This is a genomic window from Sphingopyxis microcysteis (assembly GCF_012274265.1).
Lineage (GTDB): Bacteria > Pseudomonadota > Alphaproteobacteria > Sphingomonadales > Sphingomonadaceae > Sphingopyxis > Sphingopyxis microcysteis.
Genome location: NZ_JAANYY010000002.1, coordinates 454,502 through 509,760, shown reverse-complemented (window position 1 = coordinate 509,760; position 55,259 = coordinate 454,502). Strand labels below are relative to the sequence as shown.

General features: G+C 66.0%; 57 protein-coding genes and 2 tRNA genes (2 of these 59 running past the window's edge). 33 read left to right on the top strand and 26 right to left on the bottom strand.

Annotation, left to right across the window (positions count from 1 at the left end; genetic code table 11):
* The 3 genes from G9408_RS02385 to G9408_RS02375 form a co-directional block, all read left to right on the top strand.
* Positions 1-138, top strand: the 3' portion of a protein-coding gene (locus G9408_RS02385; protein WP_168452533.1) for an ABC transporter substrate-binding protein. It extends 1,368 nt beyond the left edge of the window; 138 of the gene's 1,506 nt are visible here — the last part of the coding sequence; its start codon lies beyond the left edge, outside the window; the stop codon is at positions 136-138.
* 40 nt (positions 139-178) lie between these two features.
* Positions 179-601 carry a DUF4112 domain-containing protein gene (locus tag G9408_RS02380; protein ID WP_120218116.1) on the top strand — a complete coding sequence of 141 codons (423 nt, stop codon included), beginning with the start codon at positions 179-181 and terminating at the stop codon, positions 599-601.
* 169 nt (positions 602-770) lie between these two features.
* Positions 771-2,876, top strand: coding sequence for a prolyl oligopeptidase family serine peptidase (locus G9408_RS02375; protein ID WP_168452532.1), 2,106 nt, complete (start codon positions 771-773; stop codon positions 2,874-2,876).
* A gap of 58 nt (positions 2,877-2,934) precedes the next feature.
* On the opposite strand, the gene G9408_RS02370 is transcribed toward G9408_RS02375, so the two are convergent.
* Positions 2,935-3,020 (bottom strand) — tRNA-Tyr (locus G9408_RS02370).
* 80 nt (positions 3,021-3,100) lie between these two features.
* Here G9408_RS02370 and rlmB point away from each other — a divergent pair.
* The gene (gene rlmB / locus G9408_RS02365; RefSeq protein WP_168452531.1) at positions 3,101-3,868 is read left to right on the top strand and encodes a 23S rRNA (guanosine(2251)-2'-O)-methyltransferase RlmB; all 768 of its coding nucleotides are present in this window, start codon (positions 3,101-3,103) and stop codon (positions 3,866-3,868) included.
* Positions 3,869-3,963: 95 nt separating this feature from the next.
* Here rlmB and G9408_RS02360 read toward each other — a convergent pair whose 3' ends face one another.
* A complete protein-coding gene (locus G9408_RS02360; RefSeq protein ID WP_168452530.1) occupies positions 3,964-4,281 on the bottom strand; it encodes a 2Fe-2S iron-sulfur cluster-binding protein in 318 nt (105 codons plus the stop codon).
* A 100-nt stretch (positions 4,282-4,381) separates the two neighbouring features.
* Between G9408_RS02360 and G9408_RS02355 the strand changes: the two genes are divergently transcribed.
* Positions 4,382-4,999: a DNA-3-methyladenine glycosylase family protein gene (locus G9408_RS02355; protein WP_168452529.1), complete on the top strand. Its 618-nt coding sequence runs from the start codon at positions 4,382-4,384 to the stop codon at positions 4,997-4,999.
* Positions 5,000-5,151: 152 nt separating this feature from the next.
* Here G9408_RS02355 and tig read toward each other — a convergent pair whose 3' ends face one another.
* Complete coding sequence (gene tig, locus G9408_RS02350; RefSeq protein WP_168452528.1) at positions 5,152-6,759, bottom strand: trigger factor; 1,608 nt, start codon at positions 6,757-6,759, stop codon at positions 5,152-5,154.
* A gap of 100 nt (positions 6,760-6,859) precedes the next feature.
* A tRNA-Leu gene (locus G9408_RS02345) sits at positions 6,860-6,944 on the bottom strand.
* A 169-nt stretch (positions 6,945-7,113) separates the two neighbouring features.
* On the opposite strand from G9408_RS02345, the gene G9408_RS02340 reads away from it, so the two are divergent.
* The gene (locus G9408_RS02340; RefSeq protein WP_168452527.1) at positions 7,114-7,332 is read left to right on the top strand and encodes a hypothetical protein; all 219 of its coding nucleotides are present in this window, start codon (positions 7,114-7,116) and stop codon (positions 7,330-7,332) included.
* A gap of 95 nt (positions 7,333-7,427) precedes the next feature.
* The gene (locus G9408_RS02335) at positions 7,428-9,119 is read left to right on the top strand and encodes an amidohydrolase (RefSeq protein WP_168452526.1); all 1,692 of its coding nucleotides are present in this window, start codon (positions 7,428-7,430) and stop codon (positions 9,117-9,119) included.
* 7 nt (positions 9,120-9,126) lie between these two features.
* Here G9408_RS02335 and G9408_RS02330 read toward each other — a convergent pair whose 3' ends face one another.
* The 5 genes from G9408_RS02330 to G9408_RS02310 form a co-directional block, all read right to left on the bottom strand.
* Positions 9,127-9,600 carry a hypothetical protein gene (locus G9408_RS02330; RefSeq protein WP_168452525.1) on the bottom strand — a complete coding sequence of 158 codons (474 nt, stop codon included), beginning with the start codon at positions 9,598-9,600 and terminating at the stop codon, positions 9,127-9,129.
* Between the two features lie 92 nt (positions 9,601-9,692).
* Positions 9,693-11,159 (bottom strand): Asp-tRNA(Asn)/Glu-tRNA(Gln) amidotransferase subunit GatB, encoded by a 1,467-nt coding sequence (gene gatB, locus G9408_RS02325; protein WP_168452524.1) that lies wholly within the window; start codon positions 11,157-11,159, stop codon positions 9,693-9,695.
* A 108-nt stretch (positions 11,160-11,267) separates the two neighbouring features.
* Positions 11,268-12,749 (bottom strand): Asp-tRNA(Asn)/Glu-tRNA(Gln) amidotransferase subunit GatA, encoded by a 1,482-nt coding sequence (gatA, locus tag G9408_RS02320; RefSeq protein WP_168452523.1) that lies wholly within the window; start codon positions 12,747-12,749, stop codon positions 11,268-11,270.
* Entirely contained in the window at positions 12,749-13,051 is a 303-nt protein-coding gene (gene gatC / locus G9408_RS02315) for an Asp-tRNA(Asn)/Glu-tRNA(Gln) amidotransferase subunit GatC (protein WP_168452522.1), read from the bottom strand. The genes gatA and gatC overlap by 1 nt, the downstream gene beginning before the upstream one ends.
* A gap of 97 nt (positions 13,052-13,148) precedes the next feature.
* On the bottom strand, positions 13,149-14,912 hold the full coding sequence (locus G9408_RS02310) for a DUF4153 domain-containing protein (RefSeq protein ID WP_235957439.1): 1,764 nt from the start codon (positions 14,910-14,912) through the stop codon (positions 13,149-13,151).
* An 86-nt stretch (positions 14,913-14,998) separates the two neighbouring features.
* Here G9408_RS02310 and G9408_RS02305 point away from each other — a divergent pair, with 86 nt between their 5' ends.
* The 4 genes from G9408_RS02305 to G9408_RS02290 all read left to right on the top strand — a co-directional run bounded on the left by G9408_RS02305 (position 14,999) and on the right by G9408_RS02290 (position 19,224).
* Positions 14,999-16,279: a DUF3089 domain-containing protein gene (locus G9408_RS02305; RefSeq protein WP_168452521.1), complete on the top strand. Its 1,281-nt coding sequence runs from the start codon at positions 14,999-15,001 to the stop codon at positions 16,277-16,279.
* A gap of 96 nt (positions 16,280-16,375) precedes the next feature.
* Positions 16,376-16,834, top strand: coding sequence for a Holliday junction resolvase RuvX (gene ruvX / locus G9408_RS02300; protein ID WP_120215868.1), 459 nt, complete (start codon positions 16,376-16,378; stop codon positions 16,832-16,834).
* Between the two features lie 180 nt (positions 16,835-17,014).
* Positions 17,015-18,010: an aspartate carbamoyltransferase catalytic subunit gene (locus G9408_RS02295; protein ID WP_168452520.1), complete on the top strand. Its 996-nt coding sequence runs from the start codon at positions 17,015-17,017 to the stop codon at positions 18,008-18,010.
* Complete coding sequence (locus tag G9408_RS02290; RefSeq protein WP_168452519.1) at positions 18,001-19,224, top strand: dihydroorotase; 1,224 nt, start codon at positions 18,001-18,003, stop codon at positions 19,222-19,224. Before G9408_RS02295 ends, G9408_RS02290 begins: the two co-directional genes overlap by 10 nt.
* A gap of 58 nt (positions 19,225-19,282) precedes the next feature.
* Here G9408_RS02290 and G9408_RS02285 read toward each other — a convergent pair whose 3' ends face one another.
* From G9408_RS02285 to G9408_RS02260, 6 genes are all read right to left on the bottom strand, one after another.
* On the bottom strand, positions 19,283-19,972 hold the full coding sequence (locus G9408_RS02285; protein WP_168452518.1) for an N-acetylmuramoyl-L-alanine amidase: 690 nt from the start codon (positions 19,970-19,972) through the stop codon (positions 19,283-19,285).
* A gap of 66 nt (positions 19,973-20,038) precedes the next feature.
* Positions 20,039-20,896, bottom strand: a complete 858-nt coding sequence (locus G9408_RS02280) for a CheR family methyltransferase (RefSeq protein ID WP_168452517.1) — start codon at positions 20,894-20,896, stop codon at positions 20,039-20,041.
* Complete coding sequence (gene cheB / locus G9408_RS02275; RefSeq protein WP_235957438.1) at positions 20,893-21,993, bottom strand: chemotaxis-specific protein-glutamate methyltransferase CheB; 1,101 nt, start codon at positions 21,991-21,993, stop codon at positions 20,893-20,895. The genes G9408_RS02280 and cheB overlap by 4 nt, the downstream gene beginning before the upstream one ends.
* A 10-nt stretch (positions 21,994-22,003) precedes the next feature.
* Positions 22,004-22,378, bottom strand: coding sequence for a response regulator (locus G9408_RS02270; RefSeq protein WP_120215862.1), 375 nt, complete (start codon positions 22,376-22,378; stop codon positions 22,004-22,006).
* Between the two features lie 64 nt (positions 22,379-22,442).
* Positions 22,443-22,880 (bottom strand): chemotaxis protein CheW, encoded by a 438-nt coding sequence (locus G9408_RS02265; protein WP_120215861.1) that lies wholly within the window; start codon positions 22,878-22,880, stop codon positions 22,443-22,445.
* Positions 22,877-25,309 (bottom strand): chemotaxis protein CheA, encoded by a 2,433-nt coding sequence (locus G9408_RS02260; protein WP_210423164.1) that lies wholly within the window; start codon positions 25,307-25,309, stop codon positions 22,877-22,879. Before G9408_RS02260 ends, G9408_RS02265 begins: the two co-directional genes overlap by 4 nt.
* A 147-nt stretch (positions 25,310-25,456) precedes the next feature.
* On the opposite strand from G9408_RS02260, the gene G9408_RS02255 reads away from it, so the two are divergent.
* Positions 25,457-25,744, top strand: a complete 288-nt coding sequence (locus G9408_RS02255; RefSeq protein WP_168452515.1) for a type II toxin-antitoxin system RelE/ParE family toxin — start codon at positions 25,457-25,459, stop codon at positions 25,742-25,744.
* A complete protein-coding gene (locus G9408_RS02250; RefSeq protein WP_168452514.1) occupies positions 25,744-26,043 on the top strand; it encodes a HigA family addiction module antitoxin in 300 nt (99 codons plus the stop codon). Before G9408_RS02255 ends, G9408_RS02250 begins: the two co-directional genes overlap by 1 nt.
* A 38-nt stretch (positions 26,044-26,081) precedes the next feature.
* On the opposite strand, the gene G9408_RS02245 is transcribed toward G9408_RS02250, so the two are convergent.
* A complete protein-coding gene (locus tag G9408_RS02245; protein ID WP_120215857.1) occupies positions 26,082-26,726 on the bottom strand; it encodes a histidine phosphotransferase family protein in 645 nt (214 codons plus the stop codon).
* A gap of 244 nt (positions 26,727-26,970) precedes the next feature.
* Here G9408_RS02245 and G9408_RS02240 point away from each other — a divergent pair, with 244 nt between their 5' ends.
* From G9408_RS02240 to mtgA, 5 genes are all read left to right on the top strand, one after another.
* Positions 26,971-27,927, top strand: coding sequence for an RluA family pseudouridine synthase (locus G9408_RS02240; RefSeq protein WP_168452513.1), 957 nt, complete (start codon positions 26,971-26,973; stop codon positions 27,925-27,927).
* An 83-nt stretch (positions 27,928-28,010) separates the two neighbouring features.
* Positions 28,011-28,910 (top strand): RNA polymerase sigma factor RpoH, encoded by a 900-nt coding sequence (gene rpoH, locus G9408_RS02235; protein ID WP_120215855.1) that lies wholly within the window; start codon positions 28,011-28,013, stop codon positions 28,908-28,910.
* Positions 28,885-29,766 (top strand): LytR/AlgR family response regulator transcription factor, encoded by an 882-nt coding sequence (locus G9408_RS16685; protein ID WP_168452512.1) that lies wholly within the window; start codon positions 28,885-28,887, stop codon positions 29,764-29,766. The genes rpoH and G9408_RS16685 overlap by 26 nt, the downstream gene beginning before the upstream one ends.
* An 81-nt stretch (positions 29,767-29,847) precedes the next feature.
* Positions 29,848-30,981 carry a M23 family metallopeptidase gene (locus G9408_RS02225; protein ID WP_168452511.1) on the top strand — a complete coding sequence of 378 codons (1,134 nt, stop codon included), beginning with the start codon at positions 29,848-29,850 and terminating at the stop codon, positions 30,979-30,981.
* A gap of 58 nt (positions 30,982-31,039) precedes the next feature.
* Positions 31,040-31,753: a monofunctional biosynthetic peptidoglycan transglycosylase gene (mtgA, locus tag G9408_RS02220; protein ID WP_168452510.1), complete on the top strand. Its 714-nt coding sequence runs from the start codon at positions 31,040-31,042 to the stop codon at positions 31,751-31,753.
* Between the two features lie 409 nt (positions 31,754-32,162).
* Here mtgA and G9408_RS02215 read toward each other — a convergent pair whose 3' ends face one another.
* From G9408_RS02215 to G9408_RS02205, 3 genes are read right to left on the bottom strand one after another with little or no spacing between them, the layout of a single operon-like run.
* Entirely contained in the window at positions 32,163-33,554 is a 1,392-nt protein-coding gene (locus G9408_RS02215) for an SPOR domain-containing protein (protein ID WP_168452509.1), read from the bottom strand.
* A 23-nt stretch (positions 33,555-33,577) separates the two neighbouring features.
* Positions 33,578-34,258 (bottom strand): hypothetical protein, encoded by a 681-nt coding sequence (locus G9408_RS02210; protein WP_120215850.1) that lies wholly within the window; start codon positions 34,256-34,258, stop codon positions 33,578-33,580.
* Positions 34,259-34,275: 17 nt separating this feature from the next.
* Positions 34,276-34,998 (bottom strand): AAA family ATPase, encoded by a 723-nt coding sequence (locus tag G9408_RS02205; RefSeq protein WP_168452508.1) that lies wholly within the window; start codon positions 34,996-34,998, stop codon positions 34,276-34,278.
* Between the two features lie 243 nt (positions 34,999-35,241).
* Between G9408_RS02205 and G9408_RS02200 the strand changes: the two genes are divergently transcribed.
* Positions 35,242-36,411 (top strand): SPOR domain-containing protein, encoded by a 1,170-nt coding sequence (locus G9408_RS02200; protein WP_235957437.1) that lies wholly within the window; start codon positions 35,242-35,244, stop codon positions 36,409-36,411.
* 155 nt (positions 36,412-36,566) lie between these two features.
* Here G9408_RS02200 and bla read toward each other — a convergent pair whose 3' ends face one another.
* The gene (gene bla / locus G9408_RS02195; RefSeq protein ID WP_168453415.1) at positions 36,567-37,442 is read right to left on the bottom strand and encodes a subclass B3 metallo-beta-lactamase; all 876 of its coding nucleotides are present in this window, start codon (positions 37,440-37,442) and stop codon (positions 36,567-36,569) included.
* A gap of 94 nt (positions 37,443-37,536) precedes the next feature.
* On the opposite strand from bla, the gene G9408_RS02190 reads away from it, so the two are divergent.
* Positions 37,537-38,442, top strand: coding sequence for a LysR family transcriptional regulator (locus G9408_RS02190; protein ID WP_168452507.1), 906 nt, complete (start codon positions 37,537-37,539; stop codon positions 38,440-38,442).
* On the opposite strand, the gene G9408_RS02185 is transcribed toward G9408_RS02190, so the two are convergent.
* Both G9408_RS02185 and G9408_RS02180 read right to left on the bottom strand, forming a co-directional pair.
* Entirely contained in the window at positions 38,414-38,821 is a 408-nt protein-coding gene (locus G9408_RS02185; RefSeq protein ID WP_210423162.1) for a hypothetical protein, read from the bottom strand. The two genes, G9408_RS02190 and G9408_RS02185, sit on opposite strands and share 29 nt — an antisense overlap.
* Positions 38,822-38,952: 131 nt before the next feature.
* Complete coding sequence (locus tag G9408_RS02180) at positions 38,953-39,303, bottom strand: DUF2200 domain-containing protein (protein WP_168452505.1); 351 nt, start codon at positions 39,301-39,303, stop codon at positions 38,953-38,955.
* A 109-nt stretch (positions 39,304-39,412) separates the two neighbouring features.
* Here G9408_RS02180 and G9408_RS02175 point away from each other — a divergent pair, with 109 nt between their 5' ends.
* Positions 39,413-39,946 carry a hypothetical protein gene (locus tag G9408_RS02175; protein ID WP_168452504.1) on the top strand — a complete coding sequence of 178 codons (534 nt, stop codon included), beginning with the start codon at positions 39,413-39,415 and terminating at the stop codon, positions 39,944-39,946.
* Between the two features lie 31 nt (positions 39,947-39,977).
* Here the strand turns inward: G9408_RS02175 and serB are convergent, their stop codons facing one another.
* Entirely contained in the window at positions 39,978-40,862 is an 885-nt protein-coding gene (gene serB, locus G9408_RS02170; protein WP_168452503.1) for a phosphoserine phosphatase SerB, read from the bottom strand.
* Here serB and miaA point away from each other — a divergent pair.
* The 8 genes from miaA (at position 40,861) to G9408_RS02130 (ending at position 49,530) form a co-directional block, all read left to right on the top strand.
* On the top strand, positions 40,861-41,820 hold the full coding sequence (gene miaA / locus G9408_RS02165; RefSeq protein ID WP_168452502.1) for a tRNA (adenosine(37)-N6)-dimethylallyltransferase MiaA: 960 nt from the start codon (positions 40,861-40,863) through the stop codon (positions 41,818-41,820). The two genes, serB and miaA, sit on opposite strands and share 2 nt — an antisense overlap.
* A gap of 75 nt (positions 41,821-41,895) precedes the next feature.
* Positions 41,896-43,650 carry an acetolactate synthase 3 large subunit gene (locus tag G9408_RS02160; protein WP_168452501.1) on the top strand — a complete coding sequence of 585 codons (1,755 nt, stop codon included), beginning with the start codon at positions 41,896-41,898 and terminating at the stop codon, positions 43,648-43,650.
* A gap of 163 nt (positions 43,651-43,813) precedes the next feature.
* Entirely contained in the window at positions 43,814-44,329 is a 516-nt protein-coding gene (ilvN, locus tag G9408_RS02155; RefSeq protein ID WP_168452500.1) for an acetolactate synthase small subunit, read from the top strand.
* A 125-nt stretch (positions 44,330-44,454) separates the two neighbouring features.
* Complete coding sequence (ilvC, locus tag G9408_RS02150) at positions 44,455-45,489, top strand: ketol-acid reductoisomerase (RefSeq protein ID WP_168452499.1); 1,035 nt, start codon at positions 44,455-44,457, stop codon at positions 45,487-45,489.
* 137 nt (positions 45,490-45,626) lie between these two features.
* Positions 45,627-46,241 carry a DUF6151 family protein gene (locus G9408_RS02145; RefSeq protein WP_168452498.1) on the top strand — a complete coding sequence of 205 codons (615 nt, stop codon included), beginning with the start codon at positions 45,627-45,629 and terminating at the stop codon, positions 46,239-46,241.
* Between the two features lie 66 nt (positions 46,242-46,307).
* Complete coding sequence (locus G9408_RS02140) at positions 46,308-47,444, top strand: 8-amino-7-oxononanoate synthase (protein WP_168452497.1); 1,137 nt, start codon at positions 46,308-46,310, stop codon at positions 47,442-47,444.
* Complete coding sequence (bioD, locus tag G9408_RS02135; protein ID WP_210423161.1) at positions 47,441-48,169, top strand: ATP-dependent dethiobiotin synthetase BioD; 729 nt, start codon at positions 47,441-47,443, stop codon at positions 48,167-48,169. Before G9408_RS02140 ends, bioD begins: the two co-directional genes overlap by 4 nt.
* Before the next feature lie 104 nt (positions 48,170-48,273).
* Positions 48,274-49,530 carry an adenosylmethionine--8-amino-7-oxononanoate transaminase gene (locus G9408_RS02130; RefSeq protein ID WP_168452496.1) on the top strand — a complete coding sequence of 419 codons (1,257 nt, stop codon included), beginning with the start codon at positions 48,274-48,276 and terminating at the stop codon, positions 49,528-49,530.
* A 398-nt stretch (positions 49,531-49,928) separates the two neighbouring features.
* Here the strand turns inward: G9408_RS02130 and G9408_RS02125 are convergent, their stop codons facing one another.
* Both G9408_RS02125 and G9408_RS02120 read right to left on the bottom strand, forming a co-directional pair.
* Positions 49,929-50,105, bottom strand: coding sequence for a hypothetical protein (locus G9408_RS02125; RefSeq protein ID WP_210423160.1), 177 nt, complete (start codon positions 50,103-50,105; stop codon positions 49,929-49,931).
* A 151-nt stretch (positions 50,106-50,256) separates the two neighbouring features.
* Complete coding sequence (locus G9408_RS02120) at positions 50,257-50,742, bottom strand: YHS domain-containing (seleno)protein (protein WP_168452494.1); 486 nt, start codon at positions 50,740-50,742, stop codon at positions 50,257-50,259.
* Positions 50,743-50,915: 173 nt separating this feature from the next.
* On the opposite strand from G9408_RS02120, the gene G9408_RS02115 reads away from it, so the two are divergent.
* From G9408_RS02115 to leuA, 4 genes are all read left to right on the top strand, one after another.
* A complete protein-coding gene (locus tag G9408_RS02115) occupies positions 50,916-51,320 on the top strand; it encodes a hypothetical protein (protein ID WP_168452493.1) in 405 nt (134 codons plus the stop codon).
* Positions 51,321-51,421: 101 nt separating this feature from the next.
* Positions 51,422-52,063 (top strand): YceI family protein, encoded by a 642-nt coding sequence (locus G9408_RS02110; RefSeq protein WP_168452492.1) that lies wholly within the window; start codon positions 51,422-51,424, stop codon positions 52,061-52,063.
* Between the two features lie 210 nt (positions 52,064-52,273).
* Positions 52,274-52,759, top strand: coding sequence for a rhodanese-like domain-containing protein (locus G9408_RS02105; protein ID WP_168452491.1), 486 nt, complete (start codon positions 52,274-52,276; stop codon positions 52,757-52,759).
* Positions 52,760-53,060: 301 nt separating this feature from the next.
* A complete protein-coding gene (leuA, locus tag G9408_RS02100) occupies positions 53,061-54,725 on the top strand; it encodes a 2-isopropylmalate synthase (RefSeq protein WP_168452490.1) in 1,665 nt (554 codons plus the stop codon).
* A 40-nt stretch (positions 54,726-54,765) separates the two neighbouring features.
* On the opposite strand, the gene G9408_RS02095 is transcribed toward leuA, so the two are convergent.
* A protein-coding gene (locus G9408_RS02095; protein WP_168452489.1) for an AAA family ATPase crosses the window boundary here: on the bottom strand, positions 54,766-55,259 show its end. Its footprint extends 1,231 nt past the window's final position; 494 of the gene's 1,725 nt are visible here — the last part of the coding sequence; its start codon lies beyond the right edge, outside the window — the gene reads right to left on this strand; its stop codon occupies positions 54,766-54,768.

Below are 55,259 nucleotides of genomic sequence, written 5' to 3'. Positions count from 1 at the left end.
GTGCTGGCGCGCTATACCCCCTTCATCCCCCTCGCCACCCCGCTCCGCTGGTCGGTCGCCGCGCAGCGTCTGACCGGCTTGCGCCCGAACCCGCGTGCGCAGCACCCATTGAATCATGTGATCGCCGCTCCCAACTAAAATGACGGCGCCAATCGTGGCGCTTTATGAAAGCACGCCCATGGCCCCTTCGCCGCCCAATCCCGACGCCATTTTCGACGCGCTAATCCCGAACCGCACCGACCCTGCCGCGCTGCGCAAGCGCGTCGAGACGCTGGAAGTCCTGCTCGAACGCAGCTTCGTCATTCCCGGCATCAATCGCCAGGTCGGCCTCGACGCCGTCGTCGGCCTAGTACCGGTGGTCGGCGACGTCATCGCCGGACTGATGGGCGCCTATCTGATCTGGGAAGCGCGCAATCTGGGCATGCCGAAATGGAAGCTGTGGCGCATGGCGGGGAACGTCGGCGTCGATACGGCGCTAGGCGCAATCCCGCTGGTGGGCGACGCGTTCGACCTGTTCTTTCGTTCGAACAGCCGCAATCTCAAGATCATCAAGCGCCACCTCGACAAACATCACCCCGGGACGATGATCATCGACCAGTAATTTTATCGTCATTGCGAGGAGCCGAAGGCGACGCGGCAATCCAAAGGGTGCGTAAACCGCCCTGGATTGCGTCGCTTCGCTCGCAATGACGAAGCGCAGTGTAGAGCCTTCCCCTTGGGTGTCTGATGATGCTAGCACAGCGTCACCATACCCCAGGGGAGATATATTGATGATCCGCGCCAGCCTTGCCGCGCTTGCCCTCAGCTGTTCGTTCGGGGCGGTCGCCGCCGCGCAGGAATCCGATCCCTATCTGTGGCTGGAAGACATCGAAGGCGAAAAGGCGCTCGGCTGGGTCAAACAGGAAAATGCCGCCACCGACGCGCTGGTCGTCAATCGCCCGGGTTTCGAAGCCGATCGCAAGCGCGCCCGCGACATTCTGGACGATGATCGCCAGATCGCGATGCCCGGCGGCGTGATGGGCGACATGATCGTCAATTTCTGGCGCGACGCCGCCAACCCGCGCGGGCTGTGGCGGCAAAGCCCGCTCGATGCCTGGCTGGCTGGCAAGCCCGAGTGGACGACGCTGATCGACGTCGACGCACTGGGCAAAGCCGAAAAGCAAAGCTGGGTGTGGCACGGCGCCGAGTGCCTGGCGCCCACCTATACCCGCTGCCTCGTTTCGCTGAGCCCCGGCGGCACCGACGCCGACGTCGTGCGCGAATGGGACCGGACGACCAAAAGCTTTGTCGAGGGCGGCTTCACCGTGCCGCAAGCGAAAAGCAGCGTGACGTGGGAGGATGCCGACACGCTGCTGGTGGCGACCGATTATGGCGCGGGCAGCATGACCGCGTCGGGCTATCCCCGCATCGTCAAGCGCTGGAAACGCGGGACACCGCTGGCCGCCGCCGAAACGGTGGCAGAGGGTGAAACCGAAGACGTCGGGATGAACGTCTTTGCGCTGACCGATGGCGACAAGCGCTGGCCGATGATCAGCCGCGGCAAGACATTCTACACCGCCGACATCAAGCTGCGCAGCGGCGACGCGTCGCGCTACATCTCCACCATCGTCCCCGACACCGCGAGCATCCGCGACGTGATTGGCGGACAGCTCATCATCTTCCTCAACCAGCCATGGTCGGGCATCCCCGCGGGATCGCTCGTCTCGCTGTCGCTCGCCGACATGGCCGCCGACCGGCAGGTGCCGATCGTCACGGCGATGACGCCGACCAGCGCGCAGGCAATCGAGGAGGTGTCGGCGACCGACAATATCCTGTGGGTCAAGGCGCTCGACGACGTCGAAGGCAAATTGTTCGCGCTGCGCCGCAACCCCGCAACCGGCCAATGGAGCCAGAAGGAGGTGCCGCTGGCCGCCAACGCCACCGTCGGGATCGCCGGGACGGTCGGCAAACGCGACCTTGTGCTCGCTACCGCCGAAACGATGCTGACCCCGCCAACCCTCTACGCAGTGGCCGAAGACAAGGCGCCGCAAGCGGTACAGAGCCTGCCCGCGACCTTCGACGCCGCGGACATGACCGTCGAGAAACGCTTTGCGACGTCGAAAGACGGCACGAAAATCCCCTATTTCCTCGCCCGCAAAAAGGGCGCGACCGGTCCCGTCCCGGCGCTGGTCCATGCCTATGGCGGTTTCCGCGCCGCGCAAACGCCGGGCTATTTGACCGGCCAGCCCTATCGCGCCGGTCCGCTCGGCCTGTACTGGGTCGAGGGCGGCAATGCCTATGTCCTCGCCAACATCCGCGGCGGGGGCGAATATGGTCCGGCCTGGCATCAGTCGGCGCTGCGCGAAAAGCGCCAGAACAGCTTCGACGACCTGCACGCCGTGGCCGAGGATCTGGTCGCCGCCGGGATCAGCGCGAAAGGCAAGATCGCGATTTCGGGTCGCTCGAACGGCGGCGTCCTGGTCGGCGCCGCGATGACGCAGCGCCCCGACCTCTATGGCGCGGTCATCTCCGGATCGCCGATCAAGGATATGTGGCGCTATGACAAGATGCTCGCGGGCGCATCATGGGTCGCCGAATATGGCGATCCCGACGTTCCCGAAGATTGGGCCTTCCTGTCGAAATATTCGCCCTATCAGGCGCTGCGCAAGGGCGTGAAATATCCGCCGATCTTCCTCTACCTGTCGACCAAGGACGACCGCGTTCATCCGGGCCACGCCCGTAAATATGCGGCGCGACTGAAGGAACTCGGCAACAGCGTCTATTACCACGAATATATCGAGGGCGGCCACTCGGTCGGCGCCGACCACGCCGAAGACGCAGTCCGCGCCGCGATGCTCCACGCCTTTCTGCTGCGCGAGCTGGCGGAGAAGAAATAGCGCGATCACCCCGGAGCCTCTCGGGCTCCGGGCCATTTCTGGCATCGATCGAAGAGGGTGGTGGACAGGGCTGGATTCGAACCAGCGTACGGAAACCCGGGCAGATTTACAGTCTGCTGCCTTTAACCACTCGGCCACCTGTCCATGGGGTCCGCTTTGGGAAGCGGTCCAATGGCGAAACGATGCTTGCCTGTCAATGGCAGTCGTGGGAAAGGCGCCCCATCATGCGTCAATTTTCTCGCCATCGCCGTCCCGCAGGGCAAAGCCAGCGCGGACAGGCTATTCGCTTCTGGGGTCGCCACGCCGTATTGGCGGCGCTCGCCAACCCCGAGCGCACCGTCAAGCGCATCTGGGGCACCCGCGACGCGCTGGGCCAGCTCGATCTGCCGCCGGTGGTGCCGATCTCCTATGCCGACGTCACCGACCTCGCGCGACTCGTTGCGCGCGACGCCCCGCATCAGGGACTCGTGATCGAGGTCGATCCGCTGGAGGGCATCTACCTTGGCGACCTGTTGCAGGAAGAGGTGGATGCCGAAAGCAAACGTCCGCTCGTCATCCTCGACCAGGTCACCGACCCGCATAATATCGGCGCGGTGCTGCGGTCAGCGGCGGCGTTCGACGCGGCGGCGATTATCACGCAGGATCGGCACAGCCCGCCCGAAAGCGGCGTGATCGCGCGATCGGCGTCGGGCGCGCTCGAAACGGTGCCATGGGTACGCGTCGTCAACCTGTCGCGCGCGCTGGAGGAAATCGCCGAGGCGCAATATTGGCGCATCGGGTTGATGGGCGACACCGAAACGACGTTGGGGTCGACGCTCGACGGCAGCAAGGTCGCGCTGGTGCTGGGGTCCGAGGGCGACGGCATGCGCCACAATGTCATGGAACATTGCGACGTGCTGGCCAAACTGCCGATCTCGCCGCGCATGGAAAGCCTGAACATCTCGAACGCCGCGGCGATCGCGCTCTACGCGGTCGCGACGGCGAGTAAATAACCGTCGCCCCCGCGCAGGCGGGGCCGTTGTCGGCCTTGTCCTTCGCCGCGGCATAAACCTCTAGCCGCGGCCCCCGCCTTCGCGGGGGCGAGGTTTTAGTCCTCCGCCGCGATCCGCACCTTCAACCCGTCGAGCGCCTCGCTAAACGGCAGCTGGCACGACAGGCGCGAGCCCGCATCGCGGTCGGTGGTCGAATCGAGCAGGTCGTTCTCGTCCTCGCTCATCGCGGGCAGCTGATCGGCGGCGCCCGCCTCGACATGGACATGGCAGGTCGCGCACGAACAGCACCCGCCGCACAGCGCCAGCAGTTCGTCAAACCCGGCGTCGCGGATATTTTCCATCACCGTCAGGCTGGTGTCGCCCTCGATCTCATGTTCGGTTCCGTCACGCGTCACGACAATCAGCTTGGCCATGCTAGTCCCCATATCTTCGAAGTTGCTGGCGCTATGTCGCGCGTTGCGCGCCAAATCAAGCGCTGCTAGTGACGACATGCGGAACAAAAAGGGAATATATATGGGTCTGTCGCAAGAACAGCTGAACGCCGGAATCGACGCACTGGCGGCGCGCGACGCCAATTTTGCCCGCGCGCTCGGCAATGCGGGCTACCCCGAACCGCGCATCCGCGCGCCGGGCTATACCACCCTTCTCCGCACGATCGTCGGCCAGCAGGTCAGCGTTGCCGCCGCGACCTCGATCTGGAACAAGCTGGAGGCACAATTTGGCGCAGGCTGTCCTGCCGAGGTGGTGGCCGCCGCCGATTTCGATACGCTGCGCGCCTGCGGCCTGTCGGGGCAAAAACAGGGCTATGCCAAAAGCCTCGCGCAACTGATCCTCGATGGCGAACTCAAATTCGACGCCCTTCCCGCCGACGACGAGGAAGCGATCGCACTGCTCACCAAGGTCAAGGGCATCGGCCGCTGGTCAGCGGAGATCTACCTGCTCTTCGCCGAAGGACGCCCGGACATCTGGCCCGCGGGCGACCTTGCGGTACAGGAAGCGGTGGGCCGCATCCTCCAGCTCGGCGCGCGCCCGAGCGAGAAGCAGGCACGCGACCTCGCCGAACCCTGGCGCCCGCACCGCGGTGCCGCCGCGATCTTCAGCTGGCATTGCTATAATATGGCGGTGATTTGAAGGCATACCGTCGCCCCCGCGAAGGCGGGGGCCGTTGGCACTCTTGCGCTAGGCCTCCTGCGGCCCCCGCCTTCGCGGGGGCGACGGTTCAACAAAAAAGGCCGGGTGGAGCACTCTCCATCCGGCCTTTTCGGTGATCCGTCAGCCGAAGCTTATTTCTTCGCCGCGGCCTTTTTCGCCGGAGCCTTGGCGGCGGGCTTTTCTGCTGCGGCCTTCGCCGGAGCAGCCTTTTTCGCCGCAGCGGGCTTCTCTTCGGTTTCAGCCTTGGCGGCGGCCTTCTTCGCCGGAGCCTTCTTGGCGGGAGCTTCCTCGGCCTTGGCTTCTTCCTTCACCTCGGCCTTCTTGGCCGCGGGCTTTTTCGCTGCCGCCTTCTTGGCCGGCTTGTGGTCGTGGTCGTGGCCGCAACCCGGGCCGTGGACATGGCCGCTGTCGTCGTCGGCTTCGATCGCTGCTTCCAGCTCTTCGCGCGTCACTTCGCGGTCGCTGATCTCGGCCTTTTCGAACAGGAAGTCGACGACCTTGTCCTCATAGAGCGGGGCGCGGAGCTGGGCCGCGGCGAGCGCGTCCTGCTGGACATATTCCATGAAGCGGCCGCGATCTTCGGGGCGATACTGCTGCGCCGCCTGCATGATCAGTCGCTGCATTTCTTGGCTGCTGACCTGCACGCCATGCGCCTGGCCGATTTCCGACAGGAGCAGGCCCAGGCGCACGCGGCGGACCGCGATCGCGTGATAATCGTCGCGGTCGGCTTCGAGCTCGGCCTTTGCCGCAGCGGGATCGTCCTCGCGCTCGACTTCCTGTTCCAGCTGCTGCCAGATCTGACCGAATTCGGCTTCGACCATCGTCGGCGGCACGTCGAAATCGTGGCTCGCCGCCAGCTGGTCGAGCAGCTTGCGCTTCATATAGGTGCGCGTCAGGCCGTTCAGTTCCTGCTCGACCTGATCCTTCATCAGCTCTTTCAGCTTGTCGAGGCTTTCGAGGCCGAGCGATTTCGCAAACTCGTCGTCGATCTTCGACGCCGCCGGAACCTTCACTTCCTTCACCGTCACGGCGAATTCGGCCTTGGCGCCTTTCAGATTCTCGACCGGATATTCGTCGGGGAAGGTCACCTTGACGGTCTTTTCGTCACCGACCTTGGCGCCGACCAGCTGGTCTTCGAAGCCCGGGATCAGCTGGCCCGAACCGATCTCGACTGCCATATCTTCGCCGGTGCCGCCGTCGAAGGCGACGCCGTCGACGCTGCCGGCGAAGTCGATGATGACCTGATCGCCGGTGGCGGCCTTCTTGGTCTTGGGCGCTTCTTCAAAGCGCTTCATCTGCGCCGCGAATTCTTCGATCTTGGCCATCACCGCCTTGTCGTCGGCGGGGACCGTCAGCCGCTCGAGCTTCAGGCCGTCGATCGACGGGGTTTCGATGTCGGGAAGCACTTCCAGCGCCACGGTCAGTTCGGCGTCCTTGCCGGTTTCATAACCGTCTGCCAGCGTCACAGCCGGCTGCAGCGCCGGGCGCAGCTTTTCCTTGGTCATCAGGTCGCGGACGCTCTGATCGATCGCCTTGTTCAGCGCGTCGGCCGACAACGCGGCGCCGTGCATCTTGCGGATCAGGTTCGGCGGAACCTTGCCGGGACGGAAACCGGGCATGCGGACGGTCGGGGCGATGCTCTTCACCTCGTCGTCGACGCGCGCGTCGATATCCTTGGCGGTGATGGTCACGCGATATTCGCGCTTCAGGCCTTCGTTCAGCGTTTCGACGGTCTTCATTGCCTTGGTCTTATCCTTGCTCAAAATCTCGTATCGATGAACCCCGGCCACATGGCGGGGTTCCCCTATCCCGGCTGCATCCCCGTCAGATCGTCGGAACTGGTGCGGGCGAAGGGACTCGAACCCCCACATCTTGCGATACTGGTACCTAAAACCAGCGCGTCTACCAATTCCGCCACGCCCGCAGAGGCTGTCGGCCGGGTGCACAAAGCCGCGCGCTGTGCCGCGCACGCCCGTGCGGGCCGCGCGGGGCTATAGCAGACGCGGCGCCGAGGGCAAGCGCCGAAAGCCCGACAATTCGGCGGCGGGAACGTGCGTCACGCCCGTTCGTTGTTGGGGACAAGGAGAGCCCCAATGACCTTTGCATCCAGCCTGCACGTCCGCGCCACCGACCCCTTCCCCAAACCCAAGCCCGACACCATCGAGCCGATGGCGCCGCCCGAGCATCCGGTGCAACCGACCCCGCAGGAAGACCCGGCGGGTCAGCCGCAGGAAATCCCCGGCGGGCCGGGCGGCGGCGACATCGACGAACCGGGCCGCGGCCCCGACGAAGTCCCGCCGCAGCAGGCCTGACCATCGGCATGCGGCGCTGGCCTGCCACATAACTTGCATAGAGAGACTTGACCTCTTCCCGCCCGCTCCGCACGGTGCGCGGCGGGGAGAGTTGTATGAAAGCGATTATTGCCGCCATCGCCGCATCGTTGTTGGTGATAACCGCGCCAGCCAGCGCGCAGGATAGTGCGACGCTCTACCACGGCGGGCCGATCATCACGATGGACGGCGACACGCCGCAAACGGTCGAGGCCGTTGTGGCACGCGATGGCCGCATCGTCTTTGCCGGTCCGGAAAAAGCGGCGCGCGAGGCCGCTGGCGATGATGCCGCCATTCGCAACCTGAACGGCGCAACCCTGCTCCCCGGTTTTATCGACGCGCATTCGCACTTCACCGTCGCGACGATGAGCGCGGGCGGTTTTGACCTCCGCACGGGCGCCCGCCAGCCGGTCTCCGACATCGGGGGCGTCCAGCGCGAGATCCGCGATTATATGCAGCGCCGTGGGCCGACGGCTGGCGGTTGGACGACGGTCTGGCAATTCGATCAGGAAAATCTCGCCGAAAAGCGCTACATCACACGCGCCGAACTCGACGCAATCGCCCCCGACCATCCGGTCGTCGTGCTCCATGTTTCGCTTCACGGCGCGGTCGCGAACAGCGTCGCGCTGAAGGCTGCCGGGATCGATGAGGCGACCCCGGTGCCGCCGGGCGGCATGATGCTGCGCGACGAGGCGGGCAAGCTCAACGGCGTGCTGCTCGAAAAGGCGATGTTCCTGCTGCTCGCCAAAATGCCACAGCCGACGCCCGAACAAAAGCTCGCCGCGCTCGACGCCGCGCAGAATGCCTATTTCGCCGAAGGCTATACCCACGCGCAGGACGGCGCGACGCAGCCGCCCGACATTGCCTTCCTGACCAGCGCGGCGGCGCGCCAGCGGCTCAGGATCGACCTCGCGCTGCTCCCCTTCTCGACCGGCCTCGACGGCCTGCTCGCCAATCCCGATCTCAAATTCGGCATCTATCAGGACCATGTGAAGCTGCAGGGGATCAAGTTCGTCCTCGACGGATCGGTGCAAGCGCGCACCGGCTATTTCACCCGCGATTACCGGCGCGGCAGCCCCGAGGGGCATCACCCCTGGCACGGCGAACCGATCCTGTCCGAAGTCGACTTCATCGCGCAGGCCAAAAAGGTGCATGACCGCGGCTGGCAGCTGTTCGTCCATGCGAACGGCGACGCCGCGATCGACATGGCGGTCCGCGGCTTCGACGCGCTCGGCATCAAGGCGGCGGACAATCGCCGCCCGGTCGTCATCCACTCGCAGTTCCAGCGCCGCGACCAGCTCGCCGAGTATAAACGCATCGGCGTCGGCCCCGCCTATTTCTCGAACCATGCCTGGTATTGGGGCGACGTCCACCGCACCAATTTTCCGGCCGAAGTCGTCGACTTCATCAGCCCGCTCCGCTCGGCACGCGCCGCGGGCCTCACCCCGTCGAACCACAGCGACTATAGCGTCACCCCGCTCGATACGCGCTTCATGCTGTGGACGTCGATGGCACGCGTTTCGCCTACGGGCATCGTCAGCGGCGCTGACGAGCGCGTCGATGCCTATGCGGCGCTTCAGGCGCTCACCACCGGTCCCGCATGGCAAATTTTCGAGGAAGATCGCAAGGGCCGGATCAAGCCCGGCCTGCTCGCCGATTTCGTCATCCTCGACAACAACCCGCTGACGACGCCGGTGGGCGCCATCAAGGCCATCAAGGTTGTCGAAACGATCAAGGAGGGCCGCAGCGTCTGGCGCGCTGCCGACTAACCCCGCTTCACCCGGTACAAAAGGCCACGAAGCGCGCGATCGCCTGTTTGCCGGTCGCGGTCGCCGCCATGTCGATCGCGCGGCCTTTGGCGGTCATTCGCAGCCAGCCATTGGTGGCAAAGGCGCGGATCAGCGGCGACCCGCCGGCAATTTCCTGCGACCGAAAGAAGGGCATTTCGTCGATTTCGGTGGTGCCGGTGACGCGCAGTTTGGCGCTGCCCGACACCAGCTCGATCGCGGTCAGATCGGGCGATCCGCCCGAAATCCCGGCAAAGATACGATTGCCGCCCTGCTCGCAGGTGAAATTCAGCGGCTGGTCGTCGGTGCCATCGACTTCATAGGCGAGGATCGCATCGGAAACCCGGTCCTCGTTGACCCGCATCGTCCAGTCATAGCCGTCGTTCACTGCGGGCGCCGCGCTTGCGGTGCCGCCGAGCACCAGCATCATGGCGCCGCCCACCGTAATCATCGTTCGCCTCATCGTCGCTCCTTCATTCGCATATCCGCGTCGCAGTTGCGCCTATATGCGGCAGAAGTCGTTGAATCTGCTGTGAACTCGATCACAAGGACGGATCAGCCGAGCGCCTTTTTGAGCAGCTCGTTGACCACCTGCGGGTTTGCCTTGCCCTGCATCGCCTTCATCGTCTGGCCGACGAAGAAACCGAACAAGGCTTCCTTGCCGCCCTTATATTGCTCGACCTTGTCGGCGTTCGCGGCGAGCACCTTGGCGATCTCGGCCTCGATCGCACCGGTGTCGCTGGTCTGCTTCAGCCCCTCGCGATCGACGATCGCCGCGGCGCCGTCGCCGGTTTCGAGCATCTTTTCGAACACCTGCTTGGCGATCGTCCCCGAAATCGTGCCGTCGGCGACCAGGCCGAGAAGCTCGGCGGCCTGCGCCGGGCTGACTGGCGAATCCGAAATGTCGCGGCCCATGCGGTTGAGCGCGCCGAACAGCTCGCTCGTCACCCAGTTCGCTGCCGCGACCGGCTTCGCGCCCGCTTCGAGCAGCGCGTCGAACCAGCGCGCCGCCTCGACCTCGGCGGTCAGCACATCGGCGTTATAAGCCGAAATCCCCTCGCTCAGGTAGCGCGCGCGCTTGGCGTCGGGCAGTTCGGGCAGGCTCGCGCGGCACTCGTCGAGAAACGCATCGTCGAGTTCGAGCGGCAGCAGGTCGGGATCGGGGAAGTAGCGGTAATCATGCGCATCTTCCTTCGATCGCATCGAGCGCGTCTCGTTGCGGTCGGGATCGTAGAGCCGCGTTTCCTGCACCACCGTGCCGCCGCTTTCGATCAGCCCAACCTGGCGCTTCGCCTCGCCTTCGATCACCGCCATTACGAAGCGCACCGAATTGACGTTCTTCGTCTCGGTGCGCGTCCCGAATTCGTCGCCGGGCTTGCGAACCGACACGTTGACGTCGGCGCGCATCGAGCCCTCTTCCATATTGCCGTCGCACGACCCGACATAGCGCAGGATCGAACGCAGTTTGCGGACATAGGCGCCGGCTTCGGCGGGCGAGCGCATGTCGGGACGCGACACGATCTCCATCAGCGCGACACCGCTGCGGTTGAGGTCGACATAGGACATCGTCGGATGCTGGTCGTGCATCAACTTGCCGGCGTCCTGTTCGACATGGATACGCTCGATCCCGATCACCTTGTCGGTCGGAATCCCCGCCTTCTCATCGGCGGCGATCGTCAACGAACCTTCGCCGACAAGCGGATGATAAAGCTGCGAAATCTGGTAGCCCTGTGGCAGATCGGCATAGAAATAATTCTTGCGGTCGAAGCGCGACCATTTGTTGATCTCGGCCTCGATCGCCATCCCCGTACGCACCGCCTGGCGGATGCACTCGCGGTTCGGCACCGGCAGCATCCCCGGCATGGCGGCGTCGACCAGCGACACCTGCGTGTTCGGCTCGGCTCCGAATGCCGTCGCAGCGCCCGAGAACAGCTTGGCGTTGGAGGTGACCTGCGCATGGACCTCGAGGCCGATCACGACCTCCCACTCGCCAGTTTCGCCCTTGATCGTGTAATTGCTCATTACCCTAAATTCCGTTCGTCCTGAGCTTGTCGAAGGACCGTCCTTCTTCAAGCGTCGGATAGAAAGTACGGCCCTTCGACAAGCTCAGGGCAAACGGGGAAGGAATACCTACCACCACTTCTCCGCGCGCGCCGTGAACCCCGCCCGCTCTTCAATCGCCAGCCCGGCGTTGAGCACGCCCTGCTCGTCGAACGCCTTGCCGATGATCTGCAAGCCCAGCGGCAGCCCTTCGCGGTTCAGCGCCGCGGGGACCGACATCGCGGGCAGCCCCGCTAGGCTCGCGGGGACCGCGAACACGTCGTTCAAATACATCGCCAGCGGATCGGCCATCTTCTCGCCGAGCCCGAACGCCGCCGACGGCGCGGTCGGCGCGAGGATCACGTCGCAGCTGGCAAAGGCCGCCTCGAAATCGCGCGCGATCAGCGTCCGCACCTTCTGCGCCTGTGTGTAATAGGCGTCATAGAAGCCCGCCGACAGCACGTAGGTGCCGATCATGATGCGGCGCTTGACCTCGGGTCCGAAACCGTCGGCGCGCGTCGCGGCATACATGTCCTGCAAGCCAGCGCCCTGCGGCAGATCGCGCAGGCCGTAGCGCACGCCATCGTAGCGCGCGAGGTTCGACGACGCTTCCGCCGGCGCGATGATATAATAGGTCGGCAGCGCATATTTGGTGTGCGGCAGGCTGATCTCGACGACCGCCGCCCCCGCATCCTTCAGCATCGCGATACCGGCGTCCCACATCGCGTCGATTTCGGGATCGATTCCTTCCAATCGATATTCCTTGGGAATACCGACCGTCTTGCCCTTCAAATCACTCGACAAAGCCGCTTCCCAATTGGGCACCGGCATGTCGAGGCTCGTCGCATCCTTCGGATCGAAGCCCGCCATATTTTCGAGCATGATCGCGCAGTCGCGCACGTCGCGCGCCATCGGCCCCGCCTGATCGAGCGAGCTCGCGAACGCCACGATGCCCCAGCGCGAGCAGCGGCCATAGGTCGGCTTGATCCCCGAAATGCCGGTGAAGGCCGCGGGCTGGCGGATCGAGCCGCCGGTGTCGGTCCCCGTCGCCGCGGGGCACAGCCGCGCCGCGATCGCCGACGACGACCCGCCCGACGAGCCGCCCGGCGCGAGCGCGGCATTGCTACCGTCGTTGCGCTTCCACGGGCTGATGACATTGCCGAAATGGCTCGTCTCGTTCGACGACCCCATCGCGAACTGGTCGAGGTTGAGCTTGCCGAGCATCCCGCAACCCGCATCCCACAATTTCTGCGAGACGGTCGATTCATAGCGCGGCACGAAACCTTCGAGCATATGGCTCGCGGCGGTCGTCTGCACCCCGTTGGTCGCGAACAGATCCTTCATCCCGATCGGTACGCCCGACAGCGGCTTCAGCGTCCCCGCCGCGCGGTCGGCGTCGGCCTGCTTCGCCGCCGCAATCGCATGCTCGGGCGTCTCGACGATGAACGCATTCAATGCCTTCGCGCCCGCGACATTGGCGTTGAACGCCTCGGCGACCTCGACGGCGCTGAAATCGCCCGCGCGGTGCCCGTCGCGGATCTCGGCGACGGTCAGGTTCGTAAGTTCGGTCATTATTCGATTACCTTGGGAACGCCGAAAAAGCCGTGCTGCGGCGCGGGCGCATTGGCGAGAATATCGTCGCGGCGGTTGCCGCCGGTCATCGGGTCGGCGTCGATCACATCGTCGCGCAGCCGCAATTTGTTCGGGATCACGGCGGTCATCGGTTCGACCCCGGTCACATCGACCTCGCCGAGTTGCTCGACCCAGCCCAAAATGCCGTTCAATTCACCTTCCATCGCGGCGGCTTCGGCATCGCTGATCGCGATGCGCGCCAGCGACGCTATTTTCCTGACCGTTGCCTGATCGATTGCCATGTATTTCGCCTTATCGGGAGAAGCAGCGCCGCTAGCATTCTCGCCCGATCGCTTCAACTATGATCCTCCCGATGGCTTCTTCGCCGCGAGGATCCGGTCAGTCAAAGGTCGCCGTCTGCGGCACGCCGTCGATCTGGATCCGGCGCTGCGGAACCGTTTCGACCGTGATCGTCGCCTTCGACAGATCGTCGATCATCTGCGGCTGCGGCGTATTGCGGCGCAGATCGCCCTGCACCCAGCGGCCTTCGGCATTACGCGACACGAAATCGAACTGCGTCGCCTCGCCCGGTTCATTCTGCCCCAGCACCCCGATCCGGTCATCGGCCAGCCACAGCGCGACGCATGCCCTTGCCCGGCTGCACATATAGGTTGCCGCGATGCGCTCGATCGCTTCGGCAGGCAGGGCGCGGTCGGCGGGGATGATGCGCAGGCGCTCGGCAATCGGCTTGAGCAACACCGGCCCCTTGGGTCCGGTCAAATCCCAGCGATTCGCCGCCGCCAGCGCCGCCTTGGCTGCATCGGCGCGGTCCTTGTACGGCGATCGGGCCAGATCATTCAGCGCCGCGCGCCCGCGTGGACCAAAGTCAAAGGCAAGCGCGGCCCAATCGAATTTTTCGATCTTCACCGCCCCCGAATTCAACCGCGCCATCTGATCGCGCGTCGAAATCGCGCCGAAATCCAGGATCGGCAGCGCCAGGAACAGCGCCAGCAGCGCCACCCCGATCGCCAGCTTTTGCTGCAACGGGCGCAGCACATCGTCGAAATCGCGCCGCCCCTTCACGACCGCCCACAGGCCGATGATGCCATAAGCCAGTGCGATCAGCGTCGCGATCAGCCCCCAAATGCGCTCGGGCGTCCAGCCATATTGCCCGATCCTGAGCTGCATCGAAAAATAGGCGATCCCCGCCAGCGGCAGCACCGCCACCGCCAGCACCGGCGCCGCCCAGCGCAACAGCGGATTGGTCGCGCGGTCGTCGGTCCCGTTGCCGATCACGGCATTGGCGAGCAGCACCGCGAACGCCGCCGCCGCGAGCATCAGCGCGGCGGTTGAAAAGCCCGACGCCCACAGCTTCGCGAGCCCCGTCCCCGCCAGCGACAGCAGGAAGATGAGCAGCGCTGCGGCCAGTACCGGCGCCAGCACCGCCAGCACGATCATCACCAGCCGTTGCAGCGTCGCGACCAGCTTGTCGCGTTCGCGCAGCAGCCCGACGGCGCCGCCAAACGCCGCACCGGCGAGCATCCAGCCGAACCATTCGTCGTTGAGCAGGTCGCGGATCAGGTCGATCCCGATCAGGTGGAACATCTCGGAAATCAGGAAGGTCAGCAGGAACGCGATGCCGACGAACGCCAGGCTCGCCGCGCCGATGACCGCGTCGGTCCACGCATGGCTGTGCAGCCGTTCGTAGGGCATTTGCCATAGTTTCCAGAACCGCCAGTCGGGTGCGACATCGCGCCGTGTCTGGAACAACGGCGTCGCGACCAACACCGCGAGCATGCCCGACCAGAACGGCCATTCGATCGGACTGCCCTGCAGATTATACGCCGCCGTCTGCCACGCGATCAGCCCGAGCACGACGCCCCACAGCAACGCAAACCCCAGCGCCCAGCTCCAGCGGCGCAGCTCGACCCCCAGCACGAACACCACCGCCGCCACCGCGACCGCCGTCGCCAGCGCGCTGCGCCATTGCGCCAGTCCGTCCTCATAATTGTGATCAACCAGCGCGTGGAAGGCGAGCCCCGCCGCCGCGCAGATCGCGGCCATGATCCACGGGCGCAGCGGCCAGGGCGGGTCATTGTCGTCCAACCGGGCGGAGACTCGGGTCGAATCGGCGAGAGCCGTGGTTGCGGGCGCGTCGGTCATTCCCCACATCTGGGCTTGTTTCGTTGCCAAGCGCAAGCCAAACAGCGCACCAGTCCTCCCCCACTCTCTCCCCCATGGAGCCCGCATTGGCCCGCAAGTTTCTTTATTTCATCGCTGCGATCATCCTGCTGATCCTCGCCGCCGGCATCGTGTACCAGCTGTTTCCGGGCTGGGTCGCGCGGACCGCCTTCGTGCCGAGCGCCGAATTTCAGCAACAGGCGGCGGTCGAACCCAACGCCTATGACGATGCCAAAATGTGGTTTGCGCGTCCCGGCATGGCGAACGACCCGTCGGCATGGCGCCCCGCCGCCGCAGGAGCGGGCGCCGCGTCGCCCGACAGCGCCGGCGCACAGTCGCGCGACCAGCTGATCCCCTCCGCAGGCGCTGCCGAACCCGCCGCGCCGCCGATCGAAAAGGGCAATGCCGCAGTCTTTTTCGTCCACCCGACCAGCTATTACAGCCGCTCCAGCTGGAACGCCCCGCTCGAGGATCGCGATTCGGACCACCGCGCCAACCTTTTCGTCCAGGGCATGGCGAGCGCCTTTGCCGATGCGGGCGAAATCTGGGCGCCCCGGTACCGCCAGGCGACGCTCGGCGCATTCCTCGCCGAAGATCGCGTCACCGCGGGCAAGGCGATCGATGCCGCCTACCGCGACGTCGAAAAGGCCTTTGACGCCTTCATCGCCGCGCAGCCCGCGGACAAGCCGATCATCCTCGCGGGTCACAGCCAGGGCGCGCTCCACCTCACCACCCTGCTCAAGAACAAGGTCGCGGGGACACCCCTCGCGAAACGCATCGTTGCCGCTCATGTCGTCGGCTGGCCGATCAGCCTCGACACCGACATGGCCGCGCTCGGCCTGCCCGCGTGCCAGACCCCCGAAGAAAAGGGCTGCATCCTCAGCTGGGCGACCTTTGCCGACCCCGCCGACCCCGAAATGGTGACCAGCGCCTATGACGGCACGATCGGCTTCGACGGCCGCCCGCGCGCGGGGACGCGGATGCTGTGCACCAATCCGCTGACCGGCACCCCCGATGTAGCGGCGGCACCCGATGCCAATCTCGGCACCCTCAAACCCACCGAAGGGTTCAAGAGCGGCGCGCTGATCGCCGGGAAGATCGGCGCGACATGCGACGACACGCGCGGTCTGCTGATGATCGGCGATGCCGAAATCGCTAAAAACTACGTCGTCGCGGGCTATGTCCTGCCGGGCAACAACTATCACGTCTATGACATCACCCTGTTCTGGGCGAATGTCCGCGCCGATGCGCTGCGGCGGCTGGCGGTGTATGAAGGCAAGCCGTCGCCGGTGCCGCCCGCGGCGGCGCCAATCGCAACACCGCCCGCAGCCGCAACGCCGAAAACCTAAATCCGTTCGTGTCGAGCGAAGTCGAGACACGTTTGGCACGCACAACCCTTCGACGTGTCTCGACTTCGCTCGACACGAACGGGTAGAGGGGAAGCGATGATCACCACCGCCGCCGCCGACTTCGCCGCCAACTTCCCCAGCGGCGGCCGCCTCGCGGGCCTCGACGTCGGCACCAAGACGATCGGCGTCGCGACCTGCGATGTGAACTGGAGCTTCGCGACCCCCGACAAGACGATCATCCGCAAGAAATTCTCCGCCGATCTCGAAACGCTGAAAGCGGTCCTCGCGCAGCACCATATCGTTGGCCTTGTCGTCGGCCTGCCGCTCAACATGGACGGCAGCGACAGCCCGCGCACCCAAAGTACCCGCGCCTTCGCCCGCAACCTTTTGCCCCTCGGCCTGCCCATCCTCCTCTGGGACGAACGCTGGTCGACCGCCGCGGTCGAGCGCGCGATGATCGCCGCCGACGTCAGCCGCGCCAAACGTGCCGAACGCGTCGACAGCGCGGCAGCGGCTTTCATTTTGCAAGGCGCGATCGACGCGATGACCAGATAATCCTCCCTGTGGCGAAGCCATGGGGAGGGGGACCGTTCGCGAAGCGAATGGTGGAGGGGCGGCGACGGTAGTGCCAAAGCCCCTCCGTCAGCGCTTCGCGCTGCCACCTCCCCGTGGCTTCGCCACGGGGAGGATCATAGCTTGCCAGACCCGCCCTCGCCTCCTAAACGCTCCCCTTTAATGACAAGCGCCACCACCCGACCCGCCAGCGACTATCCGCCCGGCGGCGATGCCTTTCGCCATCGCCACCTGATCGGCATCGCCCAGCTGACTCCGTGGGAGATCAGCTACGTCCTCGACGCCGCCGAACAATGGGTCGAACTCAACCGCAGCGGCGCCGCGAAGCACGATGACCGGCTCGCGGGCCTCACCATCATCAACGCCTTTTTCGAGAACTCCACGCGCACGCTTCTCTCCTTCGAAATCGCGGGCAAGCGCCTCGGCGCCGACGTCGTCAACATGCACGCGGCCCAGTCGAGCGTGAAGAAAGGCGAGACGCTGATCGACACCGCGATGACGCTGAACGCGATGCGCGCCGACGCGATGGTGATCCGCCATGCGTCGTCGGGCGCGGTGCAGCTCATCGCCGACAAGGTCGACTGCCCGGTCCTCAACGCCGGCGACGGCCGCCACGAGCATCCGACGCAGGCGCTGCTCGATGCGCTTACTATCCGCCGCCGCCTGGGCCGGGTCGAAGGCCTCACCATCGCGATCTGCGGCGACGTCCTCCACAGCCGCGTCGCGCGCTCGAACATTCTCGCGCTCACCTTGCTCGGCAACGAAGTGCGGATCGTCGCGCCGCCGACGCTGACCCCGCCCGCGGTCGACCGGATGCACGTCACCACCTTCACCGACATGGACGAGGGATTGAAGGACGCCGACGTCGTGATGATGCTCCGCCTCCAGAACGAGCGCATGGACGGCGCCTACCTGCCGTCAGCGCGCGAATATCACGCGCTCTATGGCTTGACGCCGAAGCGGCTCGAAAAGGCCAAACCCGACGCGATCGTCATGCACCCCGGCCCGATGAACCGCGGGGTCGAGATCGACAGCAATGTCGCCGACCACCCCACCCGCTCGACGATCACCGAACAGGTCGAAATGGGGGTCGCCGTGCGCATGGCCTGCCTCGACATCCTGACGCGCCGCAAGCGGGGAGTGCCGGGATGGAACTGAAACCGCTCCACATCGTCAACGCGCAGCTGGTCGACGCCGAAACGCCGCGTGCGGGCAGCCTGCTCGTCATCGACGGACGGATCGCCGCGCTCGACCCGACGGAAACGCCCGAGGGCACCCAAATTGTCGATGCCAAAGGCCAGTGGCTTGCCCCCGGGATCATCGACCTCGGCGTCTTTGCGACCGACAAGCCCGCGTTTCACTTCGGCGGCATCACCCGCGCCGCGCTGATGCCCGACGCCGGGCCGCTCGACGACCCCGGCCTCGTCGAGCGCGCTGCCAAGGGCGGCAAGCCCGACCTGTGGGTTCACCCGCTCGCCGCCGCCACCAAAGGCCTCGCAGGCCGCGAGCTCGCCGAAATCGGCCTGATGAAAAGCGCCGGCGCCCGCGCCATCGCCACGGGTCGCACCCGCATTGCCGACAGCGGGGTGATGCGCCGCGTCCTCGCCTATGCCGCCGCGCTCGGCCTCGTCACGATGATCCATGCCGAGGATGAAGGGCTGACCGCGGGCGCGGTCGCCACCGACGGCGAAATGGCGACGCGGCTCGGCCTCGCCTCTGCGCCCGCGATCGCCGAGGCGATGGCGATCGCCCGCGACCTCGCGCTCGTCGAGGAAACCGGCGCCCCCGTCCATTTCCGCCAGGTCACGACGGCGCGCGGGCTCGACCTGATCCGCGCCGCCAAGGCCAAGGGACTGCCCGTCCTCTGCGGCATCACCCCCGCGCATCTGTTCCTGTCGGACACCGCGATCGGCGATTTCCGCACCTTTGCCCGTCTGTCGCCGCCGCTGCGCAGCGAGGACGACCGTCAGGCGTGCCTCGCCGCGGTCGCCGACGGCACCATCGACGTCCTGTCGTCGGGCCACGACCCGCGCGGCCCCGAGGACAAGCGCCTGCCCTTTGCCGAGGCGCTCCCCGGCATGGCGGGCGCCGAAACCTTGCTCGCGCTGGGCCTGAACCTCGTGCGCGACGGCCATGTGTCGCCGGGCCGCCTGTTCGACATGCTCGCCGCGACCCCCGCCTGCCTGCTCGGCCTCGACGCCGGGCGCCTTGCGGTGGGCAAGGACGCCGACCTCATCCTGATCGACGACGGCACCCCGTGGCAGGTCGATGCCAAGAAAATGGCGGCCTATGCAGGCAACACCCCGTTCGACGGCATGCCCGTCCAGGGCCGCGCGACCGCGATGTGGAAGGGCGGCATGCGGGTGCGCTAGGGCGGTATCCGATCCGCATTGAATGGCCGGCGCGGCAATGCGCCGCGCGCTCCGAAGATCAATTGCCCTCGGGCTGCGGCAGCAGCAGCGCGAGCACGATCGCGCGGCATTCGCCGTCGATCGTGCCGTCGATCAGTTCGGGGCGGAAGCGCCGCTGGAACGCCACCGTTGCGGCAAAGCCGTCGGTCACGTCATAGCCGAAGCGTTCGAGCGCGAGCAGGAACCCGGCATCGGTCCACAGCGGATCGGTCAGCTTCTTGCGCGGGCGCGGCAGCGCCAGGCGGCGGCGGGCGAGTTCTTCCCATGGAAACAGCTCGCCCGGATCCTGTTTGCGCGTCGGCGCGATGTCCGAATGGCCGACGACATTGCCGCGGGTGATCGCGTAGCGATCCTTGATCAGGTGCACGAGGCGGACGACCGACGCGACCTGCGGGTCGGGGAACGGGACATAGCCCCATTCATGCCCCGGATTGACGATCTCGATCCCGACGCTGGCCGAATTAATGTCGCTGATCCCGCGCCAGTGCGACTTTCCGGCGTGCCAGGCGCGCTTTTCCTCGGGCACCATATGGGTGATCTGGCCGTCCTCGCTGACGACATAGTGCGCCGACACTTTCGATTCAGGATTGGCAAGCCAATCAATCGCTTCGGGGCCGCTCTTCATGCCGGTATAATGCAGCACGACCATCGAGATGGGCAGCGCACGCTCGTCGAAATTGGGAGACCAGCGTTCGATAAAATCGCTCATGCGGTTCGCGGCCCGTCCTGTGCTTGCCAGTGTGTCGATTGCGCCACTAGCGCACAAAATGCAAGGTCAGGCGGCCGCCGCGCGCCGCACATGCTGGTCGGCGGGTTCGTAGAGTCCGCGCAGCCGCGGGCTCGCGACGAATTGGTCTGTCTGCCCCAGCACCGTTTCGCCCGCTCCGAGGACGAGGAAGCTTTGCGGCGCCGCCATCGCGCGCAGTTTCGCAAATGCCTTTTGCCGCATCGGCGCCGAAAAATAGAGCAACAGATTGCGGCAGAATATCAGGTCGGCGGGGCTGGCGAGCGGTGGCCGGTCGGTCAGCATATTCTGCACCGAAAAATCGATCCGGCGGCGCAAATCGGCCTTGGCGAGCCAGCCGCCTTCGGTCTGGTCGAACCAGCGCACCATGCGCTGGATCGGCAGGCCGCGCTGGATCTCGAACTGGCTGTACAACCCAACGCGGGCGCGACTGATCGCATGATAGCTGACGTCGGTGCCGACGATATCGACCTGCCAGCCCGCCCATTTTTCGCCCTGTTCGGCGATCAGCATCGCCAGCGAATAGGCTTCCTGCCCGGTCGACACGCCGCAATGCCAGATCGTCAGCCGCCGCTTCAGCTTGTTGATCTCGCGCAGCTGCTCGAGAACTTTCACAGCAATGTCGTCGAATACGCTGTATTCGCGGTAGAAATAGGTTTCATTGTTCAGCATCGCATCGACCGTGTCGTCGAGCAGCTGACGGCTGCTGGAGGTCACCAGCGCCGCGACCAGCGCGTCCAGGTCGGCGATGCCATGGCGCTGCATCACCGGTTTCAGCGACATTTCGATGCGCCAGATGCGGCTGGGCGACAGCGTCTGTCCGGTCCGCGATTCCAGCACCCCCATCAGCACCCGATAGGCTGACTCGCTGGCGCTGGCCCCCATCATGGCTTGTGCGGCCCCGGCCTGAAGCTCCGCAGCATCAGCGCGATCGCGTCGGGGTTGAGCGTCGCCGCGGCAAGCCCCGCCTTGGCCACCGCGCCGGGCATACCCCAGATCACGCAGCTTTCGGGCGCCTGGGCAAAAATCGTTCCCCCCGCCGCTTTCAGGCGCGCCGCCCCGATCGCACCGTCGCGACCCATGCCGCTCAGGATGATCGCGACCCCGCCCTTGCCATATACGTCGGCCACCGAATCGAGCATCGGGTCGGCCGAGGGGCAGCAGCCGTTGTCGACGACGCGATGGTCGAGCGCGATTTCGCGGCGGCGGCCATTGGCAACGACGAGCAGATGGGCATCGCCCGGCGCCAGATAGATATTGTTGCGCTCGACGACCATCCCGGCCTGCGCCACGCACACCTGGCGCGTCGTCATCAGCGCGATCTGTTTGGCGTAAAATTCCATGAAGGCATCGGGCAGATGCTGCGTCAGCAGGATCGGCGCAGTGATCCGCGGGTCGAGGTTGGCGAGGAAGTTGGTGAAGGCGGGGATGCCGCCCGTCGATGCCGCGATCGCGATACAGTCGATTGCCTGGTCGCTGTCTATCGCCAGCGCCACAGGCGCAGGCGCGCGGCGTTCGGCGACCGGGACCGGTGCCGGGAAATCCTGCTGGTTCCCCAGCGACATGATGCGATCGGTGAGCACTTCGGCGAAGCGCCCCGAAAAACTGCCGCGACCGGGTTTCGCCAGCGTGTCGCTGGCGCCGAGCGCCAACGCCTCGATCGCCGCCGGACCGCCTTCGACGCAGTTGGACGAGAGGATGAGCACGCGCGCCTTCGCGGCGCGGGTCAGGATATGCGGCAGCGCGTCGATCCCGCTCATCCCCGGCATTTCGATGTCGAGCACGACGACATCGACGGGCTCGCGCGCCAGATAGGCCAGTGCGTCGTGCGCCGAGGCAACCGACGCGCAAATTTCCAGCCCGGGATGATGATCGACGATGCGTTCGAGGATGCTGCGGACGACCAGGCTGTCATCGACCAGCATGACCCGGACCGTGCGCGTCGACGGTTCCGGGTCGGAAATCAGGGGGACCGGACGCGGCATCGACATCGGCTTACGCGACGCCGACGAGCTGCAATTTTCCTTCCAGCGTTTCGCGATCGAACGGCTTCATCACATATTCGTCGGCACCTGCTTCGATCGCGGCGCGGATATGGTCGATGCTGTTTTCGGTGGTGCAGAACACGACGCGGGGGCGTTCCTCATGGCCATAATCCAGATCGTTGAACGCGCCCAGAAACTCCATCCCGCTCATCACCGGCATGTTCCAGTCGAGCAGGATCACATCGGGACGGTTGGCGCGGCAAAAGGTCAACGCCTCCTGCCCGTCGGCGGCTTCTTCCACGGCAAAGGCCATGCTTTCAAGAATATGGCGCGCGACCTTGCGAATGACTTTACTGTCATCGACAACCAGGCAAGATTTAGACATTCATTCCTCCGCAACACCCATATTTCACGTCATGCTAGTGTGAATGCGTATCCAGCCCGTTAACTCACGCGGCTTTCATCACCGGCAGGGTGATGAAATGCGACGGATCGACGACCAGCAGCGAAGCGCCTTCATGTTCGATCATCGCGTCGGCCACGCGCGCCCAACCCGGCAGCAGCTTGCCCGCGACCCGCGTTTCGGGCGCGTCGATGAAGCAGACATCCTCGATCTCGTCGGCGAGCAAGGCGTAGCCATGATCGGCGACATCGACGACGATCACCCGCTGGCCGGGTGCGACGGGGACCGGCGGCAGGCCGATCACCACATGCGGATCGATCAGCGTAAAGACGCGGCTGCGCAGCGCGAACAGCCCCGCGACATGCGGCGGCGCGCCCGGCACCTCGACCGGCGTCCCGACGGTGACCACCGAATTGATGGCGCGGCTGCGCAGCGCGACGCGCGTGTCGGCGATGCGCGCGATCAGATACAGCTTTTCCATCATGCCCGGCCTCCCCCGACGCGACGCGCCAGGGCGTCGAGCAACGCCTGCCGGTCGTAGCGATAGACGGTTTCATCATCGGGTCCGGTCGCGGCAATCGCGCTGCGCAGGCGGATCACCGGAATTTCCTCGCCGCTATGCGTACAGGACGCGCCATCCTCGGTCAGGCACAGCAGCACATCGGGCGCCTCGTCGACATCTTCGCTGCCCGACAGCACGCGATACCCGGCGCTCCGCAGGATCGGCGCGAGGAAATTGTCACCCCACCCGTCATGGTCGTCGGCAAGGCGGCAAAGCGGTTGGTGCGGCACCGGCGCGGCGGCGCCCGCCGCATATTGCGCCATCAGCCAGAACGGATCGATCAGCTCGACCGGATCGCCCCCGACGAGCACGACGCCCGCGATCAGCCCCGGCGCCGCCGACGGCTGAACCGCATCGGGCAGGCGCACAATGTCGATGACTTCGGCGATCGGATAACAAAGTACCGAATGACCGTCGTAGAGGCGGAGCAGCTTGAGCGAGCCCTCGGTCTCGGGGAGTTTTGCGGCATGAACCGCGAAAATATCGTCGCCGATCTGGGCCTGAACCCGTCCCGCACTTTCGAACAGCGCCGATGCGGGCACGTCCTCGACCCGCTCGATCACCGACAAGCGGACGCCGCGGACCCGGCCATTGGTGTCGCGGAACAGCAGCAGCTGCGCCGCGTTGCGCGCCGCATTGGCCTGCGCTTCGGCGGCAACGATCTGATCATGATTGCGGCCGGCTTCGGTCGCATCGATCGCTGCGGCCGCCACCAGCCCCTGCACGTCGAGCAGCAACACGGGGCGGCCGTTGTCGGGCAACGTCGTCCCGGCATAAAGCCCGGTCGCCATGATCATCGGCGCGGCGGGCTTGATCACCAGTTCCTCATGATCGTGGATCGCCGCGACGCTCAGCGCATAGCTTTGCCCCTGTCCCGGCCGCACAATCACCAGCGCCCGGTCGTCGATGTCATCATCGTCGCTCGCCGCGCGTCCCAGCACCGTTTCCAGCCGCAACAGCGGATATTGTTCGCCGCGCACCATCGCCAGTTCGCCGCCCCCGACGCGGTCGATCCGCACCGTGTCGCCATTTTCGAGCAGGATTTCGCGGACCGCGCCGCGCGGGATGGCGAAATATTGGCCCGCCGCGCGCACCATCAGCCCCGAAATGATGGTCAGCGTCATCGGCACGCGGAGCAGGATCGAAAGGCCGCGCCCTTCGTCGTTGCGCAGCTCGACGACGCCGCCGATCTTTTCGACATTCGCCTTGACGATGTCCATGCCGACGCCGCGCCCCGAAACTTCGGTAATCTTCGCCGCAGTCGAAAAGCCGGGGCGAAAGACCAGCTCCAGCTTGTCCTTGGGCGACAGCGCGCGCGCCTCGGCGGCGGTGATCGCGCGCGACGCGATCGCCTTGGCGACCAGCGCGTCGGGCGACATGCCGCGGCCGTCGTCGCGGATTTCGATTTCGATCTGATTGCCCGACTGACGCGCCGACACCGATATGGTCGCGGTGATGTCCTTGCCCGCCGCGACGCGGTCCTCCAGCGCTTCGATGCCATGGTCGATCGCGTTGCGGACGATGTGGATCAGCGGGTCGCGGATATTTTCCATCATCTCGCGGTCGAGCTCGACTTCGCCGCCGCTGGTCTGGAACGCGATCTTCTTGCCCATATCCTGCGCCAGGTCGCGCACGATCCGCGGCAGCGGCGCAAACAGCTTGTCGATGCGCTGCATCCGCATCTGGCTGACCGACTGGCGCATCCCGGCGATCGAATCCGACAGCCGGTCGAACGACGCGATCACCGTCGCGCTGGCACCCGATTCACGCAGCATCCGGGCAAATTCGTTGCGCGCGAGGACGATGTCGGTGACCCCCGTCATCACGCTGTCGAGCAGCGGCAGCGGCACCCGGATCGATCGCCAGCTTTGCAGTTCGGCCTGAAAATCATCGTCGCGGCGCAGCGGCACGCCGGCAACCTCGTACCGCGTCTCGGTCGGCGCCGCCTGCTCGCCGAGCGCCGCAATCACATCGCTATCATCGCCGGTCGGTTCGACGCCATCCTTGCCCAGGGCGGCGCACAGGATGTTCAGCCGGTCGATGATGCCAAGGACCCCGGTGACCAGCGCCGAATTGGCCTCGCGCTTGCCGCGCCGCACCTGATCGAGCGCATCTTCGGCGGCGTGCGACAGTGCGGTGACGCGCGGCAACGACAGAAAGCCCGAGCTGCCCTTGATCGTGTGGACGAGCCGGAAAATGGCGTCGAGTTGCGCCCGGTCGGCCGGATCGGCTTCCCACGCCACCAGTGCCCCGCCCGCTTCGGACAGGATTTCCGCCGTTTCGGCCAAAAAGTCGTTCAGCAGATCGTCTATCACGGTACCGGTGCGCCCCAGAAACTGAAGCAGCACCATGGCCGATAATGGTTAATGTAGGGTTTGCATATTCTCCCGCCTTTCGGCGATGACCGGTCGAATCTCGGCGACAGGCGCCGCCATACGTAAAGCGACGCATTACATTATCGCTTGACGAATGACGAAATGTAAGGCATTGCTTTACGCATGGAGATTGGGAGCATCCGGCACAAGGCGCTCCGTCGGTTTGTCGAAACCGGAAAGCCGAAGGGCTTGCCGGGTGATTTGACCGACCGGTTGTTCAAGATGCTGAACTTCCTCATCGCCGCGGACTCGCTGGACGAACTTGCGACCCCGCCCAACTACGGCTTTCATCCCCTGACCGGGGACCGCGCCGGGACCTGGGCGATGACCGTGACGCGCAACTGGCGCATGACATTCGCGATCGATGATCAGGATGCGATCATCGATCTGGATTTAGAGGATTATCACTGATGGCTATCAAGGTTCACCCGTCGTTTGCGATCCACGCCGGGGCATGGCTGAAGACGGAAATCGTTGAGGCGCACGGCGTCAAGATCAACGATCTGGCCGAGGCGTTTGGGGTCAGCCGCCAAGCGATCAGCGGCTTGCTCAACGGTCGCTATGCGCTGACCGCCGAGATGGCGATCCGGTTCGAAAACGCCTTCGGTGTGAAGGCCGAAACGCTGATGCGGATGCAGGCCCGCTACGAACTGGCAAAGGCTCGCGAGCACGGCACCGAACTGGCCGTTCGCAGCCTGATCGCGGCATAGTTTTTCGGGCAGGCAAATACCCGTCTTGCAGAGAGCCGTTACCCGCGCCCGCGCAGCACCGCGCCGACCAGCAGCGACGTCGGCGTTTCGCGGGCGAGCATGACGGTACCGCCGCTCTGGCGCGCGACCGCTTGCACCAGCACCGCGGGCGCGGTGCGCGAGGTCATCGGGCTTGCGCCCTCGCCTTCGGCCAGGATGCGTTCGACGTCGGCGTCGAGGAAGATGCGCTCGGCCTCGACATGCAGGGCAATTTCGATGCCCTCCCCCTGCTTTTCGCAGCCGACGTCGAGTCGGCCGCCGCGCACCAGCGCGTCGACGAGGAGCAGCGACAGGTTGAGGATGATCTTCACCGCCGGTTTGGGCAGCGGCTCGGTCCCGATCATCCAGTTGAGGTCGATCGCGCGGTCGCCGATGATCCCCTGAATCGCCGATTTGGCCTCGTCGGCGGGGACGAGTTCGCCAAAGCCGCCGGCCGAGCCAAAGGCGAGACGAAAGAATTTCAGCTTGTTCGCCGACGTCCGCGCGCTCTGTTCGAGCAGTTCGAAACAGCGTTCGCGCATCGCCGGATCTTTTTCGTCGGCGAGCAGTTCGAGCCCGTTGGCGAACGCACCGACCGGGCTCAAAAGGTCGTGGCACAGGCGCGAGGCCAGCATGGAGGCAAAATCGACGCGGTCGTCGGACATGAATTGGTTAACTCCCCGCAAGCCAGACATCAGCGGCGCGCGCATGCTCCCTAGGACACCGAGCCGGTTCAGAGCAAGAACGATCCCTATAGTTTGTCATCCCGGCGAAGGCCGGGATCTCGCCGGTGCGTCATTCCGCCAGGGTGAGATCCCGGCCTGCGCCGGGATGACGTTATGGTGCGTTGACGTGGCAGCGAAGCCCCCTCCCCTTGAAATTGCGCCGCCAGTTTCCACATCCTGACCAATGCAGGGGGATGATGATATTTTGACCGTGGCGCTGGCGGACAGTGCGGCAGGACTGCGCCTCGACCGCGCGCTCGCCGAAGCGCTGCCCAGCCTGTCGCGCGAGCGGGTCAAGAGCCTGATCAAGGGCGGTCGCGTCTCCAACAACAGCGGCACGATCCTGTGGGATCCCGCAGCAAAGGCCGCGGCTCCCGCCACTCTCGAAGTGCGCGTCCCCGCCGCCGCCCCGGCGCACAATGTCGCGCAGGATATGGGGCTGGCGATTGCGTTCGAGGACGAGCATCTGATCGTCGTCGACAAGCCCGCGGGCATGGTCGTCCATCCCGCGGCCGGCAATCTCGACGGGACGATGGTCAACGCGCTGCTTCATCATTGCGCGGGCCAGCTGTCGGGGATCGGCGGGGTCGCGCGGCCCGGCATCGTCCACCGCATCGACAAGGACACCAGCGGGCTGATCGTCGCGGCCAAGCATGACCGCGCGCACGAAGGGCTGGCGAAGCAGTTCGCCGCGCACAGCATCGACCGCCGCTATATCGCGATCGCGACAGGACGTCCGATGCCCGCGAACGGCACGGTCGACGCCGAACTCGGCCGCTCGTCCACCAATCGCAAGAAAATGGCGGTCGTCGGCGAAGGGCGCGGCAAGCGCGCGGTGACCCATTATCGCACGATCGAGCCGCTGGCGGGCGCGACGCTGGTCGAATGCCGGCTGGAAACTGGGCGCACCCATCAGGTTCGCGTCCACATGATGCATATCGGCCATCCGCTGGTCGGCGACCCGGTCTATGGACGCGCCAAAAAGCCGCTGTCGGAAGTCCTCAAAGCACGGAATTTCGCGCGGCAGGCATTGCACGCGGCTCATTTGGGCTTTATTCATCCGGTGACCGGTAACAGGATCGCGCTCGACAGCGAACTCCCAGCGGACATGCGGGAACTGATCGATGAATTGCGCGTTTAGGTTTCGAATGAAAATCTATTTTGACCGCTGGAGCCAACCGCGGCATATTCTGACTCAAGATATAAAAGGGAAGAAGCTCTCCAATGGCTAAAAGCAATGTTCCGGCCACGGTGCCAGCGCTCGGCGGCGAAGCCAGCCTGAACCGCTATCTGGCCGAAATTCGCAAATTCCCTCTGCTGACCCCCGAGCAGGAATATATGCTCGCAAAGCGGTTTCAGGAGCATGGCGACAACGAAGCTGCGGCGCAGCTCGTCACCAGCCATCTGCGCCTCGTGGCCAAGATCGCGATGGGCTATCGCGGATATGGCCTGCCGGTCAGCGAGCTGATCAGCGAAGGCAATATCGGACTGATGCAGGGGGTGAAGAAATTCGACCCCGAGCGCGGCTTCCGCCTCGCCACCTATGCGATGTGGTGGATTCGCGCCTCGATCCAGGAATTCATCCTGCGGTCGTGGAGCCTCGTCAAAATGGGCACCACCGCGGCGCAGAAGAAGCTGTTCTTCAACCTCCGCCGGATGAAGAACAATCTGGAGGCGTTCGAGGATGGCGACCTGTCGCCCGAACATCTGGCCAAGATTGCGACCGACCTTGGCGTGACCGAGGAAGAGGTCACCAGCATGAACCGCCGCATGGCGATGGGCGGCGATACCTCGCTGAACGTCCCGATGGGCGAAGATGGCGACAGCCAGTGGCAGGATCTGCTCGGCGACGAAGGCCCGCTCCAGGACGAGCGCGTTGCCGAGGCACAGGAACGCGACCTGCGCCATTCGCTGCTCAGCGAAGCGCTGGAAACGCTGAACGAGCGCGAACGCCATATCCTGACCGAGCGCCGCCTGACCGACGATCCCAAGACGCTCGAGGATCTGAGCCAGGTTTACGACGTCAGCCGCGAACGCGTCCGCCAGATCGAGGTGCGCGCGTTCGAAAAGCTGCAAAAGGCGATGCTGAAGCTCGCCGGTGACCGGCGCCTCGTCAGCGCCTGAGCCGCGGGCGCGGCGGCTGCTCCTGTCCGACAATCGGCGCGCGTGGAGCGCGATCATCCTGTCGGGCTGGGCGCTCGTCGCGCTGGCGCAGGCGTTGCAGGGCAATTTCCTCGCCGCCTATCGCGGCACCCCCCAACCCTGGTGGCCGACCTTCGGCTATACGGCGGCGATCTATTCGATCTGGGCGCTGCTGAGCTGGCCGATCGTCGGCGCGGTGATCGCGATCGAGCGCCGCATACGCCGCCTGTCGCTCCGCATCATCGCCTATCTGTCGCTGTGGCCGGTGGTCGTCGGCGCGCATGTCCTGCTGTTCGCGCTGATCTATTGGCCGGTCTATCGCGGCGGAGCGGCCGCGACGCGTTGGGAGATGACGTCGGTCATGTTCGTGCGCAACCTCGATACGAGCGGCCTCCTCTATCTGGCGCTCGTCGGCCTGACGATCGGCTGGCTGCGCTGGCCGCGGCGACAGGCGGCGCGCGCCGCATCGTCCCCGACGACCGACGACGATGCGCTGGTCGTCCGCAATCGCGGCACCGTCCACCGCCTTCGCTTTGACAGCATCGACTGGATCGGCGCTGCGGGCGATTATGCCGAAATCCACAGCGCGCACGGCGCCCATCTGATCGAACAGTCGCTCACCTCGCTGGCCGAGCGGCTGCCCGCCGGCCAGTTTGCGCGCATCCATCGCGGCGCGCTGATCCGGATCGACCGGGTGCGCGAAATCGCGCCGATCGGGCGCGGCGATGCCCATGTCCGGCTGACGAGCGGCGCCGAGTTGCGGCTGAGCCGCCGCTATCGCGCCAATCTGGCGATGCTGCTGGCGCCCCGATCGCCGCCCGCCGAACCGGTGCCATAATCCCGCCTACAGATCGGCGCTCGATTGCGGGTGCCTCTCGGCGCCAAAGCGCAGGCCAATTTCCTGACTGGAGCCCTGCCGATGATCTTTGCCCTGCTGATCGCCCTTGCCGCCCCCACCCCCGCACCGATTGCCGAGCCTGCGGCGGTGCGTCCCTTTCAGTCGCTCCATCTCGAGGTTCCTTATGTGCCGTCGATCGCGCGGATCGATGGCGCGGACCGGCTGGTCTATGAGCTGCACGCCACCAATTTCGCCGCGCAGCCGCTCGCGATCGACGCCATCGACATTTGCCCGGCGGCGCATGGCGCCTGCGTCGCCCGGATCGACCCGGCCGGACCGATGCGCCGGATCGGCGCGCAGCCGGGCGGCGCGACCGAAATCGCGCCGGGCGGCCGCGCGATCTTTTACCTGTCGATCGCGTGGGCGGGCGGCGATGCCAAGACGCTCGTTCACCGGATCAGCCTGACACCGATCCGCGCCAGCGGTCCGGGCGCCCGCGTCACGATCGCCGGCGGCGAATTCACCCCGACGCGCGCCTTTGCCGCGGCGCTGGGCGCCCCGCTGCGCGGCGGGCCATGGACCGCGGTCGCGCTGCCCGATGTCGACAACGGCCATCGCCGCTTTCCCTATGCCGTCAGCGGCCGCGTGCGCCTGCCCGGACGGCACGCGATCGACTGGATGCCCGCGGCGGGCTTTGATCCCCGTTCGACCGGCACCGACGTCGCCGCCGACGGATCGGGCGCCGACGTGCTCGCGGTCGCTGACGCCGAGGTGGTGACGGTCAAGGAGGTGGCTGCCCCCGGCGCGCCCGCCAGCGTCGAGGATGAAACCGGGGCGATGATCGTGCTGCGCCTGCCCGATGGCCGCTTTGCCTTTTACCAGCATCTGGCGCCTGGCATCGGGATCAGGGTCGGCACGCGGGTGCGGCGCGGACAGGTGATCGGACGCGTCGGATCGTCGGGGCATGTCACCCGCCCGCATCTCCATTTGCATATCGCCGACCGCGCCGCGCCGCTCGACGGCGAAGGCCTGCCCTATCGCTTTGGCGCCGGGCGGATCGTCGGACGCTACGCCGACATCGCCGACTTCAACGAGCGAAAAGCCTGGCAACCAGTGGCCGCACGGGCCATCGACGGCCTGCCGCCCGCCAATGCGGTGATCGCGTTCGACGCGGCGCCGATTGGCAAGCGCGGCGAGCGGCCCAAGGCGCCCTGAAAAGGCATCATGTCAATCAGCCGCTTGCCGACCATCGGCAAGCGGCTATGAAAACGGCATGACGACCGCCGCCAAAAAACGCCCGAAGCGCCGCAATCTCCCCTGGTACCTGCGACCGTTCAAATGGCTGTTGTGGTTCATCGCGATTTCGGTGCTGTGGGTGCTGCTCTATGCGGTCGTGCCGCCGCCGGTGACCTTCACGATGCTCGCCGACAGCAACGGCATCACCAAGGACTGGACCAGCCTGTCCGCCACCGACCGCAACATGGTCCGCGCGGTGATCGCCGCGGAGGACGGCAAATTCTGCTCGCACAACGGCTTCGATACCGAAGCGATCGAACAGGCGATCGAACGCAACGCCAAGGGCAAGCGGATGCGCGGCGGATCGACGATCAGCCAGCAGACCGCGAAAAATGTCTTCCTGTGGCAGGGCAGCGGCTGGACCCGCTATGTCCGCAAGGTGCCCGAAGTATGGTTCACCTTCCTGATCGAAACGATCTGGGGCAAGCGGCGGATCATGGAAGTCTATCTGAACGTCGCCGAGACCGGCATCGGTACCTATGGCGTCGAAGCCGGCGCACAGCGCTATTTCAAGCATGGCGCGAGCAAGCTGACCCCCGCCGAAGCCGCCCGCATCGCCGCAATCCTCCCGCTCCCCAAGAAACGCGAAGCGGTCAGCCCATCGGGCTTTACGCGCCGCTACGGCAACACGATCCAGCGGCGGATCGGCCAGGTCCGCCGCGACGGGCTGGACGGGTGCATCTACAACTAGGTCTGCAGCCGCGTCCGGGGGAATGACGAAGGCCGCGCAACACAGCACCGCGACGCAATCCGCGCCAATCCTCCCTGTCGCGCAGCGATGGGGAGGGGGACCGCGCCCGTAGGGCGTGGTGGAGGGGCCGCGACGGTAGCGCCAAAGCCCCTCCGTCAGCGCTTCGCGCTGCCACCTCCCCATGGCTTCGCCACAGGGAGGATCGGACAGGCTTGCTGCTTGGTGCCAAGGACCCCACCCCCCTCGTCATCCCGGCGCAGGCCGGGATCTCACCCTCTCGAATTTAAGCCCAAGCAAGATCCCCGCCTTCGCAGGGAGGAAAAGACCTTCCGCCCCAACAGAAAAGGGGCGCAGCCATTCGGCCCCGCCCCTTTTCCATCGATCCCGCCGACAGGCTGGGAAACTCAAATCATCGCGAAGCAAGCCGCATCGGGCTGGATTTCGCCGCCCACTGGATGCTTTCGCTGCCGCCCATCGCGCGGACGAAGCAGGTCTGGCCCTTCGCCTTCAGCTCGCGGCACAGATTGTTCGCATCGGCGCGGGTCGCCAGGCCGTTGACGGTCAGGCGATAGAAGGTGCGCCCGTTCACCGTCGCCGCGTGGCTCGATGCCGGGAAATTGGCCAGCACGCCATTGCGCTTTTTCAGCCCGCCCCATTTTTCCTTGGCGATCCCCAGGCTGTCATAGGCACCCAGCTGCACCGCCCAGCCCGACGGCTTTTGCGCGTTGAACGCGATCGCCTTCGGGATCAGCACGGTCGCCAGTTCCAGCGCCTGTTGCTGCGCGGGGCGAATGCGTCCCTCGCCCGCGACGCGCGGCGCGGCGCGGTAAGGGGCGGCATCGGCCATGATGACTTCGCTCGCGGGCTTCGGCTGCGGCAATTCGGTGACCGGCACCACGCCATCGGCGGTGCGTTCGGGCATCGGCAATTCGACGCTGCGGATCGCGCTGCTCGCGTCCGCAAGTACCGGCGGCGGCGGCGCATAGGCGGCGACCGGCGCCGGATCGGCGCTCGCCAGTTCGACAGGCGCCTCGGCGGCGGCCATCTGGGTGTCGGCAAAATTGCTCAGCGCCAGACGAACCGGCATCCCGGTGTCGCTCTGCGCCTTGGTGCCGATCAGGCTCGCGACGCGCAGCTGAGCGTTCGGGGTTTCGGCAAGCTTCGACCATTCGGCCATCCGCGCTTCCAGCTTGGCGGGCGACAGGTCCTGCGATGCCAAAATCTGCGCCTGCGCCCAGCGCCCCGACAGGGCAAAGGCCAGCGCCAGATTCTGGCGCGTCCGCGCGCTCGCGTCGGGCGCGCGCGCCGCGTCGGTCAGCACATAGATCGCGCCTTCGCTATCCCCGGCCAGCGCCAGCGCCAGCCCGATGTCCGATGCGGGGACGGTGTCGCGATGCGCCTGGAGCAGCGTGATCGCCTCGGCGCCCTTGCCCTGCGCGATATGCGCCAGCGTCAGCGCGATGATCGTATTGCTGTCGGTCGCGCCCAGTTCCATCGCTTCGGTGAGCGCCGCCGTCGCCGACGCGAAGCGACCGTCATTCAAATAGGCCTGCCCCAGCAGCGCACGATAGCTTGCGTCGCGCGGGCTTCCCGCCACCGCGGCTTCGGCCAGGCCGACCGCCTTGCTGACCTTCCCGGCCTCCAGTGCGGCGCGCGCCTGATCGGCCGATTTGGCGGCGAGCGCGGGCTTGCCCGCGGCGCGCGACGGCGCTTCGGCCATCGCCCCCATCCCGCTGCATCCGGTCGCAACGCTCAGGACAAAGCCCGACATGGCGAGGTTCATCAGCATCTTGCGGTTCATGACTCGGTCCCCTCTTGATTGGTTCAGCGCGGCATCGTCTGGCGCGTCGGGCGCGCCGCCGGCAGGCGGCTTGCCATCGCGTCGATTTCGGGCAGCGACGCCAGATATTCGTCGAGCAGATCGGTCAGGATCACCTGCGACGACCGGTTGGTCACCGCGCTCGCCAGCCGCAGCCTGAGATGCCGTTCGGCATCGAGCCGCAGCGTGAACGCCGCCTTTTCGCGAGCCCGCAATGCGCGCGGCGCCTTTTCCTTCTTCGCTTTCGGCTCGGGCCGCGCCTCGACCTTGCGCGCCACGGCGGCGACGCGGTCGATCAGCGATTCCTGCTGGCGAACGATTTCGGGCACTTCATGCACTTCCGGCTCGAAAGCCTCGGCACCATGATCTGCCGCAGCATAATCCTCGGCGATCGCATCGGTCAGTTCGTGGCCGACGCTGTCGTCGACCGCATGTTCGGCTTCGGCATTATGCGCCAGCACCGACCCGGTGAGCAGCGGCTTCAGGTCGAGCATTCGCGCCGGTTCGCCCGACTGGTCGGGATCGACGTCATAGCCCATGTCGTTCCAGCCAAGATCGTCATAGCCGACCGCGTTGACCGGTGCGGGGCCGCTGCCGAGCGGCTGACGGCGCATGGCGGGCCGTGCGCCGCCCTTGCGGGCCAGCAATCCGGCGCTCAGCGATGCGAGAGGTTTGGGTTCGCCCATGGTTCCGATCCCTCCCGTCACTGGCCAGCGATGCGGCGGCCAAAGCCACCACCCATCGGGCGCACCGCGCCATAATTGCCCTGCGTCGGGATCGGCGCCGCGAACACCGTGCGGCGGAAATTCTTCTCCAGCCGATCGTTCATATAGGTCCACAGCTGGCGGATCTCTTCGGCCGAGCGGCCATTGGGATCGACCTCCATCACCGTGCGGCCGTCGATCATCGACGCCGCATAATCGGTGCGGTGGTGCAGCGTGACCGGCGCCACGGTGCCATGCTGCGACAGCGCGACCGCGGCCTCGCTGGTGATTTTCGCTTTCGGGGTCGCGGCGTTGACGACGAACACCAGCGGCTTGCCGGCGCGTTCGCAAAGGTCGACGGTGGCGCCGACGGCGCGCAGGTCGTGCGGCGAGGGCCGCGTCGGCACGACGATCAGTTCAGCGACCGAAATCACGCTCTGGATCGCCATGGTTATCGCGGGCGGCGTATCGATGACCGCGAGTTTAAACCCTTGTTGACGCAGGATTTCCAGGTCGGATGCCAGCCGCGCGACGGTGGTCTGCGCAAAGGCCGGAAGGTCGGTCTCGCGCTCGTTCCACCAGTCGGCGAGCGAGCCCTGCGGATCGATGTCGATCAGGACAACCGGGCCAGCGCCCGCCAGCTGCGCCTGTACCGCGAGATGCCCCGACAGGGTCGTCTTTCCCGACCCGCCTTTTTGTGAAGCCAATGCCAAAACGCGCACAGCTGTCCCCCTGAAAAACCAGTAATTGGCGGTGGAATGCCATGCGGGGCGCTAAAATTGAGTTAACGATGATAAAAAGAAGGTGAACGGCCCGCTCGCGATCATGGTTAACAAGCGTTCAACATCAACCTGTCCCGAAATGGACCAGATATGGCACAAGCTGCGGGTTGCTAACGCGCTGTTAGCCATTCCACCCTAAAAAGCCGTCGGGGACTGCAGCAATGCAAGTCATTGGAGAACAAGATGCCTCACTTCCGCACCGCCGTCTCGCTGGCGCTGCCGCTGCTCGCGGCGTCGATGCTCGCCGCACCCGCCCATGCCGATGTCAAGGACGGCGTCGATGCGTGGCAGCGCGGCGATTATCAGGGTGCCGTCGCCGAATGGCGCCCCGCCGCGCTTGCGGGCGATGCCGATGCGCAGTTCAATCTCGGCCAGGCGTACAAGCTCGGCCGCGGCGTCCCCACCGATCTGGCGCAGGCCGAGGCCTGGTATCGCCGCGCCGCCAAACAGGGGCATTTGCAGGCCGAGGATAATCTCGGCCTCGTCCTGTTCACCGCGAACCGCCGCGACGAAGCCATGCCCTTCATCACCCGCTCGGCCGAGCGCGGCGAGCCGCGCGCCCAATATGTCCTTGGCACCGCCCATTTCAACGGCGACCTCGCCCCGCGCGATCTGGCCCGCGCCTATGCGCTGACCAAGCGCGCCAGCGACGCCGGGCTCGGCATCGCCTCGGCACGGCTCGCGCAGCTCGACAGCCTGATCCCGCTCGAACAGCGCCAGCGCGGCCTCGCGATGCTGCCCGAGATCGAAAAAAGTGAAGCGCGCGCGCGGCTCGCCGCGGTGACCGCTTCGACGCCAGCGCCCGCGGCCAGCGCCGCGCCGCCCTCACCGATCAAGACCGCGAGCCTCCCCGCCTCGGTTCCCGGCGCCAGCTACACGCCGCCGCCGGTGATCGCGACCCCGGCTCCGCCCACCCCCGCCGCCCGGGCCGCCACGATCGCCGCGGTCGAAGCCACCGCCGCCGCCGACGCCGCCAAGAGCAAGCCCGGCACGACCTATGCCCCGCCGCCCACGAGCGAAAAACAACCGCCCGCTGCCGCCGCGCCCAAGCCGAAACCGGCAAACAACGCGCCCATCGCGGTCCGCGAAACCCCGACCCCGGCGCGCCCCACCGGCGGCAACAGCCCCTGGCGCGCCCAGCTCGGCGCCTTTGGTGTCGAGGCCAACGCCCGCAACCTCTGGGCATCGCTCGGCAAGAAACACGCTGCCGTCGCCGCGCGCCAGCCGATCTACCTCAAGACGGGCAAGGTCACCCGCCTCCAGACCGGCGGCTTTGCCAACAAGGGTGAAGCCAACAATTTCTGCGCCGCGCTCAGCAAGAGCGGACAGGCCTGTCTGGTGGTGGATAAGTAACGCCAAAATCCTCCCTGTGGCGAAGCCATGGGGAGGGGGACCGCTTGCGAAGCAAGTGGTGGAGGGGCTTTGCGACGGTAGCGCTATCGCCCCTCCGTCAGCGCTTCGCGCTGCCACCTCCCCATGGCTTCGCCACAGGGAGGATTGAAACCCATCTACTCCCCCTTCTCCGCCGCCAACCGCTTCGTCAGCGCCTGACGCGACCGATCAGCATAGCTCCGACACGCGCCGGGACTGGCGTTATACCGCCCCTCGCCCGCATTGTCGGGATGCGCCGCGATCAATATGTCGCATTTCAGCGCTTCGACCGTGCGCCAGCTTTGCGCAAAGGCCGCCACAAACGGCGCTCCCGCCGCGCTGCTGAATTTATAATCGTCCGCCGACACCGGGTTCAGGCTCGACGCAAAGACGATCGCCTTGCACGCCTCCGCCCCACCTTCATCGGCGCACGCCTGCCAACTCCAGCTCATGCTGCCCATCGTATGCCCCGGGGTCGCATGCGCGGTGATCGCGGTCTTGCCCAGCCGCAGCACCTCGCCGTCCGCCATCACGCGCATCGGCGTCGTGACCGCGGGCCAGCTGCCGCCATAGGCAAGCTGCGGATCGTCGGCGGCGTGCCGCCCCGACCGCAACCCCTCGGCGCCGCGCGCGCTCGCCACCACCGTCGCGCCGGTGTCGCGCGCCAGCGCCGCGATCCCGCCCGCATGGTCGAAATGCGGCTCGGTGCTCAGAATAAATTTGATGTCTTTGGGATCGAACCCCAACGCGCGGACGTTCGCCAGGATTGCGGGCGCCGCCTGCGGCAGCGCGCCATCGACCAGCACCAGCCCGGCGCCGGTGTCGATCAGCACGACGCTCATCCCGCCGAACCCGACCAGATAGCTGTTCCCCAGAATTTTCTCCGGCCTCGCGGGCGCCAGCCACTCTGCCGAGCGCGACGTGACGATCGGCTGGGTCAGCGGATCGACCCCGGGAACCGGCGCCCCGCTCGCCGCGGCGAGCCAGGCCAACAGGCTGATTGCTTCGAACATCATCGTCTCCCTTCGCGGTCAGGATGCCAAGCGGGCGCCCGCCCGACAAAGCATGAATTCTCGACAAAGCCATGAGAATAATTGATAGCAGGCTATGGACCGCGCCCAGCTCCCCTTGAACGCCCTGCGCGCCTTCGATGCCGCCGCGCGCCACCTCAATTTCACCCGCGCCGCGATCGAGCTTTGCGTCAGCCAGGGCGCGGTCAGCCATCAGGTGGCGCAGCTCGAACGCCGCCTCGGCACCCGCCTGTTCCACCGCCTGCCACGCGGCCTCGCGCTCACCGACGAGGGGCAGGCGCTCGTCCCCGTCGTCGCCGATGCCTTCGATCGCGTCGCCGCGACGCTCGATCAATATGCCGACGGGCGGTTCCGCGAGGTGCTGAAGGTCGGGGTCGTCGGCACCTTTGCCACCGGCTGGCTGCTCCCGCGCCTCGATGCCTTCGCGCGCGCGCATCCGTCGATCGACCTGCGGATCGCGACCAACAACAATCGCGTCGATCTCGCGGGCGAAGCGCTCGACTTCGCGATCCGCTTCGGCGATGGGGCGTGGCACGCCACCCACGCCGAGCCCCTGCTCGCCGCGCCACTCGCACCGCTCTGCGCCCCCGCCGTCGCGGCGCGGCTGCAATCGCCCGCCGACCTCATCCCCGAACGCCTGCTGCGTTCGTACCGCAGCGACGAATGGGCGCGCTGGTTTGCCAGCATCGGGCTAGTCGCGCCGCTGCTGCGCGGCCCGATGTTCGACAGCAGCGCGCTGATGGCGACCGCCGCCGCCGCCGGCCAGGGCGTCGCGCTCGCCCCGCCCGCCATGTTCACCCGCGAGCTCGCGGCGGAGATTCTGGTCCAGCCGTTCGCCGCCACCATCGACGCGGGCCGCTATTGGCTCACTCGCCTGATATCGCGCCCCGAAAGCGATGCGATGGCGCGGTTCCGGGGGTGGCTGTCGGGTGAAATCGCGGCGGACGAGGAGGCTAGGACGGCGCCTGAAACCGCTGCATGACGCCCAGCGCGACCAGATAGGCGGCTTCGGCATCATGCTCGCGGCGATGCCGCGCCGCCGCGATACGGTCCTGCGCCAGCTGGAAGAAATCGACGTGTTGCGGATCGGCTGGCGGTACCGCATCGGACGAGCCCGACCCGATCGCCCCGACCGCGCCGCCACCCGACAGCGCCAGCAGCCCCGAACTGTCGTCCAGCGACAATTCGCCCGCGCGGATCCGTTCGTTCATCCAGCCGAACAGGTCGCCGCGCGTCATTTTCGAAAAGTCGCGCAAGGGGGCATCGCGCGAAGCGTCCCCACCCCGACCGGCCTGCGCCAGCGCGGCGTCGAAGCGGGCTTCGCCTTGGCCGATCGCCGCGGGCTTGGACGGGCCCGGCAATGCGTGTCCTGAACCTTGAATTTTCATGCTGGCCCTCCCGGCGACGACGGACACGTCAGCCATAACCCGCCGCCACCGCTCGCGCTGCCGCTTCGGCGTACCGGTACCGGGAACAGCAGAGGTCAAAGTGCCTACCCGCGCAGGATTTTCTCCATCGCTTTCCCGCGCGCCAATTCGTCGACCAGCTTGTCGAGATAGCGCAGCTCGCGCATCAGCGGATCCTCGATCGTCTCGACGCGGATCCCGCAGATCACCCCGGTGATTAGCTCTCGAGCCGGGTTCAGCCGCGGCGCCCGCGCAAAGAAATCCTCGAAGTTCGTCCCCTTCGCCAGTTCGCTCTCGAGCGCCTTCTGGCTATACCCCGTCAGCCAACGAATAATCTCGTCGACCTCGGCCTTCGTCCGCCCCTTCTTCTCCGCCTTGGCAATATAATGCGGATAGACGCTCGCGACGCTGATCGAAAAGATGCGGTGTTTGGTCATCGGAGCCTCCACGGGGGACACCATAACCATCGCCCGCCCCTTCGTCATCCCGGACTTGATCCGGGATCCACCGCGGCGCTGAAGTCATGGATGCCGGATCAAGTCCGGCATGACGAGGAGCTTGTCTGCTTTGGGGTGGGAAGCGGACATTGCACCCGATACTGGAAAGTTGCATGCAGCGGCGATGGAATGGTCAAGTATCGCACAGGATTTCGAGCCGGCCGGCGGATTACGGGATATCTACATTCTTAATGCATCGCTCCCAGTGTGGGAAGATGTCTGGTCATTGCTGACAGCCGATCCCGATTTGCTGGAATTCTGGGTCGATGGCGATCGAACCGATCCTCCGAGCGATCTGCAAAAGATTTTCGAGCGCCGGCCATTCCACGGATTTTTGGCAACATATCGGCTGGGAACAATCGGCCTGAATTGCCATTTCTTCGGAGCAGGCGAAGTGGAATTGGATCTCGATCCACGAGAGGTTCGTTCTGCTGCTGACGGCGAATTGCTCGAACGGTTTCTCACGCAAATAGGGCGTGCTACCTCCCAGGAAGTCATTCTCACTCCTGAAAATCAGAGGGATTCCGCCATTGCGCGATATGACCCTGCGGCCGACCGCGTAATTTGGTCGAGCGCCCGCTAGGAGCGTCCACAACCGGTCGTTACCTATCCCCCTACCCCAGCACCCAGTTCCGCCGCGGATAGCCCTGCGCCCACAGCAGCGCGGTCAGGTCATGATGCCGCACCACCGCCGCCGCGGCCTCGCCCGCCGCGGGGTGCGGATAATATCCGACCCCCAGCCCCGCCGACGTGATCATCGGAATATCATTCGCGCCGTCACCCACCGCCAGCGTCTCGGCGAGCGGCAGGCCGTGCTTCGCGGCTTCGGCTTTCAGCGTCTCCAGCTTTGCGGCGCTGTCGACGATCGGTTCGATCACCCGCCCGGTCAGCTTGCCGCCCTGTATCTCCAGTTCGTTCGCCAGCACCTTGTCGAACCCGATCGCCTCGCCGACCGGCCCCGCAAACGGCATGAAGCCCCCCGATACCAGCACCGACCACGCACCATGCGCCTTCATCGTCTGCACCAAAGTCCGCGCGCCGCGGGTCAGCTTCACCCGTTCCATCCGGCATTCGACCAAAGTCGATTCGGGCATCCCGGCCAGCAATCCGACGCGCTCGATCAACGCGGCGCGGAAATCCAGCTCGCCGCGCATCGCGCGCTCGGTGATCGCCGCGATCTCGGGCTTCAGCCCCGCATAATCGGCGAGTTCGTCGATGCATTCGACCGTGATCATCGTCGAATCCATGTCGGCGATGATCATCTTCTTGGTGCGGTCGCCCTGCGGCTGGACGACGATGTCGAGCGCGCCATGGTCCATCTTGGCCAGTTCGGCGCGCGCGCTGACCAGGCTGCCCTGAAAGACGATGTCGGCGGCATCGCCGATGTCCAGCCAGTGCGGCGCCCCGACATCATGCCCCGTCGCGTCGAGCCGGTCGATCGCTTCGCGAACCACCTCGTCGGTCAGCTTTCCTGCTGCTATCAGCGTCGCGACGAACATGGCGGCTCCTTCATCCTCTCGCGGCCCGCGGCCGCCTGTCGCACTTATCGCTGGCCCCACCGCCAGCGGCAAGAGTGCATTGGCGGTACGGTTGGCAAAAACCGTCGGGCGCGGCGTCGTGATCAACGCCGACGCCAGCCAGGTCTATGCCGACCTACGGATCCTGTCAGCACGCCCGACCGACGAAGAAATGGCGGGCATCCCGCACCATCTGTTCGGCCATGTCGACGCCGCCGAGCCGCACAATGCCGCGCGCTGGGCCGATGAAGCGCGCGCCGCGATCGCCGCCGCGCACACCGCGGGCGACATTCCGATCCTCGTCGGCGGCACCGGCCTGCATATCCGCACCTTGCTCGACGGGATTTCGCCGATCCCCGACATCGATGCCGATGTTCGCGCCGCCGTCCGCGCCCTGCCCGTCGCCGATGCCTATGCAGCGCTCACCCGCGAAGACCCCGATACGGCCGTGCGCCTCAACCCCGCCGACACCACTCGCATCACCCGCGCGCTCGAGGTCGTCCGCTCGACCGGCCACCCGCTCGGCCATTGGCACGCGGCGCACAGCGGAGGCATCGGCGACACGATCACCCTCGCCCCGCTGATCCTGCTGCCGCCGCGCGACTGGCTGCGGGGTCGCTGCGACGAGCGACTGATCCAGATGTTCGATCATGGCGCGATCGCCGAGGTCGAAGCGCTGCTCGCGCGCGACCTCGACCCCGATCTGCCCGCGATGCGCGCGATCGGCGTCCCGCAGATCGCGCAATATCTGGCTGGCGCCATCGACCGCAGCGAAGCGCTCACCCTCACCCAGGCCGCGACGCGGCAATATGCCAAGCGTCAATATACCTGGTTCCGCAACCAGCCCCCGGCGGACTGGCCACGCCATACCGAGTCACTAAACTACGATTCTATTGATGAATTAGCAATTTTATTACGCCAAAGGCTGTTGACAGGATAGAATCATACACCTATTGCCCGCAACCCTGTTGCAGCGCACAAGCGCTGCGTTTTTGCGCCAAGAAGGAGTTTCGTCGTGACGGAAATGAGCGGTGCCGACATGGTGGTTCAGGCGCTGGTCGACCTTGGGGTCGATACGGTGTTCGGCTATCCGGGCGGCGCGGTGCTTCCGATTTACGACGCGCTTTTCAAGCACCCGACGATCAAGCACATCCTCGTCCGCCACGAACAGGCCGCGACCCACGCGGCAGAGGGCTATGCGCGCTCGACCGGCAAGCCCGGCGTCGTGCTCGTCACCTCGGGCCCCGGCGCGACCAATGCCGTCACCGGCATCACCGACGCGCTGCTCGACTCGATCCCGATGGTCGTGCTCACCGGGCAGGTGCCGACGACGCTGATCGGCACCGACGCGTTCCAGGAATGCGACACCGTCGGCATCACGCGCCACTGCACCAAGCATAATTATCTCGTCATGGACCCCGACCGCCTCGGCCCCATCCTGCACGAGGCCTTTTATATCGCGACCCATGGCCGCCCCGGCCCGGTGGTCATCGACATTCCGAAAAACGTCCAGGTCGCGACCGGCACCTATTCGATCCCCAACCGGATCGACCATAAAAGCTATCGCCCCCAGGTCGATCCCGACGCCGACGCGATCACCCAGGCCGCCGCGATGATCGCCGCCGCCGAGCGCCCGATCTTCTACACCGGCGGCGGGGTGATCAACGCCGGCCCCGATGCCAGCGCGGCGCTGCGCCAGTTGGTCGCGCTCACCGGCGCGCCGGTCACCTCGACGCTGATGGGCCTCGGCGCCTTCCCGGCGGACGATGACAAGTGGCTCGGCATGCTCGGCATGCACGGCACCTACGAATCGAACATGGCGATGAACCGCGCCGACCTGATCATCGCGGTCGGCGCGCGCTTCGACGACCGCGTCACTGGGCGCCTCGACGCCTTCTCGCCGGAATCGAAGAAGATCCACATCGACATCGACCGCAGTTCGATCAACAAGATCGTCCCCGTCGACCTCGCGATCGTCGGCGATGCCGGGCGCGCGCTCGACGCGCTGATCGCGGCGTGGGGCGACAAGGGTTATAAGGCGCGCGACCTCGGCGAATGGTGGCGCCGCATCGACGGCTGGCGCGCGACGCGCTGCCTCGACTTTCCCGAAAAGAAAGAGGATGGCGCCGAAATCATGCCGCAGCGCGCGGTCAAGGCGCTGTTCGACGCGACCCGCGGCCGCGATCCGATCATCACCACCGAGGTCGGCCAGCACCAGATGTGGGCGGCGCAGCATTTCCATTTCGACAGCCCCAATCGCTGGCTGACCAGCGGCGGGCTCGGCACGATGGGCTATGGCTTCCCGGCGGCGGTCGGCGCGCAGATCGCGCACCCCGATCGCCTCGTCATCTGCGTCGCGGGCGAAGCCTCGCTCCAGATGAATATCCAGGAAATGGGCACGGTCAGCCAGTACCGCCTGCCGGTGAAGATCTTCATCCTCAACAACCAGTGGATGGGGATGGTCCGCCAGTGGCAGGAACTCACCTATGAAAGCCGCTATTCGAACAGCTATTCGGACAGCCTGCCCGATTTCGTGAAGCTCGCCGACGCCTATGGCTGGACCGGCATCCGCATCGACAATCTGGGCGAACTCGCGGACGGCATCCAGCGGATGATCGACACCCCCGGACCAGTGATCGTCGACTGCCGCGTCGCGCAGCTCGCCAACTGCTTCCCGATGATCCCGAGCGGCGCCGCGCACACCGACATGATCCTCCAGCCGAACGACATCACCGGCACGATGGACGACGAAGCGAAAGCGCTGGTGTGATGATGGATAGCAGGAACAAAATCCTCCCCGCTTGCGGGGAGGTGGCAGCGCGAAGCGCTGACGGAGGGGGGGTGCGTCCCTGCACGGCGGCGAAGGGTATGGCCGAGAGCCCCCTCCATCACCGCTTCGCGGTGGTCCCCCTCCCCACGAGTGGGGAGGAATAATGAAAATCAAAACCGAAGCGGGCGAGCGTCACGTCCTCGCCGTCACCGTCGACAACGAAGCCGGCATCCTGGCCAAGATCACCGGGCTGTTCTCGGCGCGCGGCTATAATATCGAAAGCCTGACCGTCGCCGACATCAGCGCCGATCATGCGCTGTCGCGGATCACCATCGTCACCAGCGGCCCGCCCGCGGTGATCGACCAGATCATCGCGCAGCTCGACCGGCTCGTTCCCGTCCACTCGGTCACCGACCTTGCCGACGGCGGCGCGCATGTCGAACGCGAGATCGCGCTCGTGAAGGTCGCGGGGACCGGCGACAAGCGCATCGAGGCGCTGCGCATGGCCGACGTCTTCCGCGCCAAGGTCGTCGACACGACGCTCACCAGCTTCATCTTCGAAATCACCGGGACGAGCGACAAGGTCGACCGCTTCATCGCGCTCATGCGCGAATGCGGGCTGGTCGAGGTCGGCCGCACCGGCGTCGTTGCCATCGCCCGCGGGTCGGAGGCGCTCTAGAGTTTACCACTAACTTCGTCATCCCGGCGAAGGCCGGGATCTCACCGTTGCAGATAGACGCGAGGGCGGTATCCCGGCCTCCGCCGGGATGACGACCAAGCAAATACACGAAGGGGTTTAGTCCAATGCAAGTCTATTACGATCGCGACGCCGACCAGGATCTGATCAAGGGCAAGAAGGTCGCCGTCGTCGGCTACGGCAGCCAGGGTCACGCGCACGCGCAGAATATGCGCGACAGCGGCGTGCGCGAAGTCGCGATCGCGCTCCGCCCCGGCTCGGCAACCGCCAAGAAGGCCGAAGCCGCGGGCTTCAAGGTGCTTTCCAACAAGGAAGCCGCCGAATGGGCCGACGTGATCATGATCGCCGCCCCCGACGAGCATCAGGCGAAGATCTACGCCGACGACATCGGCCCGAACATGAAGCCCGGCGCCGCGCTCGCCTTTGCGCACGGCCTCAACATTCACTTCGGCCTCATCGAGGCGCGCCCCGACATCGACGTCTTCATGGTCGCCCCCAAAGGCCCAGGCCACACCGTCCGCAGCGAATATCAGAAGGGCGGCGGCGTCCCCTGCCTGATCGCGGTCGCACAGGAAGCGAATGGCAACAGCGGCAACGGCCACGCCAAGGCGCTCGCGCTCAGCTACGCCTCGGCCGTCGGCGGCGGCCGCAGCGGCATCATCGAAACCACCTTCAAGGAAGAGTGCGAAACCGACCTGTTCGGCGAACAGGCGGTGCTCTGCGGTGGCATCACCCACCTCATCCAGGCGGGTTTCGAAACTTTGGTCGAGGCGGGCTACGCCCCCGAAATGGCCTATTTCGAATGCCTCCACGAAACCAAGCTGATCGTCGACCTGCTCTATGAAGGCGGCATCGCGAACATGCGCTATTCGATCTCGAACACCGCCGAATATGGCGACATCAAGACCGGCCCGCGCATCATCACCGCCGAAACCAAGGCCGAAATGAAGCGCGTCCTCCAGGACATCCAGTCGGGCCGCTTCGTCAAGGACTTCGTCCTCGACAACCAGGCCGGCCAGCCCGAACTGAAAGCGAGCCGCAAGGCCGCCGCCGCGCACCCGATCGAAAAGACCGGCGCCGAACTGCGCGCGATGATGCCGTGGATCGCCAAGAACAAGCTGGTCGACAAGGCGGTCAACTGATCGGACCACCCTCTGATCCCGTCATTGCGAGGAGCGTAGCAACGAAGCAATCCAGAGTGTGACAAGCCGCTCTGGATTGCTTCGCTTCGCTCGCAATGACGTTTCCATTGCATGTCATCCGGCGCTAGGAGGCAACCATGCCATCCCCCCTCCCCTTAGCCTGCCGATGCGGCGCCGTCTCCGGCGCCCTGCTCGACGTCGGCCCGGATCAGGGTGACCATGTCATCTGCCATTGCACCGACTGCCAGGATCTGACGCGCCACCTTGGCCATGCCGAGCATGTGCTCGATGCGCATGGCGGCAGCGCGCTCTACCAGTCGCGCTGCGCGCGCGTGCGGCTCGACACCGGCCGCGATCAGCTGGCCTGCGTCCATCTCACCGACAAGCCGACGCTGCGCTGGTACGCCGCCTGCTGCGGCATGCCGCTGTTCAACACCTATGCGAACGGCAAGCTGCCCTATATCACCACCCAGCTCGCCGCCTGCGATCCCGCAACGCGGGACTCGCTGGTCGGCCCGCCGCGCGGCCATCTCTTCACCGACGACGGCATCGGCGACACCAGCGCGCTCCCCAAAATGAGCATGGGCCAGCTGATGCGCCGCTTCTTCCCGCGCATGCTCCGCGACCTCGTCTCGGGCGACCGCCGCCGCTGCCCGCTTTTCGACCCCAAGACCCTCGAGCCGATCGCCACGCCCCGCCGCCTGACCGCCGAAGAACGGCAGGCGCTGCGCGGCAGTGGCCGCACAGACTAGGAAATTTCGTCGTCGCGGCGAAAGCGGGATCCCCGCCATCGCGGGCGTGACCAGAGAAGGAAAACCATGGCGCCCTCTCCCTTCGCCGCCCATCACGCCGACCTCGCGGCGCTCGCGCACGACAACCGCCGCCGCGCCCTCGCGCCGCGCACCGGCCGCGACTTCGCCTCGAACGATTATCTCGGGCTCGCCGACAGCGACGCGATGCGCCATGCGCTCGCCGCCGGGATCGAACGCGGGCTTCCCACCGGCTCGGGCGGCTCGCGCCTGCTGCGCGGCAACCATCCCGAACATGAAGCGCTCGAGGCGCACGCCGCGCGCCATTATGGCAGCGAGGCGGCGCTGTTCTTCCCCACCGGCTTCGCCGCCAATGCCGCGCTGTTCGCGGCGCTGCCGCAGCGCGGCGACCTTGTCGTCCACGACGAGTTGATCCACGCCAGCGCGCACGACGGGATGAAGCTCGGCCGGGCCGGGACCGTCGCCGCCGCGCATAATGATGCACAGGCGTTCGACGATATCATCACCCGCTGGCGCGCCGGCGGCGGTGCGGGGACGCCGTGGATCGCGGTCGAAAGCCTCTATTCGATGGACGGCGACCGCGCCCCGCTCGCCGCGCTCGCCGCCGTCGCCGACCGCCACGACGCGATCCTCGTCGTCGACGAAGCCCACGCCACCGGCGTCTTCGGTCCCGGCGGCGCCGGGCTCGCACATGGTTTGGCGCGCCGCGACAATCTGATCACCCTTCACACCTGCGGCAAGGCGCTGGGGGCCGAAGGGGCGCTGCTCTGCGCCGCCGCCATCGCCTGCGACTTCCTCGTCAACCGCGGCCGCCCCTTCATCTTCTCGACCGCCCCCTCGCCGCTCATGGCGTGGCTGGTGCGGCAGGCGATCGAGATCGTCGCGACCGAGCCCGAACGGCAGGCGCGCCTGCACGCCGTCGTTCGCCATGCTGCCGAACGTCTCGTCCCGCTCGGCGTCCCGGCCAGCGGCACGCAAATCCTGCCCGTCGTCATCGGCGACAACCAGCGCACGATGCGCATTGCGGGGGCGCTGCACGAGGCGGGTTTCGACATCCGCGGCATCCGCCCGCCGACCGTTCCCCACGGCACCGCGCGGCTGCGCATCGCGATCACGCTGAATGTCGACGAAGCCGACGTCGATGCCATGGCCGACGCGCTGGCGGCGGCGATGGCCGCGGCATGACGCGCTTCGTCGTCACCGGCACCGATACGGGCATCGGCAAGACGGTCTTTGCCGCCGCGCTCGCGGGGGCCACCGGCGCGCCATATTGGAAGCCGATCCAGGCAGGGCTGGACGAAGAAACCGACAGCCAGATCGTCGCTAAACTCCTCCCTGCGCGAAGCGTGGGGAGGGGGACCGTCCGCGAAGCGGATGGTGGAGGGGCGGCAACCTCGCGCCATGGCCCCTCCGTCAGCCCTTCGGGCTGCCACCTCCCCATTGCTGCGCAACAGGGAGGATACATTCGACCCGAAGCCTATCGCCTCGTCACCCCCGCTTCGCCGCACATCGCCGCCGAGATCGACGGCGTCACGATCGACCTCGACCGGCTCACCCCGCCCCCCGGCGACCTGATCGTCGAGGGCGCGGGCGGCGCGCTCGTCCCGGTGACGCGCACGACCCTCTACGCCGACATCTTCGCGCGCTGGCAAATCCCCGTCATCGTCTGCGCGCGCACCGCGCTCGGCACGATCAATCACAGCCTGCTGACGATCGAGGCACTGCGCGCGCGCGGCGTCCCCATCCACGGCCTCACCTTCCTCGGCGACGCTGTGGAGGACAGCGAGGCGATCATTTCCGAAATTTCGGGCGTCCGCCGCCTGGGCCGCCTGCCGCTCGTCGATCCGCTGACGCCGGAAAATCTGGCGGCGGCGTTTAACGCGAGCTTCGATCTCACGGACTTCGAATAGACAATCGTCATCCCGGCGAAGGCCGGGATCTCGCCGGTGCGTTTTCCCGACAGGGTGAGATCCCGGCCTTCGCCGGGATGACGGAATTGAGTAAGGCTCAGGCCATGACCACCAACCATTCCCCCATCTGGCACCCCTTCACCCAGCACGGCCTCGGCGACGCCATCCCGCTGATCGCCCGGGGCGACGGTGCGCGGCTTTACGACGCCGACGGCAACCACTGGATCGACGCCATCTCCAGCTGGTGGGTCACCACCCACGGTCACGCGCACCCGCTCATCATGGCCGCGATCCGCGCCCAGTCCGAAAAGCTCGACCAGCTCATCTTCGCGGGCTGGACCCACGAACCCGCCGAAAGCCTTGCCGCCGAACTGGTCCGCATCACGCCCGATCCGCTCACCCGCGTCTTCTTTTCGGACTCGGGCTCGACCAGCGTCGAGGTCGCGCTCAAAATGGCGCTCGGCTACTGGTACAACATCGGCGAACCGCGCAGCCGCATCCTCGTCCTCGAACACAGCTATCATGGCGACACGATCGGCACGATGTCGGTCGGCGAGCGCGGCGTGTACAACCGCGCCTGGCAGCCCTTGCTGTTCGACGTCGACACCATCCCCTTCCCGCACGAGGGGCTTGAGCAAGCCACGCTCGACGCGCTCGAAGCGGCGTGCGCAGCCAAACCCGCGGCCTTCATCGTCGAACCGCTGATCCTCGGCGCGGGCGGCATGCTCATTTATCCGCCATGGGTGCTCGCCGAAATGCGCAGCATCTGCGCGCGCCACGGCGTCCTCTTCATCGCCGACGAGGTGATGACCGGCTGGGGGCGCACCGGCACCCGCTTCGCCTGCGACCATGCGGGGGTGATCCCCGACATCATGTGCCTCTCCAAAGGCCTCACCGGCGGCAGCCTGCCGCTCGCGGTCACGCTCTGCATCGAGCCGATCTTCGCGGCGCACTATTCGACCGACCGCGCCAAAACCTTCTATCATTCGTCGAGCTACACCGCGAACCCGATCGCCTGCGCCGCCGCAGTCGCCAATCTCGAAATCTGGCGCGACGAACCGGTGCAGGGACGCATCGACGCGCTCGCCGACGCACAGGCCGCGCATCTCTCGCTCCTCGGCCACGACCCGCGCATCGCGGGTCCCCGCCGCCTCGGCACCATCGCAGCGCTCGACATCGTCGTCCCCGACGGCGGCTATCTGTCCAACCTCGCCCCGCGCCTGATCGCCTTCTACCGCGACCACGGCATCCTCCTCCGCCCACTCGGCAACACGCTGTATGTGATGCCGCCCTATTGCATCACGGCGGAGGAACTGGCGCAGGTGTGGGATGCGATCAGGGCGTCGCTGGAGGTGATTTAGAGATGGCAGCTAGCGACCGGAAGTTGCCATCGATCCTCCCTGTCGCGCAGCGATGGGGAGGTGGCAGCGCGGAGCGCTGACGGAGGGGCCATGGCACTACCGTCGCCGCCCCTCCACCATTCGCTTCGCGAACGGTCCCCTCTCCATGGCTTCGCCACAGGGAGGATCTATAACATCGTCATCCCGGCGAAGGCCGGGATCTCGCCGGTGCGGAAAACCGATAGGGTGAGATCCCGGCCTTCGCCGGGATGACGAATAAGGCAAGGTCCGCTCCCCACCCCATTCCCGCCCTTCAACTTCGCTACCGGCGGAAGAGAACTCCGGTATGACGATATGGGGGCAGGATGTTGGCGGCGAACATGACAGGCCGGGATTTAGTAGGAAAGCTCTAGTGCGTCCTATTTCGTCGCGCGACGCGGGCGGCGATAGGCAAGAAATAAAAAAACGATGCCGGTGAAGAGCGGGAACATCACGCTCCAATTTTCCGAGAACTCACGGCCATCACTGAAACGATAGCCGGAATAGGCGAACCAAAACATCGCGACGCCAAAGAGCCATTTGTCGCGGGGCATCACGCTTTCGGCTTTTTCGGCGCGGGCTTATGCTTCACCAGCTTCCCTAGCCGCTCGTCGCGGAACCTATCTCGATAGTCACGCATGGCGTCGTTATGGCCGAGCTGGGCGATCAGCGCAACGTCCGCTTCCTACCCCTTAGCAGACATCGACCTCACCCCCCAAACTTCGCATCCGCCGGCACCACCGCCCAATTCTTCTCCGCCGCCGCAATATGCCCCGCGCGGTCCTTGTCCCATGTCGCCTTCACCGCCTGATTGAAGTTCAGGTACAGCTTCCCATCGACCACCGCATAAGCCCGCGGATCGCCGGGCGCGAGATAGCCGCGCGCCATCGCCCACGCGCAATGCCCGCCATAACGCGGCAGGAACGCCTCGGGATTGGCGGCAAAGCGCGCAGCGTTGGCGGCATTGGCGAAATGATAGACCGCGCCGTCATGCGCGACCGCGAAATCGGCGTCGCCCTTCACCGGCACCCCGTCGCCGTCGAAATAGCTCACCGCGTCATAGCCGCTGACCGCGACATTGCCGCCTTCGACCCCGACATAGACCGGGGCGGCATAGGCCTGCGGGGTAAAGGCCGCGAGCGACAACGGCGCCGTCGCCGCCGCGAGCAGGAAGAACAGGGCTTGGTGTTTCACGATCGATCTCCATCCGGGTCGAACGGCCCGATGCCGCCGCCCTTCGCTCCCAATTCGCGGCCAGGGCGCAAAGGGTTACGCGGACAGGTTCGGCTTAGGTTCATCTGCACGCTTCATGCTAAACGGCAGCGACAGCGGGTCCGCGACGGCGACCGGGAAGGCGATCAATAACGATGAACAAGACCGGCCTTCTCCTCCCCCTTCTCGCCGCGCTCACCCTCACCATGCCCGCCGCGGCGCAGGACGACAGCCTCGCCCAATCGGCGCAGCCGCCGCAGCGCACCTCGGTGCTCTACACCTATGGCGACGAGCCCTGTCCCGAGCCCGAGGGCAATGAAATCGTCGTCTGCGCGCAGCAGCCCGAATCCGAACGCTATCGGGTGCCCAAGGAACTGCGCGAGGAACTGAAGGACGATGCGCCGGTCGGCGGCGGCAGCTGGGCGTCGAAGGTCGAGGGCTATGACAATATCGCCCGCCAGACGCGCCCCGACAGCTGCTCGCCGGTTGGCAGCTATGGCTACACCGGCTGCGCCGCGCTGGCGCTGCGCCAATGGTTCGAGGCGCGCCGCGCCCGCTGAGCGGGAACCCGATCGCGAAACGCAGCGTTTCCAGCCTCGTGATTGACCGCCACGCCGCGCGCGGCCTAGCTTGCGCGCACCCCCAACAGGAGTTCATGTTCATGCGCCGCATCATCCCGCTCGCCGCTCTCGCCGCCGCCGTCGTCGCGGTTCCCGTCGTCGTCGCCCAAAGCCCCGGAATGCCGGGCGCCCCCGACAAGTCGCGCGTCGCCGCGGGCACCTATGCCGCCGACGCGGGCCACACGATGGTGGTCTGGGAAGTCGATCATTTCGGTTTCAGCGACTATAGCGGCATCTTCGGCGACGTCACCGGCACGCTCGTCATCGACCCCGCCAATCCCGGCGCGTCCAGGGTCGATGTGACGATCCCCGTGGCCAAGGTCACAACCGCCAGCAGCGGCCTCACCGGCCATCTGCTCCGCGCGGGCAAGGACGGCGGCAAGCCCGACTTCTTCGGCCCCGCCCCCGCCGACGCCAAATTCGTGTCGACCCGCGTCGTCTTGGACGACGACGGCGACGAAGCGAAGGTCACCGGCAATCTGACCCTCAACGGCGTCACCAAGCCGGTCACCCTCGACGTCGATTTCCACGGCGCCGGGACCAATCCGTACAACAAGAAGGCCACCGTCGGCTTCAACGCCGAAACCACGATCCGCCGCAGCGATTTCGGCATCACCTACGGCATCCCCGCGGTCAGCGACGAAGTCGAACTCGAAATCCACGCCGCGTTCGAAAAGCAGTAACGCGGTCCCAATCCTCCCTGCGGCGAAGCCGTGGGGAGGGGGACCGTCCCCGCGAAAGCGGGGATGGTGGAGGGGCCGCAACGGTAGTGTCAAAGCCCCTCCGTCAGCGCGTCGCGCTGCCACCTCCCCATGCCTTCGGCACAGGGAGGATCATTCATGCCCCATCCATCGCGCGCTGCCTAACCTCCCCGCAACCAAGGGAGGACCATCATGCGTATCCTGCTGCTCGCCGCCGTATTCGCCGCCACCCCCGCGCTTGCGCAAGCCAATCCGCAAATCGATTATCCCGCCTTTCAGACGCTCACCGCCGGCGTCGCGCCCGCGCGGGCCAGTCGCCTGCTCGCCTTCGACGCGTTCAAGGCCGAAGCCGCGAAGCCCGGCACCCTGCTCCTCGACGCGCGCTCCAGCGACGCTTTCCGGCGCGGGCATATCAAGGGCGCGGTCAACCTGCCGCTGACCGATTTCACCGCGGACAGCCTCGCCGCGGTGATCGGCGCCAACCCCGACCGCCCCATCCTCATCTATTGCAACAATAATTTCCGCAACAATGTCGCCCCGGTGCCGGTCAAGGCGGCCGCGCTCGCGCTCAATATCCAGACCTTCATCAACCTCGTCGGCTATGGCTATCCCAATGTGTACGAGCTCGCCGATGTCGTCGATTTCAATGATCCCAAGGTGGAGTGGGTCAAAGGGTAGCGCGGAAGTCAGGCCCACCCCCAACCCCTCCCGCCTGCGGGAGGGGAGCGAGACTTGCCGCACCGCAGGTGCGCTAGTCGCAGCGGGGTGGGTACGCGGCACGGCGCTATCACGCAATTTTCCCACTCCCCCCTTGCCAAGCGCGACATTTTGCATCATTGGCACGGCCATGCGCGGCAACGCCCTTCTTCTTCTGCGACTTACACGCCCTTGGGCGTGACACTGGCTGCGCGTTAGTCGCGGCCACCCGCTCAAGGGTCCGACCGACACCGACGCAACCACCAGAAGAAGTTAGCTCACCATGACCATGCTCCGCGATCCGTCCGCGAAATATAGCCCCTTCCCGCAGGTTCCGCTCGCGACCCGCGAATGGCCCGCCCGCGTCACCACTGCGGCGCCGATCTGGCTCTCGACTGACCTCCGCGATGGCAACCAGTCGCTGATCGACCCGATGGATGCCGAGAAAAAGACCCGCTTCTTCGACCTGCTCGTCCGCATCGGGTTCAAGGAGATCGAGGTCGGCTTTCCCGCCAGCGGCGCGACCGACTTCGACTATATCCAGAACCTCGTGCGCTCGGGCCGCATCCCGGACGGCGTCACCCCGCAGGTGCTGACGCAGAGCCGCGCCGACCTCATCCGCACCAGCTTCGACAGCCTCGAAGGCGCTCGGGCCGCGATCGTTCACGTCTATAACGCGGTCAGCCCCGCCTGGCGCAAGATCGTCTTCGGCATGGAGATGGACGAGATCAAGGGCATCGCGGTCGAGGGCGCGAAGCAGCTCCGCGACAATGCCGCGCGCCTGCCCGGCACCGACTGGCGCTTCGAGTACAGCCCCGAAACCTTTTCGACCGCCGAGCTCGATTTCAGCATCGAATGCTGTGAAGCGGTGATGGACATCCTCCAGCCCACCGCCGACAAGCCGATCATCCTCAACCTGCCCGCGACGGTCGAGGCGTCGACGCCGAACATCTACGCCGACCAGATCGAATATTTCTGCAAGAACCTGCCGAACCGCGACCGCGCGATCATCTCGCTGCACACCCACAACGACCGCGGCACCGGCGTCGCGGCGGCCGAGCTTGGCCTGCTCGCGGGCGCCGACCGCATCGAGGGCTGTTTGTTCGGCAATGGCGAGCGCACCGGCAACACCTGCCTCGTCACCATCGCGCTCAACATGTACACGCAGGGCGTCGACCCCGCGCTCGACTTCTCGAACATCGACGAAGTCATCCAGACGGTCGAATATTGCAACAATTTGCCCGTCCACCCGCGCCACCCCTATGGCGGCGAGCTGGTGTACACCGCCTTTTCGGGTAGCCATCAGGACGCGATCAAGAAAGGCTTCGCCGCGCGCGAACGCCAGAATGACGAGCGCTGGGAAGTCCCCTACCTCCCCATCGACCCCGCCGATTTGGGCCGCAGCTATGAAGCGGTGATCCGCGTCAACAGCCAGTCGGGTAAGGGCGGTGTCGCCTGGGTGCTCGAACAGGACAAGGGGCTGAAACTGCCCAAGAAAATGCAGGCCAGCTTCAGCCATGTCGTGCAAGCGCTCGCCGACCAGACCAGCCGCGAACTCGGCGCCGAAGACATCTGGCAAGCGTTCGAGGGCCAGTATCTCGCCACATCGGGCAAGCGCTTCCAGCTCGTCGACTGGTCCGAGACGCACAGCGGCGCCGACCGCATCTTCGCCGGCAAGCTCACCATCGACGGCACCCCCCGCAGCGTCAGCGGCCGCGGCAACGGCCTGATGTCGAGCGTCATCGCCGCGCTCAGCGAAAGCGGCGGCCCGGTGATGGACATCGTCGACTATAGCGAGCACGCGATCGGCCAGGGCAGCAATGTGCAGGCCGCGGCCTACGTCGAATGCCGCACGGCGGACGGGAAAAGCCTGTTCGGCTGCGGGCTGGATACCGACGTGGCGACGGCGAGTGTGCGGGCGATTTTGTCGGCGGCGAATGGGGCGTAATTAGCTCATCCGCCGCTGACCGCGAAGGGATGGAGGAAAGCTATGCCAGTACGAATTTGCGGACTCGTTCCATGAAAACTCTAAGAGGGTGGTCATTTTGGAGATTCCCGCTTGCTACGGCGGACAACGCATCTTCCGTCCATGCAGATTTATTGCGCGAATAATCAACTATTCCGGGCAGCCAAGATTCACGCTCGCCACACGGGACAATAAACAGGCCGATCGAGGCGCTTTGCGCTTCGATCTTGTCAAAAAGTCCCCTCCCGTCTTCCGAGAGGCCTTCACGCCCCTTTTTTTTCAGTTCAGACCACGCACTAGCCTTATCTCTGACCAATCGAATAGGGTGGCGTAGAGCCGCCAGACGATCTCGACCTAGTTTGTCAGAACGGATTATCCCAAGCATGTCTTGGATCGCGACTTCGGCCGCCGCCACCCTATCTTCAGGCCGATCAGCAGCCTCAATTTCATCCATCAGAATCCTATAATCGTCGCGAAAATCCTCCCAAGACCCGCCAAGAGCTTCAACGAGACGCT

Excerpts from the sequence above, each read along its gene's own strand:
- G9408_RS02380 (WP_120218116.1), top strand. The coding sequence starts at position 179 with ATGGCCCCTTCGCCGCCCAATCCCGACGCCATTTTCGACGCGCTAATC.
- G9408_RS02375 (WP_168452532.1), top strand. The coding sequence starts at position 771 with ATGATCCGCGCCAGCCTTGCCGCGCTTGCCCTCAGCTGTTCGTTCGGG.
- rlmB (WP_168452531.1), top strand. The coding sequence starts at position 3,101 with ATGCGTCAATTTTCTCGCCATCGCCGTCCCGCAGGGCAAAGCCAGCGC.
- G9408_RS02360 (WP_168452530.1), bottom strand. The coding sequence starts at position 4,281 with ATGGCCAAGCTGATTGTCGTGACGCGTGACGGAACCGAACATGAGATC.
- G9408_RS02355 (WP_168452529.1), top strand. The coding sequence starts at position 4,382 with ATGGGTCTGTCGCAAGAACAGCTGAACGCCGGAATCGACGCACTGGCG.
- tig (WP_168452528.1), bottom strand. The coding sequence starts at position 6,759 with ATGAAGACCGTCGAAACGCTGAACGAAGGCCTGAAGCGCGAATATCGC.
- G9408_RS02340 (WP_168452527.1), top strand. The coding sequence starts at position 7,114 with ATGACCTTTGCATCCAGCCTGCACGTCCGCGCCACCGACCCCTTCCCC.
- G9408_RS02335 (WP_168452526.1), top strand. The coding sequence starts at position 7,428 with ATGAAAGCGATTATTGCCGCCATCGCCGCATCGTTGTTGGTGATAACC.
- G9408_RS02330 (WP_168452525.1), bottom strand. The coding sequence starts at position 9,600 with ATGAGGCGAACGATGATTACGGTGGGCGGCGCCATGATGCTGGTGCTC.
- gatB (WP_168452524.1), bottom strand. The coding sequence starts at position 11,159 with ATGAGCAATTACACGATCAAGGGCGAAACTGGCGAGTGGGAGGTCGTG.
- gatA (WP_168452523.1), bottom strand. The coding sequence starts at position 12,749 with ATGACCGAACTTACGAACCTGACCGTCGCCGAGATCCGCGACGGGCAC.
- gatC (WP_168452522.1), bottom strand. The coding sequence starts at position 13,051 with ATGGCAATCGATCAGGCAACGGTCAGGAAAATAGCGTCGCTGGCGCGC.
- G9408_RS02310 (WP_235957439.1), bottom strand. The coding sequence starts at position 14,912 with ATGACCGACGCGCCCGCAACCACGGCTCTCGCCGATTCGACCCGAGTC.
- ruvX (WP_120215868.1), top strand. The coding sequence starts at position 16,376 with ATGATCACCACCGCCGCCGCCGACTTCGCCGCCAACTTCCCCAGCGGC.
- G9408_RS02295 (WP_168452520.1), top strand. The coding sequence starts at position 17,015 with ATGACAAGCGCCACCACCCGACCCGCCAGCGACTATCCGCCCGGCGGC.
- G9408_RS02290 (WP_168452519.1), top strand. The coding sequence starts at position 18,001 with ATGGAACTGAAACCGCTCCACATCGTCAACGCGCAGCTGGTCGACGCC.
- G9408_RS02285 (WP_168452518.1), bottom strand. The coding sequence starts at position 19,972 with ATGAGCGATTTTATCGAACGCTGGTCTCCCAATTTCGACGAGCGTGCG.
- G9408_RS02280 (WP_168452517.1), bottom strand. The coding sequence starts at position 20,896 with ATGATGGGGGCCAGCGCCAGCGAGTCAGCCTATCGGGTGCTGATGGGG.
- cheB (WP_235957438.1), bottom strand. The coding sequence starts at position 21,993 with ATGCCGCGTCCGGTCCCCCTGATTTCCGACCCGGAACCGTCGACGCGC.
- G9408_RS02270 (WP_120215862.1), bottom strand. The coding sequence starts at position 22,378 with ATGTCTAAATCTTGCCTGGTTGTCGATGACAGTAAAGTCATTCGCAAG.
- G9408_RS02265 (WP_120215861.1), bottom strand. The coding sequence starts at position 22,880 with ATGATGGAAAAGCTGTATCTGATCGCGCGCATCGCCGACACGCGCGTC.
- G9408_RS02260 (WP_210423164.1), bottom strand. The coding sequence starts at position 25,309 with ATGGTGCTGCTTCAGTTTCTGGGGCGCACCGGTACCGTGATAGACGAT.
- G9408_RS02255 (WP_168452515.1), top strand. The coding sequence starts at position 25,457 with ATGGAGATTGGGAGCATCCGGCACAAGGCGCTCCGTCGGTTTGTCGAA.
- G9408_RS02250 (WP_168452514.1), top strand. The coding sequence starts at position 25,744 with ATGGCTATCAAGGTTCACCCGTCGTTTGCGATCCACGCCGGGGCATGG.
- G9408_RS02245 (WP_120215857.1), bottom strand. The coding sequence starts at position 26,726 with ATGTCCGACGACCGCGTCGATTTTGCCTCCATGCTGGCCTCGCGCCTG.
- G9408_RS02240 (WP_168452513.1), top strand. The coding sequence starts at position 26,971 with ATGCAGGGGGATGATGATATTTTGACCGTGGCGCTGGCGGACAGTGCG.
- rpoH (WP_120215855.1), top strand. The coding sequence starts at position 28,011 with ATGGCTAAAAGCAATGTTCCGGCCACGGTGCCAGCGCTCGGCGGCGAA.
- G9408_RS02225 (WP_168452511.1), top strand. The coding sequence starts at position 29,848 with ATGATCTTTGCCCTGCTGATCGCCCTTGCCGCCCCCACCCCCGCACCG.
- mtgA (WP_168452510.1), top strand. The coding sequence starts at position 31,040 with ATGACGACCGCCGCCAAAAAACGCCCGAAGCGCCGCAATCTCCCCTGG.
- G9408_RS02215 (WP_168452509.1), bottom strand. The coding sequence starts at position 33,554 with ATGAACCGCAAGATGCTGATGAACCTCGCCATGTCGGGCTTTGTCCTG.
- G9408_RS02210 (WP_120215850.1), bottom strand. The coding sequence starts at position 34,258 with ATGGGCGAACCCAAACCTCTCGCATCGCTGAGCGCCGGATTGCTGGCC.
- G9408_RS02200 (WP_235957437.1), top strand. The coding sequence starts at position 35,242 with ATGCCTCACTTCCGCACCGCCGTCTCGCTGGCGCTGCCGCTGCTCGCG.
- bla (WP_168453415.1), bottom strand. The coding sequence starts at position 37,442 with ATGTTCGAAGCAATCAGCCTGTTGGCCTGGCTCGCCGCGGCGAGCGGG.
- G9408_RS02190 (WP_168452507.1), top strand. The coding sequence starts at position 37,537 with ATGGACCGCGCCCAGCTCCCCTTGAACGCCCTGCGCGCCTTCGATGCC.
- G9408_RS02180 (WP_168452505.1), bottom strand. The coding sequence starts at position 39,303 with ATGACCAAACACCGCATCTTTTCGATCAGCGTCGCGAGCGTCTATCCG.
- G9408_RS02175 (WP_168452504.1), top strand. The coding sequence starts at position 39,413 with ATGACGAGGAGCTTGTCTGCTTTGGGGTGGGAAGCGGACATTGCACCC.
- miaA (WP_168452502.1), top strand. The coding sequence starts at position 40,861 with ATGGCGGCTCCTTCATCCTCTCGCGGCCCGCGGCCGCCTGTCGCACTT.
- serB (WP_168452503.1), bottom strand. The coding sequence starts at position 40,862 with ATGTTCGTCGCGACGCTGATAGCAGCAGGAAAGCTGACCGACGAGGTG.
- ilvN (WP_168452500.1), top strand. The coding sequence starts at position 43,814 with ATGAAAATCAAAACCGAAGCGGGCGAGCGTCACGTCCTCGCCGTCACC.
- ilvC (WP_168452499.1), top strand. The coding sequence starts at position 44,455 with ATGCAAGTCTATTACGATCGCGACGCCGACCAGGATCTGATCAAGGGC.
- G9408_RS02145 (WP_168452498.1), top strand. The coding sequence starts at position 45,627 with ATGCCATCCCCCCTCCCCTTAGCCTGCCGATGCGGCGCCGTCTCCGGC.
- G9408_RS02140 (WP_168452497.1), top strand. The coding sequence starts at position 46,308 with ATGGCGCCCTCTCCCTTCGCCGCCCATCACGCCGACCTCGCGGCGCTC.
- bioD (WP_210423161.1), top strand. The coding sequence starts at position 47,441 with ATGACGCGCTTCGTCGTCACCGGCACCGATACGGGCATCGGCAAGACG.
- G9408_RS02130 (WP_168452496.1), top strand. The coding sequence starts at position 48,274 with ATGACCACCAACCATTCCCCCATCTGGCACCCCTTCACCCAGCACGGC.
- G9408_RS02115 (WP_168452493.1), top strand. The coding sequence starts at position 50,916 with ATGAACAAGACCGGCCTTCTCCTCCCCCTTCTCGCCGCGCTCACCCTC.
- G9408_RS02110 (WP_168452492.1), top strand. The coding sequence starts at position 51,422 with ATGCGCCGCATCATCCCGCTCGCCGCTCTCGCCGCCGCCGTCGTCGCG.
- G9408_RS02105 (WP_168452491.1), top strand. The coding sequence starts at position 52,274 with ATGCGTATCCTGCTGCTCGCCGCCGTATTCGCCGCCACCCCCGCGCTT.
- leuA (WP_168452490.1), top strand. The coding sequence starts at position 53,061 with ATGACCATGCTCCGCGATCCGTCCGCGAAATATAGCCCCTTCCCGCAG.